Here is a 45,133-nt window from a genome sequence, read left to right as displayed (position 1 = left end):
TCTCGCATCGGTACACAAGGACAATTCCAATATGTAGCTTTTACTTCTGCTTCTTTATCTTCATAATGACGACATGGACATAAAGGAGCGCCCAATTCATCCTTATGTTTAGCCAACCCTTCAATTACTACTGCCGTAACGGAAGGATCTACACAAAAATAAGTGTTTGTATTCTTAGCATACTTTTCAGAGAAACTTTTCATCGCTTTCAACGATTTTTCACTGGATAGTGTTTTGTTTTCTGTAGTTGGGTTCATAATATACGTTTGTTATGCTGTTGATATTAGATAATTCTTTAAATTTTACAGCACAAAGCTATTTTCGGGAGAAAATATGGTAAAAAATTTGAAAGATTTAGAATTTTTCACCATAAAATATAATAAAAAGTTACATTTGTCAATATAAACAATTCATTGAAGAAGTCAAAAGTCAAAAATCAAAAGTCAAAAGTTATATTTTAGTGACTTGAAACCTAAATTTTAGCGGGTAAGGTTCAGCTTTTAAGTAAATTTGTATCACTCCTTCCCCTCTCCCTACTCCCCTACTCCCCTACTCCCTACTCCCCTACTCCCTACTCCCTAAACTTGAGACTGAAGTTGAAACTCTAATGGCTGAGTAGAAGTAATTTCCAAGCCAGAAGAATGCTGAAGCTTTGGTATTTCTGTTCGTGGATAAATAGATTCATCTAACCACAACAACCACCTACTTCCAGAAGGCAGAGAAGATAAGCTAGCTGGGTCTTGAGTCAACCAGAGCAAAGACTTATTTGGTGGCTTTCCTAACACAACCTCTTCCCCAAAGTTAACTCCAGCCAAAGTTTGCAACACCACCCTATTCCCCTGTACTAACCCAGTAGCAGCAGTCCAAAGTTGGACATTTTTCAGAGAGCGGTTAGCATAGAAATACAAAGAAGCTGCTGCTATTACCGCTGCTTCAAAACGGTCTGTTTGCCAATGAGCAGCACTATCAAGACAAATAATAACTTCTTCTCCTCCCTTAGATACCTCTAATTCTCGAACTCGCAACTCTCCATAACGAGCGCTACTCCGCCAATGGATCAAACGACTAGGATCGCCAAACCGATATGGTCGTAATGTCCGAGTTAATCCTTCCGAAGCCATCAGATAACGACTATCCTCGTTGAGTTGACGACTATTTTCTTGACCAAGTTCATCTATTATCGGACAATTACTTAGGGGTAAAACTGTAGGATACACAATAGCAGTAGCTTTAGCATTCCGACTACGACGACACCAAAATAGACCAAGAGGTGCTGCACTTCTCAGTTGAAGATGATGCCAACGATATATTCCTCTTCTTTTGGTAGGTAAATGGTAAGTCCAATGGTAAACTTCTTTACCAGGAATGACTTCTATTGCTTGTTCAGGTGATTTTCCTAGCACCAAAGGAATTTCATCTTTGAGTTGTACTAATGCTATTGGTTGATTAGTAGAATTTTCAATTGTGAGAGCGATAGTTAAATAGTCGTTCACCGTTACAGGTTGAATTGGATGACGACGTACTTGTATTTGACGTAGCGATCGCCCAGGTAACACAGCACCCATTCCTAATAATGCAAAACTCATCCCACTAATTACATATAGCCATCCTGCCATGGTATTAGTGGCGGCACCAAAGAAGAATATTGATAACATTCCGAGTAACCCACCTGCATAACTTGGTGTTACCCAGTGAGTTTCTAACCAGTCGGAAATTTTGTAGTAAATTTTCATATAATAGATTTAAGTGTCCAACCTAAATCATACCAATTATCAACTACTCGGGAGTACAGGGAAAGTTAAGCCTCTGGAGAGTAAAGACCTCTGCATTTATATAGAGAAATCCACAAAAGTAAGCCGACTCACAGAAATAGGTAACTCTTGCAGTGATGTGGGAGTCTCCTATGCTTCAGTCGGGGGAATATGTTAAACTACTCAAACTAATAGACATCTCCAAAAATAAAAAATAAAATCAATTATCGTACAGAAATTATCAGTTATTTCCCCCTATTCCCTATTACCTCTTCCCTCTTTTCTGGAGATATCTAATCGTATCATAGGTGTAATTGAGCTTGCGAAAATCAAGAAGGTCTGCAGCAGTTACAACCTCATTAGTTATAGGTAACATAGATACTAAATCCATATCATTAACATTTCCTGGTTGAGACTGACCGCCATCCCAAGGCCAGATTGGATCGTTAAGATTATATCCATAATTCATTCCTGTTGCAGGATAAAATTTTTCACCTGTATGTCCCTGCTCCTGCCATTCTGCCCAAATACGATCTGTATTAGAATGGGTCAACCAAAACGCCGGATCGTAGGGAGAACTCAGAATGCTCATCATTGTTCCTAGATTCCTAACTTGGTTAGTTGGAAATGCTGGAATGCTGTAATCTTTCAAAACTACTCCTCCAATCATCGCATGAGAATAGACATGGGCAGCCCAATCAGGAATCAAATTCCCCTCCTCATCTAAGCCAACACCACCACCTTCTAATACTGTAGAGAAGGTAACAAAATCATCAAGATTCATAATTCTCTCAATCACTTCTTTGGGCATCGGATACTTCTCAAACGGAGGGACTTCAACAAATCGCAACATTTTCGGTCCCAATGATGAAAAATTAATCGGTTCAATGTGAATATCTTCATTCAGTGTCCAGTCAGCAAAAGGTCCCGATATAACTGGTCCCCCTTCAAAGGTTCCTAAACCTGGAATTTCTACTTTCACACCTTGACCATTTCCTCCCAGAAAATCATCACTTAGCATTACATCTAGAGCTTTAGGATCGGTCCAATCCCAATAGGGAATTGTTACGCTGGGGTCTACTTGCTGCAAATATTTTTCTAGCTCATACAGTATTTTTCTATGCCAAGGCAAAAATCCAGTATTACCGGGATGAGCAGGATTAAAACCTGATGCTGGACCTGATGAGTCAAACTGTGGCTGAAACCCCGCAACCATAACGTGCTGTAGAACAAGCTGGTCAAAGATACTGAGTTTACTACCTTCAGGAAAAGTATTTTTTACTGTTTTGAGAGCATTGACAAATGCGGTTTTTTCTTCACTAGAGAGATCGACAATACTCTTACGCACTCTAAGATTGGTATCTAAATCAGACTGGCGATCGACTGAGTAAGAATCAGTTACGGGTTGAGCAAGAGAGGAAACTTCACCAGCTACATCAATACCTATTCCTGCTTCTGAGTAAGTTTTAATATTGGCAGAAGCAGTTTTTGATTGTGAGCAGAAAACTATTAATATAGTTATCGCAATTAATGCAATGCGAAAAGCAGCAAAGAATAATTTTTGGTAGTTCTGAAATAATTTCATGGCATTTTTCATCCTGTATTTTGGAAAAGTTCAATTTCCTCTATCTATTCTCTTGGTGTAATCATAACTTTACCGATCGCATTTCGATTCTGTACTTGCTCGTAAGCTGATATTGCCTCTTCTAAGGGATAGCTGGCAGCAATTAAAGGTCGGAGCATATTGGTTTCAATATCTGGGGTCAATTCTTCAAGAATTTTTGCACAAGCTTTAGTATCGAGAGAAAGACTGTTTATGCCAAAAAGAGCTAATTGCTTACGGTAGAAATTAAATATATCAAAGCCTACTTGATGTTCTTTTGCAGGGGCACTAATCTCAATGATACGACCTCTCGTCGCAAGTGTGCCTAAACACTTCTCAAACATCGATCCCCCCACGGCATCAAAAACTACATTTGCACCCTCTCCCTTAGTCACTTCTAAAACAGCTTCTTGTAGTTCTTCCTCTTTCAGGTTGATAACTGTTTCTGCACCTAATTTTTGTACTAGATCCCTCTGAGATTCATTGCGAATTGTACCGATGGGATATGCTCCTTTCCACTTAGCAATTTGCATTGTAGCGCTACCTACTGCTCCCGTTGCACCAATTACTAGAACTGTTTCTCCCGCACAGATAGAAGCACGCATCAGTCCCAAGGAAGCGGTAACGTAACTTACTCCCATTGCTGCTGCTTCTTGCATAGATAAAGTTTTTGGCTTGGGTATGACAGCATCTTGAGGTAGTATTATATACTCTGCATGGGTTCCATTACGGGTGAACCCTAGTTCCCCACCTGTTCCCCAAACTTCAGTTCCCACAAGATTAGATGCTCCCTCAACTACAATTCCGGCAAAATCACGACCAGGAATGCGAGGTAAGCTAGTATGAGGCATCATTCCCAAAACATTTTTCACATCACTGGGGTTAATTGCAGAAGCATGGATCTCGACTACAACTTCATCTACTTTTGGAGCTGGTTGGGGCAATTTTGTCAGCTTAAGTTGTGAAAGTGTCCCAAATTGTTCAAATTGAATTGCACGCATATAGGAAATGTTCCTGATTTTCAATATGTTCTAGTAACAGTCATTTATGGATTTATATTTTTTGAAGTTATAATCTGTTTCTACCTAATATTTGAAACTATTTTATAACTCAGTTCTTTCTAAATTTATATATTGAATATATTTATATATAGTCAATCTTTATTTATAGGAAATTTAGTGCAAATATTTTATTGCATGAGTTGATTATTTTTGTTGTTTCATTATGATTTGTATTGTACTTTAATATGTATTTTTTTAGTTTAACTTCTTTTTGATAAAGATGAAATGATTTAAATCAATAAATATTTGTTCAAGAATGATCAACTTCTTGTGGGATAAGAAACTTATCCCATAATAATAATTATATGAAATTTTAAAGTTGTAATTTAACAAACAATTTTATAACGATTTAGATCAACTACATATAATACCAATTTCATAAAATATTGCTACAGTGACTACATAGGGAACAGGGAACACCGGAGCTGGGAACAGGGAAAGAAAAACATCATAAAAAAGAGGAAAAAAGGTGAAAATTTTTAAATTTATGGAATTTATAATTTTTTCTTTTAGGAATAAATGACAAATTAAGATGTAACTGCCTTTGCATGAATTTGGTATAAAAAAAATTAATTATAGACTGAAGAGTATAAAGTTATGCCAAAAAACTAGTCGAAATATATTTTTATCGATCAAAAGGGTGTATTTCTATTTTGAATAAAGCCAAAAATTTATCGCTTTTAGGCAACAGCGGTGCGACTCTGCGTCGGCGCAAGACGCAAGCAGTCAGACCCCACGTCGGCGTCAGACGCAAGCGGTCGGAACCCGCGTCGGCATCAGATGCAAGCGGTCAGACCCCGCGTCGCCGTCAGGCGCAAGCGGTCAGATCCCGCGTCGGCGTCAGACGCAAGGGAATGCTGACCAAGAGAGGGAACGCCGACCAAGGGAGGGAATGCTGACAAAGAGAGCGATCGCGCACTAAGAGAGACAACGGGCAACAGGGAATATAGAACCCCCGATCGTATCTTCATAAATATCAAGTTTTTTTAGCTAGGAGTCAGAAGACAGGAGTTCATTAATTGATAATGGATAGAAGATCTGGGGAGAGATCATACAAAAAAATTCAACACTCCTTCAGATGATTTTTCCTCACTCATTGATGCGCGAAAAGACTTGACTACCATAATTATTATAGATCTCAAATGGCTTCTATAGAACCCATTTGGTATCTTGGCAAATATAGGGTTTTTTTGCTACAAAGTTAGATATTTATATAGCAATATGATTTGAGTTGTGAGATATTGAAAACTTTTAGGAAACAGGGAATAGGGAACAGAGAAAAAGAAAAAAATTTACCATATGAATATAATGATTGCTATATTATATACTTTTAAGGAACATCTGAATTGTCACAACTTATTCCTGATTGCTATATTTAATTACATAATTAATAGAGATCTCCAACAATCAAAAATTAAATCAATTATTGCACTATTATTCATCAATTATTTCCCCCTACTCCCTATGCGTGGAGGAGATGCCTAATAGAACCCATTTGGGTTCTACATAGGAAAAAAAGTATTTTTGCAAATATGAAATGCACCCGACCAAAAATCTTGGTAGTTCTGTATAGCAATGGTGAATGGTAGCTATAACCTTCACTATACTGTTGTTAAACTGTTGCTAAAAAAAATTACAATGCACCACTAGCAAATCCCAAATATCATATAATTCAAAAAAGATTGATTACCTTCCTGATACCATATTACCTCAATAAAACAGACAAATAACGTAAGTATTCAGCTATTAGCTGACCGCTGTTCGTGCAGCATCCGCAGGAAATGTTTACTAAATAACAAATAATTTTTTGGAAATATTTCTAATAACCTTGGTAAGATATTTAAATAACTATTATTAATATAGCTATATTGTGATTGCAATTTACCCAGGCAGTTTTGACCCTATTACCCTCGGTCATATAGATATTATTGAACGGGGGTGTAGGCTTTTTGAAAAGGTTATTGTGGCCGTACTGCAAAATCCCAGTAAAACTCCTTTATTTGCCATTGAGAAACGTTTAAATCAAATTCACTATTCCACAAAACATCTATCTAATGTGGAGGTAGCCAGTTTCGATGGTTTAGCGGTAAACTATGCAAAAATGCGAGAGGCTAAAGTCCTAATCCGAGGTCTACGAGTTCTTTCAGATTTTGAAAAAGAACTTCAAATGGCCCATACAAATAAAACCTTATCATCTGAAATAGAGACAGTTTTTTTGGCTACCTCTAACGAATATAGCTTTCTAAGTAGTAGTGTAGTTAAAGAAATCGCTATTTTTGGTGGATCTGTAGATCATCTTGTTCCTCAGCACATTGCTATTGATATTTATAGATGTTACGACAAAACTCAGCCAATATTAAATCAGAAGTAAGTGGACAAATTGATATCCAGGGAGAATTAAATCGACTGGAAGAAATTATTCTTGATCGCCCTAGAATTCCCTTTATAGGATTTCTGATTGATGAAAAATAACTACTCGAACCACTAGAATATAGTGTTTCTGAGTTTAGAAGGACACTAGTTCCGCTACGCGGAAGTCAAAATTCAGAAGTCAGAAGTCATAAGTATTGATTGGTAAGGCTTTTAGGATTTTGTAACTGGTCATTTATTTCCGCCATTTTGCACTAGATTGTTTCTTATACTTTAAAGATAAAATCCCGATCGAATTAAAAGTAAATGGACAAAATATCTAAAATCAACTTACCGAATAATTAAGGTTTAAAGTCTCTCCTTTCAAGGAGAAACAATGAATTAATTTTCCTTTGAGTTAATCAATTCCGTTTTCAAAGAGAGGTAATTATTAATTATTAATTATTAGTTATTAATTGTTGAACAGTCCTTTCCTTGGAGTCGATATCCAGCAATAATTAAATTGATTGGAGGAGATTATTCTTGATAGTCCCAAAATTCCCTTTATGGGAAGCATTTATAAAGACAAGTTATTAAATCAGTTAGATAATGTTACGACAAAACTCAGCTAAAGCTAATATTGAACCAGAAGTAAGTGGACAAAATATCGAAGGTGAAACTGCCAGCAGCTCCCCTGGAGTTGATATTCAGCGAGAACTAAATCGTCTGGAGGAAATTATTCTCGATAGTCCTAGAATTCCCTTTGTAGGGCGTACTTTGATCGATGAAGAACAATTACTAGACCAGTTAGATATAGTACGTCTGAATTTACCAGTTGCTTTTCAGGAAGCAGAAATGATTGTTCGGCATAAAGATGAAATTCTTCAAGAAGCGGAACTTTATGCGGAAGAGATTATTGAAAATGCTGAACAACAAGCTTCCCAAATTTTAAATGAAATGGGTCTTGTTCAGCAGGCAAAGGTAGAAGCAGATCAGCTCAGAAATCAAGTTCAACTTGATTGTGAAGCTATTCAACAAGCTACTATTGCTGAAATTGAACAAATTCGCTATCAAACTCAACAAGAGTTGGAGGAAATGAAGGCAAGAGCGATCGCAGAGTGTGATGAAATTCAAAATGGTGCAGATGACTATGCAGATCGTGTTCTGGATAGTATTGAACAGCAGTTAACTGATATGCTCAAGGTCATTCGCAATGGTCGTCAACAATTAGAAGGAGATGAAAATATACCACAACCACTAAATCCTACTAATAATTTATAGGAAAAAGCTGAATAATTAATAATTAATAATTAATAATTAATAATTAATAATTACCTCTTCTTTAAAAGAAGAAGATTGACTCAAAGGATTTATTTTTTTTTATCCCCTTAAAATAGTAGGCTTTAAAGCTGAATTTTTCGGTAAAATTTAGATTGAGTTCATTAAAGCAATTAAGCTCTTTCTTGAGTCAAAAGTACTTTGACCGTCTTCAGTAAAACTTGACAATCCAGAGCTAAAGACCAATTATTTATATATGTCATATTTAGGCGGAAGGCATTCTCAAAGTTAAGAATATGAGAACGACCTGATACTTGCCACAAACCTGTCACCCCTGGCAATACATCTTGTAGTATAAAATGATGTGGCTTAAAATTTTCGATGTCTTTTGGTTTAAGAGGGCGCGGCCCTACCAGACTCATATCACCTTTGACTACATTAATTAACTGAGGTAATTTATCAAGGCTGTATAGCCGGAGAAACTTACCTACCTTGGTAATTTGCAAGTCTTCCTTCATGGCCCAGGGTACATCGTCCATAGTGTCATTTTTTCCCTCTAGCTCTTGAAGCAACTGATTTGTATTTAACACCATAGTTCGGAATTTCCATATTTTAAAGTGTTCCCCTCTCAGTCCAACCCGAGTATGCTTATCAATTATTGGACCTGGAGAATCAAGTTTAATTAAAGTAGCGATCGACAATAGAAAAGGAGCAGTTAACAACAGAAAAAAACTGGAAACTAATAAATCAAAACTACGCTTCACATAATAATCAACACCCACAATAGCTGGTGGACTTAAATGAATTGTTGGCATCCCACCAATCATTTCTATTTTTGGAATTTGACTGGGAATGGTCAAACTAAATGGCAAAATCCGCAGATGAATACCGGCTGTTTTTAGACTCCAATAAAATTCCATGTGGTCTGGTATTGACCGCCAAGAACAAACAAAAATTTCTCCCACTCCTTGCTCAGACATATATTCTAAAATCTCTGGCCAGCGGTCGCAATTTTCTTTAGTAGATAAATCTATTTCTCCTAAGATTTCATATTCTTTATTACTGACTAATTTTAGAGCAATTTTCGCTACTAAAGTATCTTGGGAAGTACCTACTAAAAAAATTTTACGAGTCAGGGTATTTTGTATGCGAATAACTATGATTATTGCTTCTGAAATTAGACGACCTACCAATACAAATATGAGATTAAATAGCCATGCTAGTACAAAAGTAGAACGAGAAAAAATTGATTCTGGTTGGTATAAAAAAGCCAGTAATAGTAAAATTACTTGAGCAAATGTCAGACTTTTTACTAAGCCAAAAAACTGACAACGATTTTCGCGATTGCCATACAAACTAGCAGCAGCTATACTACTTAGAGTAATTAATAAAATTAGCAACAAAAATACTGGTTGATAAGCATAAGTTCCGACTACATCTGAGCTAATTGAGTAAGCCTTTTTCCAAGCAAGAGATACAAGAATTGCATCTAGAAGTACAAATCCAATGGTACGCAACCAGAAAATCTTGATTCCACGACTTAGACTAACAACTTTATTAGGCACACCTTGCTCTCGTTTACTATTTTTTTGAGTATCAGAATTTATGCGCTTTTTTGAGTACAGCATTTTTTTCTTGCCTATTCTATCTTAACATTCTCGATGATACGATTGGAAAGGCAGAGGGCATAAGTGCCTTCGTTTATTGAAGAAAATTAATTGGCTTTGCTTACATCTTGCCGATTTTATTTTATCAAGATGTTGCGAGAAGACCCGCGCTCTCCTCCAAGGGAGCGTCGTATGGGAATCGCAATCAATGTTGATATTTCATACACAATGTAGTATCTGCTAAAACATAGCCATGTATCTTGACTTACTAAATCACAATAAAAGTCATTAGATTTATTAGATAATTTAAGCATTCCTACAAGATTTTACCCAGTAAATGCAGATAGAAAATCAAACGTATCTCTTGTACAACATACATTGTGCCGTTTTTTCAAAGGGGAAGTTCAGGTATAAAGCCTCTCCATTTATGGATAAAAAATTATGGATAAAAAAGAGGTCGTTTTGCTACGCAATATATAAGGCAGAGTGGCTCTGCAAGAGCGAGTCTCCTCGCCATATCCAATCTACCAAGAGAAGAAAAAAACCTTTTAAGCAAATCTTCTTCTTTTCAAGGGAAGGTAATTATTAATTGTTGAATAGTTTTTTCTGAATTGCCACTCGATAGTGTAAATTCAATTTACCATTTTATTTAATTTATTTCGCGTTCATTTATGCTTGATTTTAACTACTATAAAAAAACTATAAATTCACTAATTTTTTGTTATCTGGTAGCATTGCGTTGTAAAGCAGTGATTCGCTGAGAATTGGCAAATACACCTTCTCCTTGCATTTGATTTATTGGTGGTTTGATTTCAATTTTCATCACTTTTTCTGTAGAAATACAAACTGTTTGATCTATTAAATGAAAAGTTATCCAAGGTTCTTGAAGTAACTGTGGTAACATAGCTTGAAACTGTTGAGAATTTATTGGTAAACTAAAGGTCTCTGAATGACCGTTGATATAATAAAGTATTATCTCTGTACTGCTTTCTTGAGCGTATTGTGCAAATGAACCTTTCATTGTTTTTATTCCTCAATTTATTAATTGTGCAAAAGTTTAGTTTTAGTTGATACTATGACTGTTAGATATTTTTATAAATTTGACTGTATCTACTTCTCTCTTTAACTGTTTTACCTCAAGAATAAAGTTAATTTAGATGAACACAAATACTTGTTAAGATCAAATTCATAATAAGTTACATAAAATAAAATTTTGATCGGAGTTGACTGTAGATTAAAACATAAGTACTTAATGATTTTATCCTGAGTTCTGAGTTCTGAGTTCTGATTCTGTTCGGCATCACATGAAATTAATATAAATATAATAAACGAAGGTAGAAAGCAGAGAGCAGAAGGAAAATCGGATGAGGTTTTATCTCCCACAAAATTGTAGGCAAAGTGAGTGATGGCCGGGCTTTACACCTTTGTTCTCTTCGGTCACTGGCAGAGTTCAGGAGTCGGAATTCCCTTTCCTACTGAATGCTGCACAAACTGCATCAGTGTCTCCTGCACTTTGCTTTGATAAATTATCACAGTTAAACCATATTGAAAAAATATTTATTACATAAACAGTTTTAATTTTAGTCGCCAATCAAAATAATTGCATAAATAAAAATTTTATGATTTATCATTACCTCCGTGTTAACAGCTATCAACTCTAGTTGAAGTTCCTTTTTAAATATAATTTATTTCGACTTATAGCTTAATAAACCAAATGCTGAACACTGTTTATATAGTTAAATATTCATTCTGGGATTGATACTTGATTATAGATAATTAAATACTTGATGATGGAGTATAATTTTTTTCAGTTCCACAATTAATCTGTCAACACTATATATAATATATACTCAATTATATTCCTCTTACAATAGCCAGTAAAAAAGTTAATAATCTGTAAGTATAAAATTTATAAATTCAAAAAAAAACATGAAAACTTCTCAGTAAAGCCTGACAACTATAACAAGATTTGCCTATACTCAATAGAATTGACTCTAATCTAGCCTTAGTCGCCATGATTAAACAGACTGACACCTCCCAATCAACAACATTATCCCTAAATATTGCTCCAACTCGAATTATTCGGGGGAAAAAGGCTCTAGCTCAATCAGGAGAAGCGATCGCCCATCTTGGAGCTAATCCCTTGATTGTAGGAGGCGATCGCTCCTTGGATATTATTCAACCATACCTTGGGCCTTTACTACAAAATCATCAATTAAAATTTACTCAGGCCAGCTACAGGTCGGACTGTAGTGAAGCTAGTCTAGCTCATCTTCGCCAAATCGTCACAACTAAAAAAGCAGACCTCATAATTGGCATTGGTGGTGGCAAAGCCCTCGACACAGCCAAACTCTTAGCCCACCAATGTCATTTACCTATAGTCACAATTCCCACCTCAGCAGGCACTTGTGCAGCTTGGACTGCATTATCAAATGTTTACTCAGACCAAGGCGCTTTCTTATATGATGTTAGTCTAGCTAAATGTCCAGACCTGCTAATCCTGGATTATGGTCTTATCAAAACTGGGCCTTCCCGTATCTTAGTAGCTGGTATTGGAGATGCGATCGCCAAATGGTATGAAGCCTCAGTTAGTAGTGGCCATTCAGAACAAACTATGACCATTGCTGCTGTCCAACAAGCAAGAGTGTTACGAGATATTCTCTTCCAAAAATCAACAGTAGCTTTACAAGAACCTGGTGGAGAGACTTGGCAAGAAGTTGTCGATGCCACAGTTTTATTAGCAGGTTTAATTGGAGGTATTGGTGGTGCTCAATGTCGGACTGTGGCTGCTCATGCCGTTCATAATGGCCTAACTCATTTGTCAGCAAGTCATGGTACATTGCATGGAGAAAAAGTTGCTTATGGTATATTAGTCCAACTAAGGTTGGAAGAAATGCTACAAGGCAACCAACTAGCTATAACTGCTAGACAGCAACTGTTAAAATTCTATAATGAGATTGGTTTACCAAAAACATTGGGTGACTTAGGGTTAGGAGAAATTAGTTTGTCTGAATTATGCCGTGCTGCTGAAGTTGCTTGTCATAGCAATTCAGATATTCATCGCTTACCATTTAGAGTGATTCCCGAGCAATTAGTAGCAGCAATGGTTTCAACAACAGTCCCACAAGAGCCAGAGAAACAAAATTTAGGAATTGATGCCTATGCAGATATTACGGCTAATTTCTGAACATTGAAATCTGATATTTTGAAAAAATAGTTTATCTTAGGTAGTCTCACTTTTACCGAATAATTAAGGTTTAAAGCCTCTCCTTTAAAGGAGAAACAAGACAAAATTTTCCTTTGAGTAATCCTCTTCTTTTCAAGGAGAGATAATTGTTAATAATTAATTATTAATAATTAATTGTTAATTGTTGAACCACCTATTTCCAGCTTCAACTTGTAATAAATATGGATTGGATTAATCCCGCAAACAGGATACAAGCACTACCACCTTATGTTTTTGCCCGTTTAGACGAACTAAAAGTTCGTGCCCGCGAACAAGGGCTAGATTTAATTGACTTGGGAATGGGGAACCCTGATGGGGCGACTCCTCAACCTGTGGTGGAGGCCGCCATCGTAGCTTTACAAGAAGTAGCTAACCATGGTTATCCTCCCTTTGAAGGTACTGGTAGTTTCAGGAAAGCAATTACTAATTGGTATTTCCGTCGTTATAATGTGAAACTTGATCCAGAAGGTGAAGCTTTACCACTTTTGGGTTCTAAGGAAGGTTTAACTCACTTAGCTTTGGCTTATGTGAATCCAGGAGATTTAGTTTTAGCACCTAATCCTGCATATCCTGCCCATTTTCGTGGTCCTTTAATTGCTGGAGGTAAGATTCATAGCATTTTACTGAAACCAGAAAATGATTGGATTATCGATCTAGGGGATATTCCCGATAGTGTTGCAGAGCAAGCGAAGATTCTCTATTTTAATTATCCTAGTAATCCTACAGGAGCTACTGCCCCACGAGAATTTTTCCAGGATATTGTCACTTTTGCTAAAAAGTATGAAATTATGCTGGTTCACGACTTATGTTATGCTGAGCTAGCTTTTGATGGTTATCAGCCTACAAGTTTATTGGAGATTCCTGGGGGAAAAGATATTGGTGTTGAGTTTCACACTATGTCTAAAACTTATAATATGGCTGGTTGGCGAGTAGGCTTTGTGGTTGGTAATTCTCGGATAATTCAAGGGTTACGCACTTTGAAAACTAATTTGGATTATGGGTTGTTTGCTGCTCTACAGTCTGCTGCTGAAACTGCTCTACAGTTACCGGATGAATTTTTATATCAGGTTCAAGAACGTTATCGGCAACGTCGAGATTTTCTGATTGAAGGTTTAGGAAAGTTGGGTTGGAATGTACGGAAAACTCTGGCAACTATGTATTTATGGGTACCTTGTCCACCAGGAGTAGGTTCCACTGATTTTGCTTTGTCCGTATTACAACAAACTGGAGTTGTTGTGACTCCTGGAAATGCTTTTGGTAGCGGAGGAGAGGGCTATGTTAGGGTTAGTCTCATTGCTGAATGTGAACGTTTGGGTGAAGCATTAAGTCGGTTTCAGCAGGCAGGCATTTCCTATCATTGAAGCAAGCCAAATTTTATATGATAAGAAGAAAGACTCTAGCTTCATTAGCTGAGTCTTCGATTTTTACTATTATTTTCTCTGGATTTCTGAATACTTACCGAATGTAAATGGCGATTTTCGGAGTGGCTCTGATAAGAGCGGGTCTCTTCGCCATATCCAATCGACCAAGAGAAGAGAATAATATTTCCTTATATTCAATTCCGTAACGGTTTTAACCAGAGATAATTATCCATTATCCATTAATGAACACCAAGTACAGTTCAAAACTTGGAGTTGCACATTATCAGGAAAGGCACTAGGGCAGAAGGCAGAAAGCAATTCTGACTTGCATAAATGCCTATAACTGAAGGGAACAAGGGTATAAAACCCCATCCAATTGTTCTTTCTGCCCTTTGCCTTCGTTCATGGAATTATTGCCAAAAATTAGTTTAGACTTTGACTAAAAAACCTATACTTCAATTATGCTAGCAATTATCAAATCCAAGATGCAATTCAATCAAAAATCTCAAATCATTTAGTTACTATGCAACACCTATTTTTGACTTCAACTTTAAAGTCTGCTTTCAGATATTCCTGAGTATGGTATGTTTTTTCTCACACGTTTATGCCTACACCAAATACATTAGACTTCTCCAGAAATAAAATATTCCTACTCAGCAAGCTTTTTAGATAGGTTATATATAGTCCATTTAATGAGCGCTCAAATAGCCTCTACTATCGATTCAGATCGAGTTTTCCTATTTTTCCCGATTCCTGTTCCCAGTTCCAGTGCTCAACATTTCTGCATTTTTTTTCACGCCTATGTCTATTTGATGCGGGCATTATAGTAACGTCTTTGATAAGTTAGTAGTTGTTGCGAGAGAACTTACGATTATTGCCACCACTGTAGTTACCACCACCCTTATTTTCTCGTGGTTTGGCCTTATTGACTCTCATGTCACGACCCATCCAACTTGCACCATCCAAAGCTTCAATTGCTTTTTCTTCATCCTCCTCGTTTACCATTTCCACAAATCCAAAACCACGCACTCGACCTGTTTCACGGTCTATAGGTAAGTGAACTCTTGTTACCTGTCCATATTCAGCAAATACTGCATTTAAGTCCTCTTGCGTGACATCGTAGGATAAATTACCCACATATATTGACATAGACTGTCTCCCAAATCAGTTAAAAATTTAAAAAGAATAAAACTCGGAGACAAGTCTGTAAAGAAAAACTGGAAAACGCCCATCGAACTTAAACAGATCCTCGAAACCGATAACACATTCTATTATATCACAAGCTTGATTTTGCAATAGTAAAATCAAGAAAGTTTGGCTCAGAATAGAGCAGGCAAAAGGCAGCAGCCAATCTGTGGGAAAAATATTTCTCTGTCTTCAGGTTTATTATCAGTCTATTTTCTAACCAACCCATTCTTTGCTATAGATTTGTATATAAGAATCAAGCAAGTTTTTATTTCTTTATATACTTTAATAATTTCGCCTCTCTAAAAATCAAAGGGCATCTCTAGAAAAGAGGAAGTAGGGAGTAGGGGGACAGAATAGTTGATTTGATTTTTTATTATTAGAGATATCTTAGAGATAATTAAATCTCAAGGCAATATCAAGACTTGATAAACATTAAGCAGACTCATGCTGCTTATGCCAAGTTGGATGCCATAACAATTCAGCAGTGGATCTTTTTTCTACCATTTCTTCAGTGATAATACAACGAGTTACATCTTTACGGGATGGCAACTCATACATTACCTCTAACATTAACTCTTCTAAAATGCCTCGTAATGCTCTAGCTCCTGTTTTGCGTCTATATGCTTCTTTAGCGATCGCCCTGAGAGCTTCTTTCTGAAATTCTAACTTAACATTATCCATCTTTAATAATTTTTGATACTGTTTAACTAGAGCATTTTGTGGCTCAGTTAATATTTTCATTAATGCCGTTTCATCTAATGGGTCAATTACTGTTAATACTGGCATTCGTCCAATAAATTCTGGAATCAAACCAAACTTAACTAAGTCATCTGGTTCTATACTTTTGAGTACATTAATATTACGTTTTTCTTTTGACTGTAAAGCTATATTATCTTTATTAAGATCTTCGGCCTGAATAAAGCCCAATGATTTTTTTCCCTGTCGTTGTTCAACTATTTTCTCTAACCCGACAAAAGCACCACCACAAATAAATAAAATTGAATTGGTATCCAGCTGAATAAAATCTTGATAGGGATGTTTACGTCCTCCTTGTGGTGGGACATTAACTATTGTCCCCTCCAAGATTTTTAATAAAGCTTGTTGGACTCCTTCTCCAGATACATCTCTTGTAATAGAAGTATTTTCACTTTTACGAGCAATTTTATCTATTTCGTCTATATATATTATTCCTCTCTGAGCCGCTTCTATATCAAAGTCTGCTACTTGCAATAACCTTAACAAAACATTCTCTACATCATCCCCTACATAACCAGCTTCTGTAAGGGTCGTTGCATCTGCTACTGCAAATGGCACATCTAGTAATTCTGCTAGAGTTTGGGCTAACAGAGTCTTTCCACAACCAGTTGGGCCAATTAATAAGATATTAGATTTTTGTAATTCCACATCAGGGTCAACACTGTTATCGGAATTATGATTTGTTTGACAACTTAGACGTTTGTAGTGATTATATACTGCTACTGACAGTACTTTTTTTGCCTGTTTTTGTCCAATTACGTGATGATCTAAGTATTGATTAATTTCTGTAGGTTTTGGAACTGCTTCTAAGGAAGGTTTGCTCTTACCTGAATAATTATTATTTGCTAATTGCGATCCGATTTGGTTAGCGGAAGTATCATCTTTTCTAGAGTTAAAAATTTCTTCTTCTAATATTTCGTTACATAGTTCTACACATTCATCGCAAATATAAACCCCAGGACCTGCTATTAACTTACGGACTTGATCTTGGGACTTGCCACAAAATGAGCATTTAAGATGAGAATCGTATCTGGACATACTTGTTTTCTTCCTTGATGATGGGGATCGTTTTTTCTGAGGAGTTCAAAAGCTGTTATTTGATATTTAGGAATTGAAAAATCCAGCAGATTAGTCATATTTAAGTCTGAATTTCACAACTTCTTGTGTTTATAGTTTCAACTCAACTCTGATTATATATATTTTTTAAGCATTTTAATTTTTCAATAGGATAATTGAAATAATTTACTATAGTAATTCCCATACTTGTAAGGTACAAAATTCGTAATTTTTAGGGAACAGGGGACAGAATATAAATCAAAGATAGGTGTATCTCACGTTTACGGAGAAACTCTATATGAGATTTATCTACTCAGAACGTTTAATAAGTATGAGCATCTGGCCTGATTATTTGAAACTCAAAAAATAAAAATAAGTTTGGTCTGAATCATTAACAATTGTAGCTTGGATTATGATTATATTATATCCACAATTTCTTAGTTTTTTGCATAATCTAGATTTAGATACTGACTAACTATATTTTTTTAAAAGATGTATTAAGTTGTATTAAGCAGAAAATGTTGAAAATTTTATAAAAATCAAAAATATTTTGAGTGAGAAGAGAAATATTGTGATATAGTTTTCAAACTATGTTGGTTCTAGCGAGGGTTAGTCGTTAGAAGTAAGGGGAAAGTTTGGTGTAAATCCAACGCTGTCCCGCAACTGTGAAATGAGTTTAGTAAAATCTAAAATTTCATTAAGCCAGAATGCCCACCAACATTATTAAAAATGATAATCAATACATCTGCGAGGTACGGATGAAAGATAGACATTACAAGCCTACCAAAAGTAGGATTGCTCATCAATTGCATAGAGTAAAAGTAATTTTCGCACTGGCAATTTTAATTTTTTTCAGCACAATAGAATCGGCAATAGCTCATCATCCAATGGATGGAAAAACACCAAGTAATTTGTGGGAAGGTTTTCTATCTGGTGTAGGACATCCAATTATTGGAATAGATCACCTGGCTTTTGTAGTTGCAGTTGGATTAATTGCAGTAGGAATCCCCAATGGTATATCAATAATAGCATCTTTTCTCGCTACAGTAATATTAGGAACAGGTATACATCTTCTCAGTATTGATTTACCTTTAGCAGAGATAGCGATCGCTCTATCAGTAGTTGCTTTTGGTACAATGCTAGTTCTCAAACAGAAGCTGAGTCTCCAATTATTAAGTATTTTTGCAGCTATTGCGGGTATCTTTCATGGTTATGCTTATGGAGAGGCAATTATTGGTGCAGAAATGACACCTTTATTTGCATATTTGTTCGGCTTTACAACGGTGCAGTTATTAATAGCATTATTGGTAATGAAATCTGCTGAATTAGTCAGTAATTCTTGGGAAAATAAATTCTTTCTTGTAATGCGCTTCCTGGGTTTGGCAATAGGTGCTATTGGAATGGTATTTTTCACCAGCGCCATATCTTAGTTAATAGCACAATTAAATTCCTGGAAATTATCAAAAAAACAAAATGTCTACGCCACAAATATTGTTTGTTTGTACTACTTGTGCGAGTGTTTGGAAAAATGGGAAACGACAAGGCATTAGTGGAGGAGAAAAACTACTTGATCGACTTTCCCAACAATATAAAAATTGGCATTTAAGGGATAGGTTTTCTATCAAGCCAATAGAATGTATGAGCGCTTGTAGTCACTCTTGTGCTATTTCTTTTGCTGCCCCTGGTAAGCACACTTATGTATTTGGAGATTTACCATCTCAAACAGAAGTTTTGTCAGAAGTATCAGCAGCAGTATTAGAATGTGCCAGTCTATATGATGCTAAATCTGATGGATTATTATCTTGGTCGGAAAGACCTGAGCAGTTAAAAAAAGGTGTTTTAGCTAGAATTCCACCATTGAAATAGCAGTCAGCACCTCAGCAGTCAGCTATCAGCTTATCAAGGTGTTTCATTAATTGATAATGGATAATTGATAATTGATAATTACCTCTGGTTAAAACCGAGAGGATTGAAAATAAGGAAATATTATTTCTTCTCTTGGTTGATTGGATATGGCGAGGGGACCCGCTCTTGACAGAGTCGCTCCGCTTTATATGTTGCGGAGCAAAATGCCATCCCTCAACCGCTTTTTTCCCCTTAAAAGGGGAGGCTTTAAACCAGAATAATTTAATTATTAATTATTAATTATTAATTATTCGGTAATGAATGGGGATTTTAATCATCCATAAAAAGCGCACCACGGGCTTTTTAGAATAAGCGTGGGGACTTAAACCCTTGGATTTTTAGCTGTTAACGCAGTTCCTCTGCAAGAAGCTAGCTAAATGCTGGTAATCAGAGCATTCCGGAACGGAAAAGCTAATAGCTAGTTAATTTCGTAAGTATTTCCTGCGGAATGCTTATAAAAAATCATCAATAAACAGTATTAAAATTTATGAGTGCAAAAATTCCCGTTACTGTAATTACAGGCTTTCTCGGCAGTGGAAAAACTACAACAATTCGCCATTTATTACAAAATAATCAAGGTCGTCGTATTGCAGTTTTAGTTAATGAATTTGGAGAAGTTGGCATAGATGGAGAATTACTACGTTCCTGTCAAGTTTGTGATGAAGAAGATGTCACTAATAACATTGTTGAACTAACAAATGGTTGTCTTTGTTGTACAGTGCAAGAAGAATTTTTTCCGACTATCCAGCAACTATTAAAACGCCGAGAAAAAATCGATAGTATTTTAATAGAAACTTCTGGTTTAGCATTACCTAAACCTTTAGTACAAGCATTTCGTTGGCCGGAAATTAAGACTTCTGCAACTGTAGATGGAGTTGTTACTGTTGTTGATTGTGAAGCAGTAGCAAATGGTACTTTAGTAGGAGATATTGATGCTTTGGAAGCTCAACGTCAAGCTGACCCAAATTTAGACCATGAAACACCAATTGAGGAATTATTTGAAGACCAGTTAGCTTGTGCCGATCTAGTGTTATTAACTAAGGTTGATATGGTTGATGAAGCTACTTCTGATAAAGTACAAAATTGGTTAAAGGAACAGTTACCTAAAACTGTAAAAATAGTTCCTTGTATTGGGGGAGAAATTAGTCCGGATGTATTGTTAGGATTTAATGCAGCAGTTGAAGATGATTTAGATGCTCGCCCTAGTCACCATGATACGGAGGAAGATCACGAACATGATGATGAAATTAATTCTGTTCATTTAATTTTAGATCGAGAGTTTGAACCGAAAGAGTTAGTAGAAAAGTTGAAAAAGTTAGCGATAAATGATGAAATTTATCGAATTAAGGGTTTTGTTGCGGTGCCAAATAAACCAATGCGTTTAGTTTTACAAGGGGTTGGTTCGCGCTTTGATTATTTCTATGACCGTCAGTGGCAAAAAGAGGAAGTTAGTCAGACTAAGTTAGTTCTAATTGGCCGTCATTTACAGCTAGAAAAAATTCAGTCTGAGTTGGGAAAAAAATTCTCTAATTAACTAGCTATCAGCTAGGGCACGGTTCAGCTATCAGCCTAAAAATTTGTGTATATAATTGATTGCTCTGCTGATTAAATCTCAAAGCACTGACATATAGAGGTTTTAGCCTTTAAAGGATTGAAAAAAGTGTCTGGTATCACGTTGAAAACTCTCAAAAACTTAGTATAAAAGGCAGGGGGGATAGCAGAAAAATCACGAGCGACAATATCAGACTATCTCTTAATTACAGCAGTTTTGGAGTTGATGAGGTACAAAATTTTAGGACTTTAGGGAGTATTAACCCACCCCTAACCCCTCCGGTGGACGGGAATTTGGCAGTAGAGAAAAAAGATTAATTTTCAAACGGTACCTCACTATCCGCGCAAAGTGCTGTAATTTCTCATTTCCCCTAATTAAGCTTTGCTGATTAATTCTCAAATAATTACCAGATAAAGGTTTTAGCCTTTTTAAGCATTAAAAAAGTACATGGTTTTCAGTTCTTCATGCTCAAAAAGGAGCGCATTTCTAGCGCATAGTTGGGCAAAAAAATTTTTCCCTACTCCCCCACTCCCCTACTACCTAAAAAAGACTTTTTCAGCAAAGCGCTGTAAATCTCAAAGTACTCTTTTGATAAAGATTTTAGCATTTTTGATTTGGTTGATAATATTTTGTTTTAGAGGTTTAAATTAGATGTAGTTATAGATTTATGTTTTTGGTTTTAATATTTTAAACTTTACCGTTTTGGTCTGATTTTTAAATGGGGAAATTTTTCTGACTTGATTAACGAGGTTTCAATCTTTTTAGGGGTTTTTTTCAATTTTGTGATATTCTATACTTGTGATATCATTGGCCTATTTTATATCTTGATTGAGTTTTAAGACTGTTAATTCCTATTTTAGCGTTGTCTTGTCCGATCTTTCTTTGAATTTTATTTGCTCAAAATGACTAATTTTTCTTTGGTCGTTTTTTGCTGTTTTGACAAAAAGTTGTTTGTGTGGTATGTAAAGGTAGTTTTTTCGATTTTCGGGAAAAGTTTTACGTTGAATAAAAAGTCTGGCGTATGGGCAAACAGCCCCAACTAACATTATACTACTCAGAGTTGGTTTGAAAATCCAAGCTCCTTTTCCTCTCTGCCCGGGGAAGTTTTTTAGAGCTTTAGAAGATGAAATGTTTGGCGATCGCAGTTTAGTAACCTGGGTTTTGCGAGGTAGTGAAGCTAAATCTACTGCTAATTTTTGTCTTGATTTTTTCATAGAATCAGACAACCTTTTAACAAACCGAATAAGCGGAACATACTTTCTCTAGGTTTCATAAATTTCAAATCAAGTACAAATGAGAATTTACTGTTTGACATAAGGGGAAAGTTCATCCCACAAATCAGGAAAATTAGCTTTAAAATAATCGGGTTTAGCTATTTCCATATCTTGATATTCAAACCCTGGAGCAACAGCTTCTCCAAGTAAACCAAATTCACCCTCTTCCAGTATTGCTGCTTTCCAATAATCTTTTGGTACTAATAGTTGAGGAACATGACCTTTAGTAACATCAAAGCCAAGTTGAAATTTTGATAATTTTCCGTTTAATTCAAGAACTAAATAAGTCACAGGAGAACCACCATGAAAATAATGAATAATATCTGATTTATTCTTATGGAAGTGGTCAACTGGACGGTTATCAGTAAGCATATAATAAATGGAAGTCAGTAACTTTCTTTCACCTCTTTTTATATCAGTATTTGTAGTTAAATTAGAACGATAGGTTTCTTGAAAATAACCTCCTTCAATATGTTCAACTAAAGATAGTTTTTCAATCAAGTCATACTTGTTCATTAATAATTCAACCTCCGAAAGTAATATAGATAAAATTAAATATTTACTTAGTTTTTACTTATAAATAGCTAAAATTATCAGCTTTTGATTTTAAAATTTACCTTGATTTTAGGATAAGTCTTTAGAAATGAATTAGTCAAAACTACTATGCCCAAAAATAAAAATAATATGTGATATTATCAAAATAATATAGGTCTAAAACCCCCCTTTTTAAGGCGCAATATTTTTGGAGCCTTGCTCAAATCCCCTAGTTCCCCTCCTGGGAGGGGCGGGTGTGGGTTAACTTCTAACTTCTGACTTCGTTAAGTTCGGCTGATTCCTTATAAATGACAGAGGGGTAAGGAGTTAGGAGGGAAGAAATAAGCAATAAATAAGAGGAGGAAAAGGAGGAAGTTTTTTATCACTAATTACCCCGACATGATATGAAAAAATACTTGTGAAAAAACTTTAGTAGTTATATAAAAATAATTAGGTAGGTCGGTAAAACTTCTTTTTTTTAGAATAAATATTCCGACCAAAATAACTACTTATTTATCATTACTAACTAAAGTTTTATGAAGTGACTAATTGTCCATAAGGAAGGGGAGAATTATCTTTATCACCCCCAATTTCAAACCAGTAGTGTATATGAGCTTCGACAAATTCCTCACGACTGATGGAACCTGAGCCATCTGAGTCGATACTGTCGAAAGCTTGGTCAGCATTGTCAGGCTGTTCTTCTCCAGTGTATATTGCCAGGTACTTTCGGTACTCTTCGCCAGATATTTCCCCAGAATGATCGGTGTCAATAATATCGAAGAAAAGCTCGTTTTTATGTCTGCCTACTTCATATATTTTATCTGGTGATTCAGCTAATGATAATGATACGGTTTTTGCAACATTAGTAATCAATTCTTCTTCACTAACTTGAGTGTTATTATCAACTGGTCCCCCTCCAGCAATAAAATACTGGAACAGAGAATGACACATCTCTCGAATTTCTTCATTCCTTGATGAATCACTTTGAAGTTGAATTAAACGATTTGCAATTTCTTCAAAATCGGAAAGGGTTAAAACCCCGTTTTTATCGACATCCATAAGTTTGAAGTAGGTCTTCATTCTGGCACGCCAAACAGTGGATGACAAAAATTTTTCTGTAGACATTTTTACTGATAATTAAAAAAGATTATATGAACTTCTTGATATTATCATTATCTATAAAGTTTGAGTTAATTTAGTCATATAGCAGAAGGAAAAAGGAAATAAGGAATAAGAAAAAGTATTACGTTTTTTGAGTTTTAAACTTTTTAACTGTCCGCGCCCTTTCCTTCGACTGCTATAATTGCTTATTAACTAATTGGTCGGCATAAACAGCTTAAATCTAAATTCTGCACTTCAAAACTAAGTATTAATAATAAAGTATTTATGCTTAATATTTTCCTGATGATTTGACTTTAATAAAGGTCAATAAAAATAATTAATGCGGATATATAAATAGGGCTTGCTGAAAAAGTCTTTTTTAAGGAGTAGGGGAGTAGGGGGAGAATTTTTTTGCCCAACTATGCGCTAAAAATGCGCTCCTTTTTGAGCATGAAGAGCTGAAAACCATGTACTTTTTCAATACTTAAAAATGCTAAAACCTTCATCTGGTAATTCTTTTAGATTTAATCAGCAAACCCTAAATATTCACTTATCTGCCATTTTTTCTACTTTTTCTCTTACAGATAACTGAAAACCTGACTTTAAAACTAAGATAAATCCTAATCCTGATAATATACAAACTACTATTGCTGCCTTCATAAATCCTCCTACAAATAAAACTGAAGCTGAGAGGAAAGTAAAACCAGAAAAACAAGTATAAATCAAAATTTTTAACGCTAAATTAATTCGTTTTAATAATCGATCATTTTCAATAGAGCGGACTCTAAATTGAATTTCCCCATCTTCAATTTTAGTTTCTAATTGACGGATTAAAAGTTCACTTTTACTAGGCTGCTGTAACTTATACTTAATAAAATCTCTTGTCTGTTTTGCCAACTCTCCTACAACTCTACCTCTACCTTGAGCAACAGTAATACTTTTCACAAAAGGTTGAGCGCAAGTAACCAAACTATAGTCAGGATCGAGTTCTCTAGCAATACCATCTAAAGTAGATAGAGACTTCAGAATAAAAATCATTTGAGAAGGCAAACGAAATGGTTGCTGCTCAAATAAAACATAAAGTTCTTCCTTAATTTCATCAAAATTATAAAAATCTACTGGTTTATCTGTAAAATTATCTAATAAAAAATTTACCAATCTTCTCACAGGCATAACATCTGGCATTGGCTCAATTAAACCAATAGTAATCAAAGTATTAAGCACCTGGTCAACATCTTTTCTGAGAATAGCAAAAAACGTTTTAATCATCTGGTCTTTAGTCAATGACTTTACCTCAGCCATCATGCCAAAATCATAAAAAATTACACCACCATTTAAACTAACAGCTAAATTCCCAGGATGAGGATCGGCTTGAAAAAAACCATCCAATAATAACTGCCTTAAGTAACAACAAACTCCTATTTGATTAATCCGTTTCGGGTTAATATTACAACATTCTAGTCGTACTTTGTCATTAATTTTAATTCCCGGTAAATACTCAAGAGTGATAACTTTTTCCGTAGTATAAGTCCAATAAACAAGAGGTACAATTATTTCCGGATAATCTTTAAAATTTTCCCGAAAACGGTCAGCATTTTTACCCTCATTTACATAATCAATTTCTTGATAGAGAATTTTAAAAAAATCATAATAAATAGCATCTAATTCATACTTCTTAGCCCAGGCAAAATACTTTTGACAAAAACGGATAACATTTTTAACAACTTTTACGTCCAAGTCAAATAAAGATTTTAATCCAGGGCGCTGTACCTTAACTACAACTTCCTCACCTGTTTGTAATTGAGCTTTATGCACTTGTCCAAGACTAGCTGCAGCAATGGGACGTTCTTGAAAATCTCGATACAGAGAATAAAGAGAGTTACCAAGCTCTGACTCAATAATAGCGATCGCTTCTGTTGTGCCAAAAGGAGGTACTTGATCTTGTAATTTTCCTAACTCCTCCACATATTCCTTCGGTAATATGTCAGCGCGCGTGGATAAAGACTGACCTATTTTGATAAAAGTTGGGCCTAAATCTAGCATAGTTTGGACTAGCCACTGAGCACGAAGCTTTCTCACAGAGGCAGACTTATTTTGAAATAAATTGTCCCACCATAAAAAGAAAAAAAATTTTCCGAAGGCACTAAAAACATCTATTTTTCTGGTTAGAGGAGAATATTGAGTGCGTTGCCAACGAAGGGACTTAGAAGCATCTTGAGTGAGCATACTATAAGTTATGTAAATCTATCCACCGTCCATTGATTGTAACTGGGAAACTAAAATTCCGGAAGATCGGTTATTTCAGTTGTCAGTATCGAGCTAAAAAAGAACAGCTAGCTCTCTTGACATTTTGTTACAGATTCTTACAGAAAAGTGCATTTCCTTTTTGAAAGAGAAGATTGGGAAAAAGTACCTTTTCATAACCGTATTTAGTCTAAATTATGTTAATGGTATTAAAACAAGGAAAAGTCTGATTATGTCTAGCGAACAAAGATCGAAACATCCCTTCTATATGTACGAGGCGATTTTTGCACAACCTCAAGCATTTACTCATGCAGCTAAACGCAATGAAGTCTTAATTGATAATTGCGCTACCCGTATAGCCTCCTGCGAGCGACTATTTTTAGTTGGTATTGGAACTTCACATCATGCAGCTATGGTGGGTGAATACTTAATGCATTTATATGGGGGAGACATCTTCACACAAACATTTCACTCATTTGATTTTGCCCTTTATAAACCCCGAATAACACCAAAAGATTGTGTCATTGGTATTAGTCATCGCGGGAATAAACTTTATACAGTTGAATCTCTCAAATATGCTCGCGAAGTAGGTTGTTACACAGTGTTAATTACCGGCGAAGGTGTAACTACTGAGGCTGTACAGAGCGATATCACCTTACCTACAGTTGCACAGGATAAGTCATCTGCCCATACTATTAGTTATACTGGTACAATTTCAGTCTTATCTACTCTTGCGGATCGTATTGGTTATCATCGTACTGGGACAAGTCTTCTATCGAAAAGTTTTCTAGAGCATGAACTTTCTGAGCTATTGTCTGTAGCACTAGAAACGGAGAATGAGATGGTACGCTTCGCCCACGAACAAGTCAATCGGCGACGTATCTGGTTAGTTGGTGGTGGCCCAAATGCTATTACAGCTTCTGAAATCGCCCTTAAAATTAAGGAAACTTCTTATTTGCAAGCTGAAGGTATGTCAATCGAAACAATGCTGCATGGGCCATTTCAATGCACTGAAGCAGAAGATCTCTTTATTTTGATTGCGCCAACTGGCCCAGCACAGAGGCGCGTTTTCGAGCTAGCCGGACTTATCAAAGAAATTGGTGCAGCCTATCTAGTAATTAGTGACGGGGCAGTGGAATCGCTGCATGCTAGCGCAACAGGGTGGGTTATTGTTCCAAAAGTTCCAGAACCATTCTGTTCTCTAACCTGCCTTGTACCACTCCAATTATTTACCTACTACTTAGCATTAGAGTGTGGAACAAACCCTGATGGATTTCGGCTCGAAGACCCACGTTTTGCGCGGGCACGCTCATTAATAGAGTTGTAGGAAAGGGTTATTTTTTGAATTTGCTAAAAAAATGATACAAATGATACAGAAATAAATAGAGAATTTCTTATTTTTTATCGGCTTCTTGTTTAGCTATATGGCTGTATTTTTGGTAAAGTTCAGCCCGATTGACTGCCACATCGTAGCGTGAATAATTTGGAGAAACAGAGGCCATGAGTCGTGATGCCTGTTGCCATTTGGAGGCGATCGTCATCCACTCCTCTTGAGACTGAGCTGTTTTACCATCAGCAGCCGCTTCTTGAGCAAGTCGAACAGCTTGAGCAAAAGCTTCTTTCGACTCAGCTATAGTATCCTCTAAATTTTTAGTAGTGGGATCGGGAGATTGTAAAGTTGTATTTTCTGTAGTTGATATTCTATTTAACCTAGAAAAGTTTAGCCATTTATTAACTTGGATGCCCAAAACTAGCATCAACATACTCAGAAAAAAACCACCCATCATACCCAGTTGGAATTGATTTTGCTTTTCCATTTGAGCGCGATCGACACTTTTAGATAGATATATGGGGGTTGGTTTAGGCTTACTTGTCTGAAAATGAAGTGCTATTTGTTTAAAAATATTTGGCCTAGCCAAAGTAATTTGTTGAGACCAGAGCAACTTATCTTTTGGGTCTTTAGTAATTTCATCTAGCCATAGTAATTGCTGTTCTTGGACAATTCTACTATTAATATTTACTTTTCGGATATTACGAGGTGAGATGTCTTCGAGAGTATGCTTAACTTGCTTGACAAGGTGAGACTGTTCTAACTGTTCAATCTCGGGTGCTTCACATAAAAGCTGTAAAACGCCATCAGAAAATATAGCTCTAATTCTTACATCTAATGTAGCAAGCTGTTGATTAAGAACTTGAATAATAGCTGCTACACTTCCTTGACGTGCTTGTATAAATATATCGTTAATTTGATCTGTCATTGGTAGTTACTGCAATTAATTTAATAGTTTACTCAGATAGTTAAATATAATTTTTAATTTGTCTAAACTTTCTTGGTCATACTTCACAATTATTACCGAAAAGAAAGCAATATAGCATTTCCCAAAATCGTGAGGTACAGTTATCTTTTTGTCTTTTTATTCCCTGTTCCCTCGAGCCTAAAATTTTGTACCTCACGCTTTTTGGCAATTGCGATCAAATCAAATCAAATCAAATATAAATAGCTTTATACCTTTTTCTTAAGATGTAGATAGGAAAAGAGTTATAATTTTTCACATATATTTCTTGCATAATTTAATTCTCACTATAAAACCTTAGCCTTACTTATAAACTGGTTGTTTCATTAATATGACTAACTTCTGATTAACAATAGAGTTATACAATATAAAGAAAAATTCAATCTGTTATCATCCCTTTTTTCTCTTTTCTGTTCTATATTTCCGACAACTACAGCTAAGTCTATTAATTCTGCAAGAGGTTTAGGATATTAGCTATTTGAAGTTAAGAACCTTATGTTAAAATTTTCTACAGCAATAGAGGGAAAACAAAAAACTGATTATGGCCCAATCCCTAAAAGGCAAAATATTTGTAGTAGATGACAATATTGATACCGACGTGCGACTCGTTGGCCACTCAACTAGGAAACTGGGTATAAATGGCCGTTCCAAGCCAATACATGAGGACAACCTCGACTTGTGAATAACTCTTATTACCTTGGTGGTGAAATTCCATCCGCCTTGTTGTTAGGTTGACAGCATAGACCACGGGGTAGCGACTGAACATCAATCCCCGAAGCTGGTTTAAAAGCGGGACAATACCAGTTACCAGGAACGATACCGCAAGCAAAGGCTGACAAGTGGATGAACAGGAAGGTAATTAAACTCTCGTTACAATTAGCCATTCCAAAGGTAGCTATGGAATGTAGGACGAAAGTCAGGGGGTCAATGGATAATCCTATGTCTGTGGGGTTGTCAGCAACCATGCCGAACCCTCCGGGAGAGTTTGCCCCACTAAATCAGCCGTAACAAAGGAATAAGGGAACGAGGAAACCTCCCTAAGACACCTAAGAATATAGGTCGATAACTTAGGAAGCCATTCAAGGTCAATCTACACAACGGATGTAGGTCTTAGGGAGAGTAGGATTGGGTAAAAAGCTCTCGAGCTGACGTACCCACTGTTAGACGTAATGTAGAGGAACCATTAGCTATGAATAAAGCTAAAACCCTAAAAAGACGTTTGGGAAACCCAAAACCATTTTTAAGCGTGGCATGGGACACAAACGATATACCGGATGCCTGTAGTGTCAATCCAAATTTCAAATGGAAAGACATTAAATGGAAGAAGGTGGAAAAGTATGTGTTTAAGTTGCAAAAACTCATCTACAGAGCATCCAGCCGTGGCGAAATCCGCAAGATGCGTAAATACCAAAGACTTCTGACCAAAAGTTATTACGCTAGGTTGCTAGCTGTTAGGCGCGTGACTCAAGATAACCAAGGTAAGAAAACTGCGGGCGTAGATGGTATTAAAAATCTACCACCAATGCAGAGACTGAACTTGGTTGATTTATTAAACACGCGATACCTGAAGGCAAGCCCTTCGCGTAGAGTCTGGATACCAAAACCAGGGAGGGATGAAAAGAGACCTCTTGGAATCCCCACAATGTACGACCGTGTATTACAAGCTCTGGTAAAGTTAGGTATGGGACCAGAATGGGAGGCACGTTTTGAACCTAATAGTTATGGTTTTAGGCCAGGACGGTCAACACACGATGCCATAGAGGCCATCTTTGACAGCATTATAAATAAACCTAAATATGTTTTAGATGCTGATATATCCAAATGTTTTGACCGAATTAACCACGATGCACTTCTAGGTAAGATAGGTCAATCTCCCTACAGACGATTAATCAAACAATGGTTAAAGTCTGGAGTATTTGACAATAATCAATTCCTAGAATCTGTGGAAGGTACACCACATGGAGGGGTAATATCACCCTTACTAGCAAACATCGCCTTACACGGTATGGAAGAAAGGCTAATGGAATTTGCCGAAAAACTCCCCCTCAGATATCCAAGTGGAGGGGTAATGGCAAAACGGCACAAACAAAAAAGCTTATCTTTAATACGCTATGCTGATGACTTCGTAATCTTACATGAAGACATCGAAGTAGTGTTACAAGCTAAAACCGTAATACAGGAATGGTTAAACCAGGTAGGATTAGAACTAAAACCAGAAAAAACTAAAATTGCCCATACATTGGAGGAATATGAAGGGAATAAACCCGGATTTGACTTCTTAGGTTTTACTATTAGGCAATGGAAAGTAAAGACAGCCAAACAAGGATTTAAGACGCTGATTAAACCGTCCTCTAATAGTATAAAAGCTCATTATCGGAAACTGGCGGATATATGTGATAAGAATAAAACCGCTCCAACTAAAGCTTTAATAGCTAAGTTAAACCCGATAATAAAAGGATGGGCTAACTACTTCTCCCCCGCAGTCAGCAAAGAGGTATTCAGCAAACTGGATATGCTCTTATGGAAAAGGATATGGCGATGGGCAAGTAGAAGGCATCCAAATAAGTCAGCCAAATGGGTTAAAGATAAGTATTTCCCTCACTGCAAAAAAACCAGGAATTGGGTACTCAATGACGGTGAATATATACTAAACCAACACTCAGATGTTCCTATCGTAAGGCACATCAAAGTTAAAGGTAATAGATCCCCTTATGACGGCGACTGGACTTATTGGAGTAGTAGAATCGGCAAACATCCAGGCGTAAGGAAAGAAGTCACAACGCTCCTAAAGCGACAAAAGAATAAATGCGCATTTTGTGGATTAACCTTTAGTCCGACTGACCTTATGGAAGTAGACCATATAAAACCAAGGTCTGAAGGTGGTGACAACACACTAAAGAATAAACAATTGTTGCACCGACACTGCCACGATACTAAGACTGCCTTAGACAACAAAACATATCCAAAGCCTAAGTTACAGGATTTACCTGACAATTATCTATGGGTTGGCGATATGTTGATACTGAGGTAGGGATGTACCCATGACAAGGGACGTTTAAGAGAGGAGCCGTGTGAGGTGAAAGTCTCACGCACGGTTCTGAAGACGAGTCGGGTAGGGTAACTTACCTGGCTTAGTTTAACCAAATTATTCCTGCCGAGTACCTGACTTTGGTTCCTTCCAAGCCAGATGAATATGAAAAGTTAGGCAGTTATGCTCTATGTGGGTTACCCGATCGCTACGGTAAGTTTATCTCACCGGGAGAAATGAAGACCCAATATCCAATCATTGTGGCTGGAGAAAACTTTGGTTGTGGGTCTTCGCGGGAACACGCACCTATCGCCTTGGGTGCTTCTGGCGTCCAAGCAGTAATTTCTCAATCTTATGCTCGCATCTTTTTTCGCAATTGTTCGGCAACCGGTGAGTTATATCCTTGGGAGTCTGTCGATCGCCTATGTGAGTTATTTGAAACTGGTCAGGAAATTACTATTGATTTTGAAGAAAATCAGTTAACTAATCATACTCTTGGTAAGACTTATCAGTTGAAGTCTTTGGGAGAAGTAAAACCTGTCATTGATGCTGGTGGTCTTTTTGCCTATGCACGTCAAACAGGTATGATTTCCCAAAAACCAAGTTAAATTTTTATTTTCAGTAGGAGAGAAACTAATCTCTCCTTTTTGCTGTTCAATTTGCAGATTCTTCATCTTGATTAATATTAGCTTCTTAATTCGATAATTTTTAGTTGTTGACTTTTGCATTTGATGCAAGCTCAATCTTCAGAACATACCAGTCTAAAATTAATTATTTTATATTAAGAGAATTATTTCTACTGTCGTGTTGGCAATTTCTTTAATTTCTGGTTGGAGTTGGAGAAATTATAATGTTATGGCAACTTGGGCTGAAGTTAATCTGAATTAATGGCGAGTTTCAGACAATATATATAATTAATATTTAAGCCGATTCTAAGTCCAGATATTCCTAGTCTTTAAGTTAGTACCTATTCATATCATGTCTGGATAATTAGTGATGAAAAATGTTCTCCTCTTTTTACCGAATAAAATCAAATCTGCCTAATTGCACATATATCCAATAACGTCATAATTAGGATTTTAAGCTATTAGACATCTCCAATAATAAAAAATAAAATCAATTATCCTACATAAATTATCAATTATTTCCCCCTACTCCCTACTCCCTACTCCCTACTGGAGATTTCTATTGATTGTGAGGTTATTTAACCGGATTTGATATAATTAGTAATTAATAATTAAATAATTCTGGTTTAAAGCCTCCCCTTTTAAGGGGAAAAAAAGAATAATATTTCCTTATATTCAATCAAGAGCGGTTTTAACCAGAGGTAATTATCAATTATCAATTAATGAATTCCTGACTCCTTCTTCAATTACAGAAATAATTTGACTTTTAATTTTAGCAAAATCAACTAAAATATGCCCTCTTCATACTTTTTCTATCAGAGAAAGTAAAAGAGGGAAAAGGCAACATATAGATGAGTTGGTACATTGACCATCAATGCATTAATTTTGCATAAATTCCTGTAAACCACGAGTCATCATTTCAACTATTCCCTCTTGGTTATTCAGTTCAGTTTTTGCCTCAGTTTCTATACGCTCTACTACATTACCTGGAAGATTCAGTAATTGCTTTAAATTTTCATAAGCAGCTTCTTCATCTTCATTAATATTAGGTTCTTCAGGAGTACGAGCGCTACAAGCAATTACCTCGTAACCCAACTTTAGCACCAGTTCCCGTTCTTGTTGGGATTCTAATTTAGGAATTGATTCCCCTAATGGGATATTTTGCATGAAATAATCCCTTAATTCTTCCTGAAGTTGTTGCTGTCCATCTCCTGTAGCAAAAAGACTACTGAATCGATTTAACATTAAGTCTACCTCTTCTTGCGCCAGTTGTCCATCAGACCAAGCCATATAAGCAACAATCCGCAACAAATTCATCTGGCGTGGAGTAATAGATGGAGGTGGAGGTGGTTGTACTGCCATAGATTTTTCCTCAATTTTTGGCTATTCATAGCTAAAGTTTTAACCTATCATCAACTCAGCAATTATTATCCAATCTTTGACAATTTTTAACTGAATCTGTGAGAAGTCCCACCATGCTATTGGCCTTTATCCATTAGACATCTGGCGATCATCAAAAATTAAATCAATCCCATACGCATAAATCATCAATTCTTTTCCCCTACTCCCTACTCCCTCTTTTCCGGAGAGGTCTATTGATGAGACGGACTTTGGTGGAGCGAGGCCAACAACCGCCAGCTCTTATTGAGTAGGGGAGTAGAGGAGTGTGGGGAAGGTGGGGAGATATAGCAAGGAACGAGTTACTGCTTGACTTATGTTGATGATGAATCTTAAGACAGAGAAACACTGTTCCCACTGTTGCTTGTTGCCTGTTACCGAAAAATTGTGGGTATGTGCCTCCCCTTTTAAGGGGATAAAAAAAGAATATATTCCTTATTTCAAGCCTCTTGCTTGACCTTTGTCATGCTCCGCAAACAGCCTTAGGTACTGATAACTGATAACTGATAACTGATAACTGAAATGACCTGCTATCAAGAAAGATTTGGCAGTGGCACATCGGTTGGAACATTTTTTTATTCCTAATAAAAGGGATTTGATATCAGGGATACCTGGCGCGGGAGCAAGATGCTATCACTGTTATCAATAACAAAAATTGCCGGATAATGCACAACTAATGAAAATGTATCACCACCCTTCTTCATCAAAAGAATTAGGGTTTGCTGAATAAAGTATTTTTGCTCTTTGTAGGTAGTAGTTAGGATGTAGAAGCAATGGTAATTACAGAATCAGTGGCCAAAACAATGGTAACAGTGATTTTTCGGCTTTTACTTCCCAAAAATCCTCACTTTTTTAAATATTACTTGTGAAAAGCTCATACTTTTTCCAGACATAATTTACCTCAAACCAATATCAGTCAATACTTTGCTATTTAATCAGCAAGCCCGAATTAGAGATGAGGAAAAGAATGCGATCGCATTAGCTTTGTCATATATACGATTTTTATAGTGCCAGAAATTCTCCCACTATTACTATCTATCCATAGCACCCGCAAGAGTTAGTTAGGATATGGAACGATCGCGAACATTAGAGAGGAAAAGATTTTTCCCACTATTAACTTTTCCTTGTCATAGCAGCTATTTTAGTGATTATATTAGTCATTGGAATTTTCTTCTTTCAGCTGAAGATCAATTGTGATCTATGTCATTAGTTAGTCAACAAAAGTATCACTAATCAAGCTTCATGTTATCACTAGCCAAGCTTCATGTTATCACTAATCAAGCTTCATGTTATCACTAGCCAAGCTTCATATTATCACTAATCAAGCCCATCGAAATCACTTACTAACTACATCACAATATTGGATAATGACTTTGTATTTAAAATTAACAAGGTAGAAAAAATTATGGCTATCTTAATTCGTCCTTTAGGTGATTTTAACAAAAAAAAGAGTTCTCTGCTACAACAGAAGTTGAAACAAATGTTAGCTAATAGCTCAGAAAATTGCTGTGTAGTAGACCTTGCCACTATCCATTCCATTAATAATTATGGATTAGTCACTTTGGTCGCATTACATCGTATAGCAAAGAAAAATGGTTGTAACTTATATCTAATAAATTTGAACGATCCAGTTAAATATTATCTAGAACTTACTGGACTAGACAGAAAGTTTAATATTAAGCAGAATGTGAAAAATATTAAGCATAAGCCAGATAGTAAACTGAATTATTGTTCTCATATCAATCCAGACAAGCAGGTTATTTGATGATGAACAAAGGAATGATTATAACAATTATCAAAAGTAATGATATACTTAATATACGACTTCAATTATTAAATAATTAATACGAGATAAATTACTTTTTTGGTAATTATTAGCTGGTTAGTGTGAATTATTCTCATGTTTAATCCTCCCATACTCTCCTGTAAAATAAAATGCATAAAAATTTTTGAGGGTATTATATACTGTTATGTTCCCACTGTAGACATCGGCAAAAAATGCCATTAAATATGAAAATTTTTGAATGTACAGAATATGGTTTCACTGCCGAAAGAGACTTTAATTCTGCTATCAATCGTAAAATTATGTACATCAGTAGGTACAGTTCCCAGCGATTTTTAGCCTGCGGTCAGTAGTATTCTGTATTTCCCTACTACTGACTACTGTAAGTAAGTTAATCTGACTGTTCCTCTAACTGCGTAAACTTAGCTAGAGTAAGAGTAGTTAAACAATCGTAAAATTGGTAAAATTATATTTACATAATGAATCAGAACTTATCCTACTAATCTCATTATTTTAGATGAACTAATTCTCGATCGAGTTGGCTGTATCATTTTATCAATGTTGTTTGAGAATATATTATTTCTCAAGCACTTAGAATTGAAAATATTCTAGAAAACGGAAATTATCAGGAACTTATAAGCAGGAATAAAAATTATTATTTATTCCTTGTTTTTAAGTGCTAAAAATCTGCAAGATAAGTCATTTTTTACTGCAAATCAAAGCATGAGTAAAATCAACTACAACAATACATTTTACCAATTCCGATATAGTTTTTCAGCATCAAACATAATCTCTTCATTTGGCAATCTAATCTTTGATTTTTGTCGTTCATAAAGACTTTCTACTGCCGTTGTATCCTGGTCAATAACAGTAGCTGCAGCCTGTAAAAATGATTTTTTAAACAAAAACTTAAAGACAGGATTTTTGAATTTTCCATATAACAAAATAAATGTTTTTGTTACCTTTTCACTTTCTGGGTAAACAATGTGAGTTTGAACAATATTACCTACTGGTACTTCAGGTAAGAATGTTGTAATTGAAGGAAAAGAATATTCTAGAGTATTGTTCATAACTTTAGGAATTATCCCCAAAGCCGGATTTTTTAAAATTTCTCCGAAAGTATTTTCAGCTCTTGTTATATATTGTTCTACTTTAGCATAACATCCATTAGTTTGATATGACTTAACATCACATGAGGTAATTTCAAATAAATCCTTATGAGTACCATTTTGATGATTATAATCATAGTTAACAAGCATACTGCTTAAAAAGTCTGCCTGAATACTCTTTTCTCCACTTACTCCAATAAATTCATATTCTTCAGTTACTTTTTGAATTAACTCAGGAATTGGTAATCTTGGTTCATATCCACCATAAGTCCAAAGACAATCTTCTTTAACAATTAATTCTAAAGGTTGGGTGAGTGGTTGAGTTTCTAATTGACCTGCCTTATATAATTTTCCTGCTCCATCAAATTCTAGAGCGTGAAAAGGACAAGTTATTGTGTTTCGTTCTTGACAAACCCAGCCTTCAGATAAGGGAGCTTGAAAATGAGGACAGATATTATCGAGGGCAAAAACTTCGCCTTTTTTGTTTTGCCAAATAACATAATCTTTCCCGTTTAAAGTTATTTTTTGAGGTTGATTAACTCCTAGCATAGACTTATGAGCAATCAACCAAGGTGCGCCTGGTAAAATTGGTTTCATATCTACCTCTTATATATTCGGAAGTGGAAGAGTGGGGGAGATTAAAGTAATTTAAGAAATTTAAGAAATTATCAACATATAGTATATAATCGGATTCTATATCAAAAATTATGTTTACTAATGTAAGCATTTCCTGCGGAATGCTGCGCAAACAACTATTATCTGTCAGCTAGAGCGCAACAAAACTCTCTCATATAGGACAGTATTTAAATTAACAACTGACTTTAAGGGCAAGGAAGGCAACTTTTGTAGTAAGACAGTTTGTAGTAAGACAGTTAATAAAAGCTTTGATCCTAAACTAAAAGCAATAGCTGATAGCTGACGGCTGAATGCTTACTTACTAACAAAAAAAATGTTTTAATTTCCATTCCTTATCTACAGGGTTGTATTATTTCTGAGATTCTGAAGTTGAAGATTATTCAAATAATAATTCCCTGGCTCCAGCATAACCAGACTCTACTATTTGACAAGCCATTTGTTCATAAGCTCCAGACTCATTTGGTGTAGTCGTTGCTAAACCATCTACATAGCGATTAAACATACAAAAAGCTGCTGCAATTAATTCTGTGTCGTGAATTTCTCGATCTGTTGCACCTACATTTTTTGCCTTTTGAATATCATCCTCAGAAACTTGTTTGCCACCAAGTTGTACCTTTGCTGCTATTTTCAATAGAGCTTTAAGTTTGTCAGTAATATCTGCATTCTCAACGTTGTTGTAAATTGCATCAACTAAATTACTATTGCGCTTGAGAAGTTGTTTTGCTACCGTACCATGAACACCTGTACAAAAGTTACATTCATTTCGACAGGATACATAAGCAGCTATTAACTCCCGCTCCTCAACTGATAGGGGTGAGTCTCCTCTCAATAAGGTTTCACTCAAGTCCAACAGGAGTTTACCTGTATCTGGCCGATATTTCATTAATCCCACAATGCCGGGAAAGCCTGATGGTATATCTATATGTGCCATCTATTGTTCCTTTTTTAACTAACTAACTATTTAGTTAGTTATTAATATAAAGCTTTTAAATGTGGTTTGTCAAGAGTTAACAAAGCAAATGCTAATATTAATTAACTAAAGATTAAGGCCAAAATATGGCCAGAACAATTAGTGTAAAACTTGGCCTTTTCAGAGCAAGGCAGTAAATTTTTTGGGAGTCTATTTATAACAGTTGTGAAGGATCAAACCAAAGAAAAACCATCACTGAACAAGAAAGGAAGATTGCGCGATCGAGAAGCAACAAAAGCAGAAATTTTAGATGCAGCAGAGGAGGAATTTGCGAAATATGGTTTAGCTGGGGCAAAAATAGACGCGATCGCAGCTCGTACAGGAGTAACAAAAGCCATGATTTACTATTATTTCAAAAGTAAGGAGGTTTTATATCAGGAGGTTTTTCAACGCTTGGCTATAGAACTTAATCAGATGATTCAGCAGTCGCACCTAGAGCAGTTGCCAGCAGAAGTAGCTTTGAAAATGGCAATACGTTCAGCGATCGCCTACGAAGCATCTCATCCGTATAGAGGGAGACTGTGGTTCCATGAAGCAATTCAAAATCAGGGTAAATACGGACAATTAACTGGTTGGCAAGATAGCTTTGTATTTTTGATGGGTCTTTTGGAGCGGGGAATAGCAGAAGGAAGTTTCCGGCAGATCGACCCATTTTTGACAACTATAAATATTCTAGGGATTTGTACTTTTTATTTTGATGCTCAGGAAAATCTCAGTTATATCAAACCCGATCGACAACTTTTGAGTCAGGAAATGATTGAAAAACAAACTCAAGAAGTAATCAATTTAGTTCTAGGTGGCGTGCTTTTATATTCAGAAAACTCTAGTAAAGTTTAAAATACAAAAAAAAGGTTAAATTTTTCTATAGTAATTTAATTAGTTTATTTTTTACATCTATAATTAACATTTAATAATTTGGAACCTATTCGGGATAGAGGATCGTCATGATCGCTGTTTATATTGATGATCCCTAATCAATAAATCCCCAATATTTTATGTTAAAAAACAGAACTTTTCAATTGCTATTAAGTACTATTTTATCTATAGTAATTTGCTTATTTATTGGTTATATTACTCCGAGAAATTGGTGGGATAATTCCTGCGATATAACTTTATTAGACAAAGGTATATCTATCTATATTTATGATACTGGTATCCACACAGATATTCTAGTTCCAGTCAGAACTAAAACTTGGGATTGGCAGCAATATTTAAACTTAAAATTAATAGCTAATCCATCAGTTTCCATAAATTATCTAGCTTTTGGCCTTGGCGATAGAGCCTATTTTCTCGAAACTTATACTGGGACATCATTGCCAATTGTGACCATTATGAAGGCCATTTTCTTGCCAACACCCTCTGCTATGAGGGTATTAGCATATCAAAATATTCCTCAACAATATGAAATTAAGTGTGCTATAATTAATCAATCTAATTACCGTAGGCTGATGAAATTCATCAATAATTCCTTCCAGTTAGATGCCCAAGGTAATAAAGTAAACCTAATCGTAGACGATAATTATGGAGGCGGTTTTTATGCAGGAAAAGGTAGTTATTCAATTTTAAGAGGCTGTAATGATTGGACTGCTGAAGGTATGAAATTAGCAGGAGTAAAAACTCCTGTGTGGTCAGGACTTTCTAGTTCGATTATGTATCATATTAACAGTAAGTGCAACTGTTAAAAAATAGTAGTTTTGAATACAAAAAATATTGTCTATGAATATTATACCAGCAATCGATATATTAGACGGACGTTGTGTACGGTTATATCAAGGAGATTATAAGCGAACGCAAGTGTTTAATGATAACCCAGTTGATGTAGCAAAAAGATGGGTAGATGAAGGAGCAACAAAGCTACATTTGGTAGACTTAAACGGTGCAAAGGCAGGTCAACCTGTAAATCAAAGGACAATAGAAGCGATTATCAAAGCAGTAGATGTACCAATACAATTAGGGGGCGGTTTACGCAACTATTCTGCAGTAGCAAGCGTGCTTGCCCTTGGTGTCAAACAAGCTATTTTAGGAACTGTAGCAGTCGAACGACCTCAGTTAATATGTAACCTCTGTCAAGAATTTCCTGGTCAAATTATTGTAGGCATTGATGCCAGAGATGGTAAAGTCGCGACTAAAGGTTGGTTAGAAACATCTGAGATCTCAGCAACTGAACTCGCTCGGCAAATGGCTAAACTAAAAGTTGCAGCAATCGTCTATACTGATATTCACCGAGATGGTACTCTTAAAGGCCCTAACATACAATCCTTAAGGGAATTAGCTGCTGCCACCAATATTCCCATTATTGCTTCTGGTGGTATCAGTTCAATTACTGATTTGTTAAGTCTGTTAGCATTAGAAACCATGGGCGTAGAAGCTGCAATTGTTGGTCGTGCTTTGTACACTGGTGATATTAGTTTGACAGAAGCAAATCAAGCTGTAGGTCAAGGACGTTGGCAAGATATTCCTCCAAATTTAGGATATTCTGCTTTTGCTTAAGATCGAATCCTTATAATTGCATATAGCTCTAAAATTTAGACCAATATGGAATAGGATATAGCAGGGAACAGCGGTGTTACCCCTCATTGGTGAAAGGTGTGCTTGGTAGCGCACTTCTGCAACTCAACACTGGGAAAAACATTTCCCCTTATTCGTTTTACGATCAGCATAAGTCAAACACTAACTCGTTCCTTGCTATTGTTTCTGTGTTTCTCATTCTTTATTCCCTAAAAGTCTAAGATATCTCACAATTCAAACAAGATTACTATTAAACCTCTCCAAAAGCAATTATTATCTATAAAATTAAGTAGGTCGGTGTTGAAAACTATCGTTATGAAAAGGCAGGATGCAGAAGGCAGAAGGGAAGATAGTTTTTGGCAAATTTACTTTTCGTTACTAACTTGCTGTTTTTTTGCACCCTTCTACTTAAATTGTAAATTAGTATCCACTCAATATGATGGGGTAGGAAATGATTATAACTGCCAAGGCCAATGAATATAGATATCTCCAGAAAAGAGGGAGTAGGGGGAAAGAATTGATAATTTATGTGCGATACTCATCATAAAAAGAACGAAAGCTACCTCAAAACCATTCAAAGGGAAGTAAAAAATCTAGGGTCAAAATAGATAGAGAAGAAATATTTAGAGTATCCAATGGAATTACTGCCCATGGATGCACAAATCATTCAAGACATCACCCTGGGAACTGATAATGTATGATTCCGTAAACAGAAATATTACTCACACTCTACGCGAAAAACTTATCTAGCAGAATTACCAGCAGGTTACGAAGGAGAATTTGGTCCGGGAATCAAAACCTTCATCATCAGTTTGTACTATGGGGCAAATATGACCCAAGGCAAACTATTAGACATCTCCAGAAAAGAGGGAACAGGGAACAGGGAACAGGGAACAGGGAAGAATAATTGATAATTTATGGATAAGAATTGATTTTATTTTTGATTTTTGGAGATGTCTATTAGAGTTTCTAGAGGAAATGAGCATCTCCATTTCAGTCGGGAATTTGTTTAATTTATTAATCAAAAACCAGTCTTTTTTTGAAAGAGAAAAAAGCGAAATTTATGAAGTAGGACTATTGATAGCAAATCCTGTAAAGCTAATGCACAGTTTTAGATGTGTCGTTCTACTACTGGACTTCCCCATCTTCCCACACTTCCTACTCTCTACTCCCTTTTTGACAGAGATAAACACCCTCTTCTTGATTAGCAGCTTCCCCATAATTCAATATATTTATCCCATAACTACTGAGGATTTTTTGCAGCTTTGTTGTCGTATAACGGTAAGAAAAAAACAACCCAATTTTATCCCCACTTTTCCACTAAATTAGTTGGTCATCCAGTTTAAAACTCACATCATTGATTCAATTCAAAACAAGCATTAACTCTTTTCAAATTAGGATTTTCCTCATCATCTTTAATCCCAAATTTAATCTTCCCATTTTCCCGATTAACTCCCACATCTTCCAAAACAGTAATCAGCCAATCTTTTGTTAATTCATTATCATATTGTGGCAGAATTTTTTCAATACCCCGAACATAATCTGGTCCTGGTGCTAAATTAGCACTTAATAACAATAAATCTCCGTCAGTCAAGAAATTATTTAAAATTGGGAAAATTTGCTGGGGAGAAAAATTAGGTATCATGCAAAAAAATGTAATAATTCTCCTTTCTTGCTCATTCCTTTTATTAATCTGAAGCATTAGATCGTCAGCATGAAGTAAATCGCAAACAATCGGTTGTACAGATAATTCAGGTCAAGAACTTCTAGCTTTTTGAGCAGAAATTATAGAAAGAGATCGACTAACATCTAAAAGTATAATAAATTAATTCTAACCGTTGATTAGATAAGCACGACAATAAAAAACTGTCTTTAGTTCCACCACCAGAGCCTAATCCAATTAACTGTAAACTAGAAAAATAATCCAAAATTTCCTCAGTTTTTGGGAAACATTTTTCATAAGCATCAACACAATCTCAATTGGTTCTAGAAGGAGAATATTCTTGGTGAATTTTGAACCATTTTTGACTTTGCTTGACACTATCATAATGAAATTTATGATTAATTTGCTTTCCAGAAAAACGGACTAAATAATCTTGATAAACTTGGTCAGGAAATTGACTTAGGATGCACAAATACTTGTTCAAATTTTGCCGAAATAATAACTATTAGATAACTTAATCTGGAACTTGGCCAATTACAAAAATCTGGGAGAGGCAATACCAATATTTACTAGCACCAGTATATAATAATTAGTACAATCATTTTAGCTAGAGGGTTTTGTATTCATAGATATAGCAGTCGAAGGAAAGATTAGGACATATTAAAAGTTTAAAACTCAGACAGCGCAAGATTTTTCCTTCTTCCTTCTGCTATAAAAAATTACGCTTTTGTGTAGAGTTAGGTGAGGCGGAAATAATTCCATAGTTACTCGCCAATATTATTGCTATCTGCCTAAACTGTAAGGGATTTGGATACTAAAGTCCCTAAGCTGTTTTAAGATTTATTTTATAGATACTTTCTGAATCAAATTTTCCTATTTCTTAATCTTGAAACCAGTATAGTTGGGTTAAATTTACGAAAAAAAGTATAAGGTATAGTATAAAGTTAAAGACTAGGAGAGATAAAAAATGGAAAACAATAAACAAACTATCTTAAACAATGATGAAATTAAGCAACTTTTTATTCAGGGCGTTAACATCTTTTTAGGGGGGGCAGCAATAACATTAGTATTTGGATTTATCTATTGGTTTGTACATGGAACCATCATGTTTTCTGACCTATCAGAAAAAATTGTTACTCAAGGTTGGGGTGCTTTAATTACAGCAATGGCTGTATTTGTATCATTTATCATACCTTCAATTTTCACTCTTTTCGGATTTGCTGTAATGGCATTATTAATATGGTGGTTATCTAAGGTTTTTTCCCAATACGAAGAATTTCAACCTACTGCTTTAATTGTTTATCAACTTGCCGCACCAGTAGGAATGATAGCTGCTTTAATTTTAGCTTCACCTGTATTAATTTCTTATGCAGTTATTCGTTTATTTAATGGTAGTGGACAAGCATTAATTTCGGAAGTTAAAGAAGCGTCAAGTATTTTATTGCCACTGGAATCTGATAATAAATTTATGAGTGGAACTCCAGCAGTTGAAACTCAATATTTAACAGGGAAAAAAATTATGAGTGGAACTCAAGTTGAAACTCAATATTTAGAAGGAGAAAAATAATAGATGATTGATACTTCCCGCTTCTTTTAATGCCTTCATTTCTGCTAATTTCAATACTTATTTACTGACTCCACTGAACTGTTAGATATTTGATTTCGCATTCATTATAACCAATCAAATTAGCCTTAACCTGATTTTTCTCCCATTGTATACCCCTGACGTGATACTTATAGTAATTTCCATATTCTATCTGGGCTATCTCTATAGCTTTAGCTCCAGTTTTTCCTCTCAGTATGAACTGTAAAAAAAACACTAATATCAGTGTATATAAGATGCCCAAAATAAATGCCAGCTTGGGCGTGGAGACTGAACGTTTTGGCCTAATTCTTCCACCAAATACATATATAGCTCTTAATTTGATGTAAACCCAGAATGCAATAAAACCCGTTACTATTTCAACTAGAAGTGGAATAAAAAAACTAACAGGCAAGAGGCGAATTTGAGCCAACCAAAGTTCTGTTGTCATAAGGTCTAAAGGAAGTAGTATGAATAACCAGCTAAAAAAGCGAGAGAGCAAAAATGCTGCAACCCATCTAACCTCCTGCATAGGTTTTCAGTCTCCACAAAAGAGCAACACTCCTCCAACTACAGCCAAAGTGTTCAATATAAATGAGTAGGATGAATTGCTCTGACTTTGTACTCTTAGATAGAGTATACATACAGTATTAAAAATTCCTGCTAAAATCAGTACAATACCTACCTGCTTTGTAATAATAGAATATTTGTTCATTAGATATCTCCATAAAAGAGGGAGTAGGAGGAAAGAATTAATGAATAAGAGTACGATAATTAGGGCTTGCTGATTAAATATCAAAGTTTTTAATGGCAAAGGTTTCAGACTTTGCAGGTACTAATAAAGTATCAGCTTTTAGGTAGTTCCAGTTCAAAAATCTAGGGTTTTGGGCAAAAATATGGTTAGAAAATCAAGGGAAGATTCTTCTGGCTATTTCTTCTGTGATTCTCATTCCTCCTGGATTCTGAATTCTGGATTCTGGCTACTCCTCTGAAAAAAAGACTTTTTCAGCAAACCCTAATTAATTTTATTTTTTATTATCGGAGATGTCTAATGATTCTGCCAGGTTTTAATCAGCTAAATTTCTCCCTTTAATCTCTGACAAAACATTTTCATCAGGCACCTCCCCATCTGTATAATAACCCGCCGCTTTCTTCGCTGCAATTTCCACTTGTGCATCTTCCGGCACTAAGTCATCAGGAATAGGTACTCGCTCCACTATCTCAATACCAGAATTAACAATAGCGTTATATTTCATATCGCTCATCGACACTAAACGGTCAATTTTACTCACGCCCAACCAATGCAAAACATCAGGCATCATTTCCTGAAACCGCATATCTTGTACTCCCGCCACACATTCAGTCCGAGCAAAATAAGCATCTGCGCGATCGCCTCCTTCTTGTCTTTTCCGAGCATTGTAAACCAAAAACTTAGTCACCTCTCCCAACGCTCTTCCCTCTTTACGGAAATAAACAATAACACCGACTCCACCCTCCTGTGCTGTCTGAATACACACCTCAATACCATGCACCAAATAGGGGCGACAAGTACAAATATCAGAACCGAAGACATCTGAACCGTTACACTCATCATGAACCGTTCTACTAAACTTACCCAAACTTACCCATACCGGAATTGCATGAGCTTTGGAGCTAGCTTCCTGTTTCACTGAAGACCACTGACCGCAGT

35 protein-coding genes, 1 pseudogene and 1 riboswitch are annotated in these 45,133 nt (G+C 35.8%); of the genes and pseudogenes, 17 read left to right on the top strand and 19 right to left on the bottom strand.

Features of this window, described 5'->3' with window-relative positions:
- From AC3DU7_RS00710 to AC3DU7_RS00695, 4 genes are all read right to left on the bottom strand, one after another.
- A partial coding sequence (locus AC3DU7_RS00710) for a ferredoxin-thioredoxin reductase catalytic domain-containing protein (RefSeq protein WP_488037449.1) occupies window positions 1-257 on the bottom strand: 257 nt, incomplete at its 3' end.
- A 321-nt stretch (window positions 258-578) separates the two neighbouring features.
- Window positions 579-1,733, bottom strand: coding sequence for a DUF58 domain-containing protein (locus AC3DU7_RS00705; protein WP_488037448.1), 1,155 nt, complete (start codon window positions 1,731-1,733; stop codon window positions 579-581).
- Between the two features lie 283 nt (window positions 1,734-2,016).
- Complete coding sequence (locus tag AC3DU7_RS00700) at window positions 2,017-3,336, bottom strand: tyrosinase family protein (RefSeq protein ID WP_488037447.1); 1,320 nt, start codon at window positions 3,334-3,336, stop codon at window positions 2,017-2,019.
- Window positions 3,337-3,380: 44 nt separating this feature from the next.
- Window positions 3,381-4,355, bottom strand: coding sequence for a quinone oxidoreductase family protein (locus AC3DU7_RS00695; protein WP_488037446.1), 975 nt, complete (start codon window positions 4,353-4,355; stop codon window positions 3,381-3,383).
- A 1,930-nt stretch (window positions 4,356-6,285) separates the two neighbouring features.
- Between AC3DU7_RS00695 and coaD the strand changes: the two genes are divergently transcribed.
- Together coaD and AC3DU7_RS00685 are read left to right on the top strand one after the other, a co-directional pair.
- Entirely contained in the window at window positions 6,286-6,786 is a 501-nt protein-coding gene (gene coaD, locus AC3DU7_RS00690) for a pantetheine-phosphate adenylyltransferase (RefSeq protein WP_488037445.1), read from the top strand.
- Window positions 6,787-7,373: 587 nt separating this feature from the next.
- On the top strand, window positions 7,374-8,045 hold the full coding sequence (locus tag AC3DU7_RS00685) for an ATP synthase subunit B family protein (RefSeq protein WP_488037444.1): 672 nt from the start codon (window positions 7,374-7,376) through the stop codon (window positions 8,043-8,045).
- 170 nt (window positions 8,046-8,215) lie between these two features.
- On the opposite strand, the gene AC3DU7_RS00680 is transcribed toward AC3DU7_RS00685, so the two are convergent.
- Both AC3DU7_RS00680 and AC3DU7_RS00675 read right to left on the bottom strand, forming a co-directional pair.
- Window positions 8,216-9,670, bottom strand: coding sequence for a sugar transferase (locus AC3DU7_RS00680; protein ID WP_488037443.1), 1,455 nt, complete (start codon window positions 9,668-9,670; stop codon window positions 8,216-8,218).
- A 700-nt stretch (window positions 9,671-10,370) separates the two neighbouring features.
- A complete protein-coding gene (locus AC3DU7_RS00675; protein ID WP_488037442.1) occupies window positions 10,371-10,670 on the bottom strand; it encodes a hypothetical protein in 300 nt (99 codons plus the stop codon).
- 993 nt (window positions 10,671-11,663) lie between these two features.
- Between AC3DU7_RS00675 and AC3DU7_RS00670 the strand changes: the two genes are divergently transcribed.
- Together AC3DU7_RS00670 and AC3DU7_RS00665 are read left to right on the top strand one after the other, a co-directional pair.
- On the top strand, window positions 11,664-12,836 hold the full coding sequence (locus AC3DU7_RS00670; protein WP_488037452.1) for an iron-containing alcohol dehydrogenase: 1,173 nt from the start codon (window positions 11,664-11,666) through the stop codon (window positions 12,834-12,836).
- 215 nt (window positions 12,837-13,051) lie between these two features.
- A complete protein-coding gene (locus tag AC3DU7_RS00665) occupies window positions 13,052-14,236 on the top strand; it encodes an aspartate aminotransferase (RefSeq protein WP_488037451.1) in 1,185 nt (394 codons plus the stop codon).
- 843 nt (window positions 14,237-15,079) lie between these two features.
- Here AC3DU7_RS00665 and rbp read toward each other — a convergent pair.
- Entirely contained in the window at window positions 15,080-15,385 is a 306-nt protein-coding gene (gene rbp / locus AC3DU7_RS00660; protein ID WP_488037441.1) for an RNA-binding regulator, read from the bottom strand.
- Window positions 15,386-15,856: 471 nt separating this feature from the next.
- Window positions 15,857-17,218 (bottom strand): ATP-dependent protease ATP-binding subunit ClpX, encoded by a 1,362-nt coding sequence (gene clpX, locus AC3DU7_RS00655; protein WP_488037440.1) that lies wholly within the window; start codon window positions 17,216-17,218, stop codon window positions 15,857-15,859.
- 595 nt (window positions 17,219-17,813) lie between these two features.
- Window positions 17,814-17,969: riboswitch (cobalamin riboswitch) on the top strand.
- On the opposite strand from clpX, the gene AC3DU7_RS00650 reads away from it, so the two are divergent.
- From AC3DU7_RS00650 to cobW, 3 genes are all read left to right on the top strand, one after another.
- Window positions 17,944-18,666 (top strand): HupE/UreJ family protein, encoded by a 723-nt coding sequence (locus AC3DU7_RS00650; protein ID WP_488037439.1) that lies wholly within the window; start codon window positions 17,944-17,946, stop codon window positions 18,664-18,666. It overlaps the preceding riboswitch by 26 nt.
- 43 nt (window positions 18,667-18,709) lie before the next feature.
- Window positions 18,710-19,102, top strand: a complete 393-nt coding sequence (locus AC3DU7_RS00645; RefSeq protein ID WP_488037438.1) for a DUF1636 domain-containing protein — start codon at window positions 18,710-18,712, stop codon at window positions 19,100-19,102.
- 526 nt (window positions 19,103-19,628) lie between these two features.
- The gene (gene cobW / locus AC3DU7_RS00640; RefSeq protein WP_488037437.1) at window positions 19,629-20,675 is read left to right on the top strand and encodes a cobalamin biosynthesis protein CobW; all 1,047 of its coding nucleotides are present in this window, start codon (window positions 19,629-19,631) and stop codon (window positions 20,673-20,675) included.
- A gap of 869 nt (window positions 20,676-21,544) precedes the next feature.
- Here cobW and AC3DU7_RS00635 read toward each other — a convergent pair.
- From AC3DU7_RS00635 to AC3DU7_RS00620, 4 genes are all read right to left on the bottom strand, one after another.
- Window positions 21,545-21,907, bottom strand: coding sequence for a hypothetical protein (locus AC3DU7_RS00635; RefSeq protein ID WP_488037436.1), 363 nt, complete (start codon window positions 21,905-21,907; stop codon window positions 21,545-21,547).
- Window positions 21,908-21,994: 87 nt separating this feature from the next.
- Entirely contained in the window at window positions 21,995-22,483 is a 489-nt protein-coding gene (locus AC3DU7_RS00630) for a cupin domain-containing protein (protein WP_488037435.1), read from the bottom strand.
- A 552-nt stretch (window positions 22,484-23,035) separates the two neighbouring features.
- A complete protein-coding gene (locus AC3DU7_RS00625; protein WP_488037434.1) occupies window positions 23,036-23,626 on the bottom strand; it encodes an EF-hand domain-containing protein in 591 nt (196 codons plus the stop codon).
- Window positions 23,627-24,148: 522 nt separating this feature from the next.
- Window positions 24,149-25,828, bottom strand: a complete 1,680-nt coding sequence (locus AC3DU7_RS00620; protein ID WP_488037433.1) for an ABC1 kinase family protein — start codon at window positions 25,826-25,828, stop codon at window positions 24,149-24,151.
- 250 nt (window positions 25,829-26,078) lie between these two features.
- Here AC3DU7_RS00620 and AC3DU7_RS00615 point away from each other — a divergent pair, with 250 nt between their 5' ends.
- Complete coding sequence (locus AC3DU7_RS00615; protein ID WP_488037432.1) at window positions 26,079-27,173, top strand: SIS domain-containing protein; 1,095 nt, start codon at window positions 26,079-26,081, stop codon at window positions 27,171-27,173.
- Window positions 27,174-27,240: 67 nt separating this feature from the next.
- Here the strand turns inward: AC3DU7_RS00615 and AC3DU7_RS00610 are convergent, their stop codons facing one another.
- Window positions 27,241-28,104: a hypothetical protein gene (locus AC3DU7_RS00610; RefSeq protein ID WP_488037431.1), complete on the bottom strand. Its 864-nt coding sequence runs from the start codon at window positions 28,102-28,104 to the stop codon at window positions 27,241-27,243.
- A 577-nt stretch (window positions 28,105-28,681) separates the two neighbouring features.
- Here AC3DU7_RS00610 and AC3DU7_RS00605 point away from each other — a divergent pair.
- From AC3DU7_RS00605 to AC3DU7_RS00595, 3 genes are all read left to right on the top strand, one after another.
- Window positions 28,682-28,822 carry a hypothetical protein gene (locus AC3DU7_RS00605; RefSeq protein ID WP_488037430.1) on the top strand — a complete coding sequence of 47 codons (141 nt, stop codon included), beginning with the start codon at window positions 28,682-28,684 and terminating at the stop codon, window positions 28,820-28,822.
- Between the two features lie 507 nt (window positions 28,823-29,329).
- A complete protein-coding gene (gene ltrA / locus AC3DU7_RS00600; RefSeq protein ID WP_488037429.1) occupies window positions 29,330-31,171 on the top strand; it encodes a group II intron reverse transcriptase/maturase in 1,842 nt (613 codons plus the stop codon).
- A gap of 137 nt (window positions 31,172-31,308) precedes the next feature.
- A complete protein-coding gene (locus tag AC3DU7_RS00595; RefSeq protein WP_488037428.1) occupies window positions 31,309-31,776 on the top strand; it encodes a 3-isopropylmalate dehydratase in 468 nt (155 codons plus the stop codon).
- Between the two features lie 897 nt (window positions 31,777-32,673).
- Here AC3DU7_RS00595 and AC3DU7_RS00590 read toward each other — a convergent pair.
- Entirely contained in the window at window positions 32,674-33,156 is a 483-nt protein-coding gene (locus AC3DU7_RS00590; protein WP_488037427.1) for a tellurite resistance TerB family protein, read from the bottom strand.
- A 1,441-nt stretch (window positions 33,157-34,597) separates the two neighbouring features.
- On the opposite strand from AC3DU7_RS00590, the gene AC3DU7_RS00585 reads away from it, so the two are divergent.
- Both AC3DU7_RS00585 and AC3DU7_RS00580 read left to right on the top strand, forming a co-directional pair.
- Window positions 34,598-34,957, top strand: coding sequence for an STAS domain-containing protein (locus tag AC3DU7_RS00585; protein ID WP_488037426.1), 360 nt, complete (start codon window positions 34,598-34,600; stop codon window positions 34,955-34,957).
- Between the two features lie 197 nt (window positions 34,958-35,154).
- Window positions 35,155-35,328, top strand: a complete 174-nt coding sequence (locus AC3DU7_RS00580; RefSeq protein ID WP_488037450.1) for a zinc ribbon domain-containing protein — start codon at window positions 35,155-35,157, stop codon at window positions 35,326-35,328.
- A 399-nt stretch (window positions 35,329-35,727) separates the two neighbouring features.
- On the opposite strand, the gene AC3DU7_RS00575 is transcribed toward AC3DU7_RS00580, so the two are convergent.
- Together AC3DU7_RS00575 and AC3DU7_RS00570 are read right to left on the bottom strand one after the other, a co-directional pair.
- A complete protein-coding gene (locus AC3DU7_RS00575; protein ID WP_488037425.1) occupies window positions 35,728-36,681 on the bottom strand; it encodes a Rieske 2Fe-2S domain-containing protein in 954 nt (317 codons plus the stop codon).
- Window positions 36,682-37,096: 415 nt separating this feature from the next.
- Window positions 37,097-37,651: a carboxymuconolactone decarboxylase family protein gene (locus AC3DU7_RS00570; RefSeq protein WP_488037424.1), complete on the bottom strand. Its 555-nt coding sequence runs from the start codon at window positions 37,649-37,651 to the stop codon at window positions 37,097-37,099.
- 204 nt (window positions 37,652-37,855) lie between these two features.
- Here AC3DU7_RS00570 and AC3DU7_RS00565 point away from each other — a divergent pair, with 204 nt between their 5' ends.
- The 3 genes from AC3DU7_RS00565 (at window position 37,856) to hisA (ending at window position 40,180) form a co-directional block, all read left to right on the top strand.
- Window positions 37,856-38,527 carry a TetR/AcrR family transcriptional regulator gene (locus AC3DU7_RS00565; RefSeq protein WP_488037423.1) on the top strand — a complete coding sequence of 224 codons (672 nt, stop codon included), beginning with the start codon at window positions 37,856-37,858 and terminating at the stop codon, window positions 38,525-38,527.
- A gap of 158 nt (window positions 38,528-38,685) precedes the next feature.
- A complete protein-coding gene (locus AC3DU7_RS00560; RefSeq protein ID WP_488037422.1) occupies window positions 38,686-39,372 on the top strand; it encodes a DUF2459 domain-containing protein in 687 nt (228 codons plus the stop codon).
- A gap of 34 nt (window positions 39,373-39,406) precedes the next feature.
- Window positions 39,407-40,180 carry a 1-(5-phosphoribosyl)-5-[(5-phosphoribosylamino)methylideneamino]imidazole-4-carboxamide isomerase gene (gene hisA / locus AC3DU7_RS00555; RefSeq protein WP_488037421.1) on the top strand — a complete coding sequence of 258 codons (774 nt, stop codon included), beginning with the start codon at window positions 39,407-39,409 and terminating at the stop codon, window positions 40,178-40,180.
- Window positions 40,181-41,552: 1,372 nt separating this feature from the next.
- Here the strand turns inward: hisA and AC3DU7_RS00550 are convergent.
- Window positions 41,553-41,843: a hypothetical protein gene (locus tag AC3DU7_RS00550; RefSeq protein WP_488037420.1), complete on the bottom strand. Its 291-nt coding sequence runs from the start codon at window positions 41,841-41,843 to the stop codon at window positions 41,553-41,555.
- A gap of 985 nt (window positions 41,844-42,828) precedes the next feature.
- On the opposite strand from AC3DU7_RS00550, the gene AC3DU7_RS00545 reads away from it, so the two are divergent.
- Window positions 42,829-43,428: a hypothetical protein gene (locus AC3DU7_RS00545; protein WP_488037419.1), complete on the top strand. Its 600-nt coding sequence runs from the start codon at window positions 42,829-42,831 to the stop codon at window positions 43,426-43,428.
- Between the two features lie 61 nt (window positions 43,429-43,489).
- On the opposite strand, the gene AC3DU7_RS00540 is transcribed toward AC3DU7_RS00545, so the two are convergent.
- Entirely contained in the window at window positions 43,490-43,894 is a 405-nt protein-coding gene (locus AC3DU7_RS00540) for a hypothetical protein (RefSeq protein WP_488037418.1), read from the bottom strand.
- 616 nt (window positions 43,895-44,510) lie between these two features.
- Window positions 44,511-45,133, bottom strand: a pseudogene (locus AC3DU7_RS00535) (hypothetical protein); the annotation flags it as partial.

Source organism: Okeania sp., from assembly GCF_983059655.1.
The sequence above is the reverse complement of the archived record's forward strand: the minus strand, read 5'-3'. Positions and strand labels throughout refer to the sequence as shown.

Bases quoted from the DNA above. Each gene is read 5' to 3' on its own strand.
- AC3DU7_RS00705 (WP_488037448.1), bottom strand. From the start codon at position 1,733: ATGAAAATTTACTACAAAATTTCCGACTGGTTAGAAACTCACTGGGTA.
- AC3DU7_RS00700 (WP_488037447.1), bottom strand. From the start codon at position 3,336: ATGAAATTATTTCAGAACTACCAAAAATTATTCTTTGCTGCTTTTCGC.
- AC3DU7_RS00695 (WP_488037446.1), bottom strand. From the start codon at position 4,355: ATGCGTGCAATTCAATTTGAACAATTTGGGACACTTTCACAACTTAAG.
- AC3DU7_RS00685 (WP_488037444.1), top strand. From the start codon at position 7,374: ATGTTACGACAAAACTCAGCTAAAGCTAATATTGAACCAGAAGTAAGT.
- AC3DU7_RS00680 (WP_488037443.1), bottom strand. From the start codon at position 9,670: ATGCTGTACTCAAAAAAGCGCATAAATTCTGATACTCAAAAAAATAGT.
- AC3DU7_RS00675 (WP_488037442.1), bottom strand. From the start codon at position 10,670: ATGAAAGGTTCATTTGCACAATACGCTCAAGAAAGCAGTACAGAGATA.
- AC3DU7_RS00670 (WP_488037452.1), top strand. From the start codon at position 11,664: ATGATTAAACAGACTGACACCTCCCAATCAACAACATTATCCCTAAAT.
- rbp (WP_488037441.1), bottom strand. From the start codon at position 15,385: ATGTCAATATATGTGGGTAATTTATCCTACGATGTCACGCAAGAGGAC.
- clpX (WP_488037440.1), bottom strand. From the start codon at position 17,218: ATGTCCAGATACGATTCTCATCTTAAATGCTCATTTTGTGGCAAGTCC.
- AC3DU7_RS00650 (WP_488037439.1), top strand. From the start codon at position 17,944: ATGCCCACCAACATTATTAAAAATGATAATCAATACATCTGCGAGGTA.
- AC3DU7_RS00645 (WP_488037438.1), top strand. From the start codon at position 18,710: ATGTCTACGCCACAAATATTGTTTGTTTGTACTACTTGTGCGAGTGTT.
- cobW (WP_488037437.1), top strand. From the start codon at position 19,629: ATGAGTGCAAAAATTCCCGTTACTGTAATTACAGGCTTTCTCGGCAGT.
- AC3DU7_RS00635 (WP_488037436.1), bottom strand. From the start codon at position 21,907: ATGAAAAAATCAAGACAAAAATTAGCAGTAGATTTAGCTTCACTACCT.
- AC3DU7_RS00630 (WP_488037435.1), bottom strand. From the start codon at position 22,483: ATGAACAAGTATGACTTGATTGAAAAACTATCTTTAGTTGAACATATT.
- AC3DU7_RS00625 (WP_488037434.1), bottom strand. From the start codon at position 23,626: ATGTCTACAGAAAAATTTTTGTCATCCACTGTTTGGCGTGCCAGAATG.
- AC3DU7_RS00620 (WP_488037433.1), bottom strand. From the start codon at position 25,828: ATGCTCACTCAAGATGCTTCTAAGTCCCTTCGTTGGCAACGCACTCAA.
- AC3DU7_RS00615 (WP_488037432.1), top strand. From the start codon at position 26,079: ATGTCTAGCGAACAAAGATCGAAACATCCCTTCTATATGTACGAGGCG.
- AC3DU7_RS00610 (WP_488037431.1), bottom strand. From the start codon at position 28,104: ATGACAGATCAAATTAACGATATATTTATACAAGCACGTCAAGGAAGT.
- AC3DU7_RS00605 (WP_488037430.1), top strand. From the start codon at position 28,682: ATGGCCCAATCCCTAAAAGGCAAAATATTTGTAGTAGATGACAATATT.
- ltrA (WP_488037429.1), top strand. From the start codon at position 29,330: ATGAATAAAGCTAAAACCCTAAAAAGACGTTTGGGAAACCCAAAACCA.
- AC3DU7_RS00590 (WP_488037427.1), bottom strand. From the start codon at position 33,156: ATGGCAGTACAACCACCTCCACCTCCATCTATTACTCCACGCCAGATG.
- AC3DU7_RS00585 (WP_488037426.1), top strand. From the start codon at position 34,598: ATGGCTATCTTAATTCGTCCTTTAGGTGATTTTAACAAAAAAAAGAGT.
- AC3DU7_RS00575 (WP_488037425.1), bottom strand. From the start codon at position 36,681: ATGAAACCAATTTTACCAGGCGCACCTTGGTTGATTGCTCATAAGTCT.
- AC3DU7_RS00570 (WP_488037424.1), bottom strand. From the start codon at position 37,651: ATGGCACATATAGATATACCATCAGGCTTTCCCGGCATTGTGGGATTA.
- AC3DU7_RS00560 (WP_488037422.1), top strand. From the start codon at position 38,686: ATGTTAAAAAACAGAACTTTTCAATTGCTATTAAGTACTATTTTATCT.
- hisA (WP_488037421.1), top strand. From the start codon at position 39,407: ATGAATATTATACCAGCAATCGATATATTAGACGGACGTTGTGTACGG.
- AC3DU7_RS00550 (WP_488037420.1), bottom strand. From the start codon at position 41,843: ATGATACCTAATTTTTCTCCCCAGCAAATTTTCCCAATTTTAAATAAT.
- AC3DU7_RS00545 (WP_488037419.1), top strand. From the start codon at position 42,829: ATGGAAAACAATAAACAAACTATCTTAAACAATGATGAAATTAAGCAA.
- AC3DU7_RS00540 (WP_488037418.1), bottom strand. From the start codon at position 43,894: ATGACAACAGAACTTTGGTTGGCTCAAATTCGCCTCTTGCCTGTTAGT.